The organism is Streptomyces sp. NPDC001443 (assembly GCF_053597355.1).
Genome location: NZ_JBSFIA010000002.1, coordinates 57,672 through 115,342 on the forward strand (window position 1 = coordinate 57,672; position 57,671 = coordinate 115,342).

Below are 57,671 nucleotides of genomic sequence, written 5' to 3' on the forward strand. Positions count from 1 at the left end.
ACGGTATCCACAGCCCCTACTACTACTCCCGACTAGAGAGAGCGAGAAATCCGTTTCGAAGGGGGTCCTGTGCACAACTCGCTCCTCGGTGCCCGGCTGCCCCTCGTCACGACTTGACCCCGATAGGCACCTACTGTCAGTGCCGTGCGTCAGACTGTTCCCCGGTGACCTTCCCCGCCACGGGGACCGACGGCACCGAGACAGACGACGAAGGCCAGGCAGAGCGAGAAGCGCCGGCAACAGCAGGAGGCGGCAACGGTGAAGATCCGGGTGGAACGCGACGTACTCGCGGAGGCAGTGGCCTGGGCGGCGCGCAGCCTCCCGGCCCGTCCGCCGGCGCCGGTCCTCGCCGGCCTCCTGCTGAAGGCCGAGGAAGGCCAGCTGAGCCTGTCCGGCTTCGACTACGAGGTCTCCGCACGCGTGTCGGTGGAGGCCGAGGTCGAGGAGGAGGGCACGGTCCTCGTCTCCGGCCGGCTGCTCGCCGACATCTGCCGCGCCCTCCCCAACCGTCCGGTGGAGATCTCCACAGACGGTGTACGGGCGACGGTGGTCTGCGGCTCCTCCCGGTTCACCCTCCACACCCTGCCTGTGGAGGAGTACCCGGCGCTTCCCCAGATGCCGAACGCGACGGGCACCGTCCCCGGCGAGGTCTTCGCCTCCGCCGTGCAGCAGGTCGCCATCGCGGCCGGCCGTGACGACACGCTGCCCGTCCTGACCGGTGTGCGCATCGAGATCGAGGGCGACACCGTCACGCTGGCCTCCACCGACCGCTACCGCTTCGCGGTCCGCGAGTTCCTGTGGAAGCCGGAGAACCCCGACGCGTCCGCGGTGGCCCTGGTGCCCGCCAAGACGCTCCTGGACACCGCGAAGGCCCTCACGAGCGGTGACAGCGTCATCCTGGCACTGTCCGGCTCGGGCGCCGGCGAGGGTCTGATCGGTTTCGAGGGCGCCGGCCGTCGTACGACGACCCGGCTCCTGGAGGGCGACCTCCCGAAGTACCGCACGCTGTTCCCGACGGAGTTCAACAGCGTGGCCGTGATCGAGACCGCCCCCTTCGTGGAGGCCGTCAAGCGCGTCGCCCTGGTGGCCGAGCGCAACACCCCGGTGCGGCTCAGCTTCGAGCAGGGCGTGCTCATTCTGGAAGCCGGCTCCAGCGACGACGCACAGGCTGTGGAAAGGGTCGACGCCCAGCTCGAGGGCGACGACATCTCCATCGCCTTCAACCCGACGTTCCTGCTGGACGGCCTGAGTGCGATCGACTCCCCGGTGGCTCAGCTGTCCTTCACGACGTCCACCAAGCCCGCGCTGCTCAGCGGTAAGCCGTCGGTGGACGCCGAGGCGGACGACGCCTACAAGTACCTGATCATGCCGGTGCGGCTGAGCGGCTGACGGTTGTCCACAGCGTCCGCGGGCCCGGTGGACAACCGGACCCGCGGACGAAGCCACAGGTGAGGGCGTACGTATGAGCGGGTATGCCCACAGGTGTGCGTGAGCGTCCGGGTTTAGGGTCGGACACAGGTACGAAAGTGCCCTCGCCACACAGCAACCTAAGGAACAACTGATGGAGCTCGGTCTCGTCGGCCTCGGCAAGATGGGCGGCAACATGCGCGAGCGGATCCGCCGCGCAGGTCACACCGTCATCGGATACGACCGCAACCAGGACCTCGCCGACGTCCACAGCCTGGAAGAGCTTGTGGGCAAGCTCAGCGGCCCGCGGGTGGTCTGGGTGATGGTCCCGGCCGGTGCCGCGACCCAGGCCACGATCGACGAACTGGGCGAGCTGCTGGAGCCCGGTGACATCGTCGTGGACGGCGGGAACTCCCGCTGGACCGACGACGAGCAGCACGCGCGCGAGCTGGCGGCCAAGGGCATCGGTTTCGTCGACTGCGGCGTCTCCGGCGGTGTCTGGGGCCTGGAGAACGGCTATGCGCTGATGTACGGCGGTGACGCCGACGACGTCGCCAAGGTGCAGCCCGTCTTCGACGCCCTCAAGCCCGAGGGTGCGTTCGGTGCGGTGCACGCGGGCAAGGTCGGCGCCGGCCACTTCGCGAAGATGGTCCACAACGGCATCGAGTACGCCATGATGCAGGCTTACGCCGAGGGCTGGGAGCTGCTGGAGAAGGTCGACTCCGTCACGGACGTGCGCGAGGTCTTCCGCTCCTGGCAGGAGGGCACGGTCATCCGTTCCTGGCTGCTCGACCTCGCGGTGAACGCCCTCGACGAGGACGAGCACCTGGACGCGCTGAAGGGTTACGCACAGGACTCCGGCGAGGGCCGGTGGACCGTGGAGGCCGCCATCGACAACGCCGTGCCGCTGCCCGCGATCACGGCCTCGCTGTTCGCCCGGTTCGCCTCCCGCCAGGAGGATTCGCCGCAGATGAAGATGATCGCCGCGCTGCGCAACCAGTTCGGCGGCCACGCGGTCGAGAAGAAGTAGTCCGCTACCCGAAGGATCTGGGGGAGGTCGGTACACGACCATGCACGTCACGCATCTGTCGCTGGCCGACTTCCGCTCGTACGCCCGGGCCGAGGTTCCGCTCGACCCGGGCGTCAACGCCTTCGTCGGCCCCAACGGCCAGGGCAAGACGAACCTCGTCGAGGCCGTCGGCTATCTGGCCACCCTGGGCAGCCACCGGGTCTCCTCCGACGCGCCGCTGGTCCGGATGGGCGCCGACCGCGCGATCGTCCGGGCCCAGGTCAGGCAGGGCGAACGGCAGCAACTGGTCGAGCTGGAGCTCAACCCGGGCAAGGCCAACCGCGCCCGTATCAACAGGTCGTCGCAGGTCAGGCCGCGTGACGTGCTGGGCATCGTACGGACGGTGCTGTTCGCTCCCGAGGATCTCGCGCTGGTCAAGGGCGACCCCGGGGAGCGCCGCCGCTTCCTCGACGAGCTGATCACCGCGCGCTCCCCGCGGATGGCCGGCGTGCGCGCCGACTACGAGCGGGTCCTCAAGCAGCGCAACACCCTCCTGAAGTCGGCCGCGCTGGCCCGCCGCCACGGCGGCCGCTCCATGGACATGTCCACGCTCGACGTGTGGGACCAGCACCTCGCGCGCGTGGGCGCGGAGCTGCTCGCCCGGCGTCTCGACCTGGTCGCCGCGCTCCAGCCGCTCGCCGACAAGGCGTACGAACAGCTGGCCCCCGGCGGCGGCCCGGTCGCCCTGGAGTACCGGCCGTCCGCGGCCGGGATCACCGGCCACGGCCGGGAGGAGCTCCACGACCAGCTGATGGCCGCCCTGGCCGAGGCCCGCAAGCAGGAGATCGAGCGGGGCGTCACCCTGGTGGGGCCGCAGCGCGACGATCTGCTGCTCAAACTCGGACAGCTCCCCGCCAAGGGCTACGCCTCGCACGGTGAGTCCTGGTCCTACGCGCTGGCGCTGCGGCTGGCCTCGTACGAGCTGCTGCGGGCCGAGGGGAACGAGCCCGTGCTGATCCTCGACGACGTCTTCGCCGAGCTCGACGCCCGTCGCCGGGAGCGGCTGGCCGAGCTGGTCGCCACCGGTGAGCAGGTCCTGGTGACGGCCGCGGTCGACGACGACGTCCCCGATGTGCTGGCGGGCGCGCGGTACGCCGTGGCCGACGGGACGGTCGAGCGGCTGTGAGCGGCCAGGAACCGGCCCGGGAGAAGGACTCCGGGCAGATATCCGGAAAGACACCCGAGCCCTCGGGTGTGGATCTCGCGCGGGTGGCGCTGCGGGCGGCCCGCGAGCAGGCACGCGCGCGCGGTGACGCGGCGCAGCAGAAGAAGCAGGCGCGCCGTGGTGGCGGTCTGCGTTCCGGGGCACGCGCCGACGGCCGTGACCCGATGGCGCTCGGCTCCGCGATCAGCCGGCTGCTCACCGAGCGCGGCTGGGAGACGCCCGCCGCGGTGGGCGGGGTGATGGGCCGCTGGCCGGAGATCGTCGGCGCGGACGTGGCCAAGCACTGCGTTCCGGAGAAGTACGACGAGGACGAGCGGGTACTGGTGGTGCGCTGCGACTCCACGGCCTGGGCGACGAACCTCCGCCTGCTCGCCCCGACGCTGGTGGCCCGGCTGAACGAGGACCTCGGCCACGGCGCGGTGAAGCTGATCAAGGTGTACGGCCCCAGCGCCCCGGTCCGTCGGTACGGCCCGCTGCGCGCTCCGGGCAGCACCGGACCCGGTGACACCTACGGGTGAGCCCGGAGTGATCGCGGGTCGGCCCGTGCCGGGCGGTACGGGCCGCCGTCGGCCTGCCGGTGGGCCTCCGCGGGACCGACCGGGGCCGGTTCCGAGCCGCCACGGGCCGGATCCGGGGCCGTTTCGGGGCCGTTTCACGGCCGGCCGGGGGTCGCGCGAGAGTGACTTACCTCACGTGAGGTGGGTACGCGATGCTTTCGTCGCGCGACCGCACACGGTTGCGAATTCTGATCCGACCCTTGAGTAGCAACGGGTTGACACCTCAAAGCGCTGAGTGCCGCTGTGAGCCTCTTGGAGCCCCCATCCGTATATCGGGACCCGGAAGAGCCCGGTTCAGGGCGGCACATGCGGACTCAGGTACCGGCAAACCCCCATCACTGTCGGCGCAACCGGTAGACTGGAAGCAGATCCCGCCCCGAACGTGGGGACCGCCCGGGAGAAGCTGAGCAACGCTGATCAAGGCTTACCAACGCAACATGCCGCAGCCGCTCCGGCAACCTGCCGACGAGCCTGGCTCGTGCTGTGCCAGAAAGGGCGCTTCGTGGCCGATTCCGGCAACACCGACGAGAACATCCCGTCCACCGACGAAGGCGCGAACGACGTGGCCACCACCTCGGGCGGCGAGGTGACCGCTTCGTACGACGCCAGCGCCATCACCGTCCTCGAGGGCCTGGACGCGGTCCGCAAGCGACCCGGTATGTACATCGGCTCGACCGGTGAGCGAGGTCTGCACCACCTCGTGTACGAGGTCGTCGACAACTCCGTCGACGAGGCGCTGGCCGGGCACGCGGACACGATCGACGTGACGATCCTCGCCGACGGCGGTGTCCGCGTGATCGACAACGGTCGCGGCATCCCGGTGGGCATCGTCGCCTCCGAGGGCAAGCCGGCCCTGGAGGTCGTGCTGACCGTGCTGCACGCGGGCGGCAAGTTCGGCGGCGGCGGCTACGCGGTCTCCGGCGGTCTGCACGGCGTGGGCGTATCGGTGGTGAACGCCCTGTCCAGCAAGGTCTCCGTCGAGGTCAGGACGGACGGCCACCGCTGGACGCAGGACTACAAGATGGGCGTCCCCACGGCGCCGCTGGTCAAGCACGAGGCCATCGAGGCGACCGGCACCTCGGTCACCTTCTGGGCCGACGCGGACATCTTCGAGACCACCGAGTACTCCTTCGAGACGCTCTCGCGGCGCTTCCAGGAGATGGCGTTCCTCAACAAGGGTCTGACGATCAAGCTCACCGACGAGCGCGAGTCGGCGAAGGCCACGGCCGGGGCGGACGAGGCGGGTGCGGACGAGAAGAGCGAGGTCAAGACCGTCACGTACCACTACGAGGGCGGCATCGTCGACTTCGTGAAGTACCTCAACTCCCGCAAGGGCGAGCCGGTGCACCCGTCGGTCATCGACCTGGAGGCCGAGGACAGGGACAAGAGCCTGTCCCTCGAGGTCGCCATGCAGTGGAACAGCGGCTACAGCGAGGGCGTGTACTCCTTCGCCAACATCATCCACACCCACGAGGGCGGTACGCACGAAGAGGGCTTCCGCGCGGCGCTCACCAACCTGATCAACAAGTACGCGCGCGACAAGAAGCTGCTGCGCGAGAAGGACGACAACCTCACGGGCGACGACATCCGCGAGGGTCTGACGGCGATCATCTCGGTGAAGCTCAGCGAGCCCCAGTTCGAGGGCCAGACCAAGACCAAGCTGGGCAACACCGAGGCGAAGACCTTCGTCCAGAAGGCGGTCTACGAGCACCTCGCCGACTGGCTGGACCGTAACCCGGTGGAGGCCGCGGACATCGTCCGCAAGGGCATCCAGGCGGCCACCGCGCGCGTGGCGGCCCGCAAGGCGCGCGACCTCACCCGCCGCAAGGGCCTGCTGGAGTCGGCGTCGCTGCCGGGCAAGCTCTCCGACTGCCAGTCGAACGACCCCACCAAGTGCGAGATCTTCATCGTCGAGGGTGACTCCGCCGGCGGCTCGGCCAAGTCCGGCCGCAACCCGCAGTACCAGGCGATCCTCCCGATCCGCGGCAAGATCCTCAACGTGGAGAAGGCCAGGATCGACAAGATCCTGCAGAACCAGGAGATCCAGGCGCTGATCTCCGCCTTCGGCACGGGTGTGCACGAGGACTTCGACATCTCCAAGCTCCGCTATCACAAGATCATCCTGATGGCGGACGCCGACGTCGACGGCCAGCACATCAACACCCTGCTGCTGACCTTCCTGTTCCGCTTCATGCGGCCGCTGGTCGAGGCGGGACACGTGTTCCTCTCCCGTCCTCCGCTCTACAAGATCAAGTGGGGCCGGGACGACGCGGAGTACGCGTACTCGGACCGGGAGCGCGACGCGCTGATCGAGCTCGGCCGGCAGCGCGGCAAGCGGGTCCGGGAGGACTCGATCCAGCGCTTCAAGGGTCTCGGCGAGATGAACGCCGAGGAGCTGCGCATCACCACGATGGACCAGGAGCACCGCGTCCTCGGCCAGGTCACCCTGGACGACGCGGCCCAGGCCGACGACCTGTTCTCGGTCCTGATGGGCGAGGACGTCGAGGCCCGGCGCCAGTTCATCCAGCGCAACGCCAAGGACGTCCGCTTCCTCGACATCTGAGTCGGTCTCAGCTGACCGCATCAGGAAGGATCCTCACCAGCAATGACCGACGAGAACACGCCTGCCGTGCCTGAAGAGGGCGGCGAGACCGTCCTTCGTGTCGAGCCCGTCGGGCTCGAGACGGAGATGCAGCGCTCCTACCTCGACTACGCGATGTCCGTCATCGTCTCGCGTGCCCTGCCCGACGTCCGGGACGGCCTCAAGCCCGTCCACCGGCGCGTGCTGTACGCCATGTACGACGGCGGCTACCGGCCCGAGCGCGGCTTCTACAAGTGCGCCCGCGTCGTCGGCGACGTCATGGGCAACTACCACCCGCACGGCGACTCCTCGATCTACGACGCGCTGGTCCGCCTCGCGCAGCCGTGGTCGATGCGGATGCCGCTCGTGGACTCCAACGGAAACTTCGGCTCCCCGGGCAACGACCCGGCGGCGGCGATGCGGTACACCGAGTGCAAGCTCGCGCCGCTGTCGATGGAGATGGTCCGTGACATCGACGAGGAGACCGTCGACTTCACGGACAACTACGACGGCCGCTCCCAGGAACCGACCGTCCTGCCCGCCCGCTTCCCGAACCTGCTGATCAACGGCTCGGCCGGCATCGCGGTCGGCATGGCCACCAACATCCCGCCGCACAACCTGCGCGAGGTCGCGGCCGGCGCCCAGTGGTGCCTGGAGAACCCCGACGCCTCGCACGAGGAGCTGCTGGACGCCCTCATCGAGCGCATCAAGGGCCCCGACTTCCCGACCGGCGCCCTCGTGGTGGGCCGCAAGGGCATCGAGGAGGCCTACCGCACGGGCCGCGGCTCGATCACCATGCGCGCGGTCGTCGAGGTCGAGGAGATCCAGAACCGCCAGTGCCTGGTGGTCACGGAGCTGCCCTACCAGACCAACCCCGACAACCTCGCGCAGAAGATCGCCGACCTGGTGAAGGACGGCAAGATCGGCGGCATCGCCGACGTGCGCGACGAGACCTCGTCCCGCACCGGTCAGCGGCTGGTCATCGTCCTGAAGCGAGACGCCGTCGCCAAGGTCGTGCTGAACAACCTCTACAAGCACACCGACCTCCAGTCGAACTTCGGCGCCAACATGCTGGCGCTCGTCGACGGCGTGCCGCGCACGCTCTCCCTGGACGCGTTCATCCGCCACTGGGTGACGCACCAGATCGAGGTCATCGTCCGCCGTACGCGCTTCCGGCTGCGCAAGGCCGAGGAGCGGGCGCACATCCTGCGCGGCCTGCTGAAGGCCCTGGACGCCATCGACGAGGTCATCGCGCTGATCCGGCGCAGCGACACCGTCGAGATCGCGCGCGGGGGCCTGATGGAGCTCCTGGAGATCGACGAGATCCAGGCCAACGCCATCCTCGAGATGCAGCTGCGCCGGCTGGCCGCCCTGGAGCGTCAGAAGATCGTCCAGGAGCACGACGAGCTCCAGGCGAAGATCACCGAGTACAACGCGATCCTGGCCTCCCCGGACCGCCAGCGGGCCATCGTCAGCGAGGAGCTGGCCGCGATCGTCGAGAAGTTCGGCGACGACCGCAAGACCATGCTGGTGCCCTACGACGGTGACATGTCCATCGAGGACCTCATCGCCGAGGAGGACATCGTCGTCACCGTCACGCGCGGTGGCTACGTCAAGCGCACCAAGGCGGACGACTACCGGGCGCAGAAGCGCGGCGGCAAGGGCGTACGCGGCGCGAAGCTCAAGGAAGACGACATCGTCGACCACTTCTTCGTGTCGACCACGCACCACTGGCTGCTGTTCTTCACCAACAAGGGCCGCGTCTACCGCGCGAAGGCGTACGAGCTGCCCGACGCCGGCCGGGACGCGCGCGGCCAGCACGTGGCGAACCTGCTGGCCTTCCAGCCGGACGAGGCGATCGCCGAGATCCTCGCGATCCGTGACTACGAGGCGGTGCCGTACCTGGTGCTCGCCACGAAGGCCGGTCTGGTCAAGAAGACGCCGCTGAAGGATTACGATTCGCCGCGCTCCGGTGGTGTCATCGCCATCAACCTGCGCGAGCGGGAGGACGGATCAGACGACGAACTGATCGGAGCCGAACTCGTCTCGGCCGACGATGATCTCCTGCTGATCAGCAAGAAGGCCCAGTCGATCAGGTTCACCGCCTCGGACGACACTTTGCGGCCCATGGGCCGTGCCACCTCGGGCGTCAAGGGCATGAGTTTCCGTGAGGGCGACGAGCTGCTCTCGATGAATGTTGTTCGACCGGGTACGTTCGTGTTCACTGCCACCGACGGCGGATACGCGAAGCGGACCGCCGTCGACGAGTACCGCGTCCAGGGTCGCGGCGGCCTCGGCATCAAGGCCGCCAAGATCGTCGAGGACCGTGGATCGCTCGTCGGGGCGCTGATTGTCGAGGAGAGCGACGAGATCCTCGCCATCACGCTGTCCGGTGGTGTGATTCGCACGCGAGTCAGCGAGGTCAGGGAGACGGGCCGTGACACCATGGGCGTCCAACTGATCAACCTGGGCAAGCGCGATGCCGTCGTAGGTATCGCACGTAACGCCGAGGCGGGACGCGAGGCGGAGGAGGTCGACGGCGACGACGCCGTGGACGAGCCCGCCGAAGACGTCACGGCCATCGGCACGGACGAGGGCGCGGAGCCCTCGGCCGAGTAGCACGAGGAGTGAGTCATCGTGAGCGGAGCCACAGGCGCCGGACCGTCCAGTACCTCGATCGGTACGGAAACGGACGGCGGCGGTCGTGGCTCCGCCACGCATGCGACAGACTCGCACTCGACTGACACTCATGGATCCCAGGGGGGAACTGTGACGGACACCCGAGGCCCGCAGGCCCAGCAGACGGCTGGATCGGGCCCGGCCGCCCCGGCCGCCCCGGCGCAGCCGCCCGGCCAGCCCGGCACGCACGCCGGCTCACCGCTGCCGGGGGAGCGCCAGCCCCAGCAGCCCGCCGGGCCGTACCACCCGCCGCAGGCCTATCAGACGCCCGCGCCCGCCGCCCCGGCGTCCGCCGTGCGCAGGCCGCGTACCGGCGCCCGTACGACGCCACGGGTGCGCAAGGCCCGCCTGCGGGTCGCCAAGGCCGACCCGTGGTCGGTGATGAAGGTCAGCTTCCTGCTCTCCATCGCCCTGGGAATCTGCACGATCGTCGCGGCGGCCGTGCTGTGGATGGTCATGGACGCGATGGGCGTCTTCTCGACCGTCGGCGGCACCATCTCCGAGGCCACCGGCTCGAACGAGTCGAACGGCTTCGACCTCCAGTCGTTCCTCTCCCTGCCGAACGTCCTGATGTTCACGTCGATCATCGCGGTGATCGACGTCATCCTCGCCACGGCTCTCGCGACCCTCGGCGCGTTCATCTACAACCTCTCGGCGGGCTTCGTGGGCGGCGTCGAGCTGACGCTGGCCGAGGACGAATGACCCCTGCGGACGGTCTCGCCGACGCCCCGGCGACAACCGATTTTGGGACTGCCCAGGTCGTGCGCTAATCTTCAGGAGTCAGCGCGCGGGACACACACCGCAAAGCGCGGCGGGGCTATAGCTCAGTTGGTTAGAGCGCATCCCTGATAAGGATGAGGCCACAGGTTCAAATCCTGTTAGCCCCACCAGTTAAAAGACCCCCGGTCCACTTGGACCGGGGGTCTTTTGCGTCGGCGGTCGACATCCGCCGACGCGGCCGGCCGGTGCCTCCGCAGGTGCGGCTGAGCGGTCCGGTGGGGGTTCCCGGACCCACGGTGCGGTCCAGGCTCCCTGAGGCGTCTGGTGGGCAGCTGAGGGGCCGTGCCGCGCCGCCTGTTCCGACCGGACTGCCGTGGCGTCCCGTGACGCCTGACCGTGAGGGAGGTCATAGGGGTGTGCGGACCGGCGAGAGTCTAAAGTCCCTTTTTCAGATGGGGAGTTGGGGCGCGGGGTGAGGCCCGCGGGAGAGGAGGACCTCGATGTCGTACGACGGTGAGGGGAATCTGGCGCCGGGATTCGGCACGCTCACGTACGCGGCGCTGACGGCCGAGGCGCGACGCCAGGCGGCGCTGCCCAGACCGAAGGCGCGCGTCCGCCGGGAGGCGGACGTCCGGACGGCGCCGTGGTGGCGGGTGCGGACGCTGCGGGGGATCTCGGGTCTGTCCTTACTGGTCCCGGCGGTGATCTACGCGGTCGCCGTCCTGGTGATCTACGCGCTGACCGGGTTGGCGGAGGCCCTGGCCCTGCTCGTGTTCGCGGTGGGCCTGGCGCTCTTCGGGGGCTACCGTCTGCGCAGTGGTGGCGGTGCCACGGCCAGGGCCCTGGCCGACGCGGCCTGCGCGCCCGGCCCCGTGTCCAAGCGGTACGCCCTGGTGTACGACCCGCCCTGGGGCGGGACCGCCCTGCTGGTGCTGTTCCCGGCCGAAGGGGGCGACCAGGTCCGGCCCGAGGCGGTACTGGAGCTCCAGCCGCTGCCGCTGCCCCAACCCCGGTTCCCGGGGACGCGCGCGCTTCCGGCCGACCTGCCCGTGGAGCCCGCGGGCCTGCTCGAACTCCATGGCCGTACGGACGACTCCCCCCTGGGCGTTCCGTGGATCGACGGGAGCGCGTACTGGCCGAAGCGTTCCTACGGTCCCGACGACCTGAAGGGGGCGGAGGGCCGGGCCCTGCTGGAGCGGCTGGGGGCCGACGCGGGGGACGGGGAAGCGGTCGAGTCGTGAACTCCTCGCCCGAGCCGTCGTCCTCACTGCTCGGCGTGCCTGGTCGGCCCGGTCTGCCCGACATGGTCGTCCGCCTGCGCGCCGCGGCGCACGAGCGGCGGGCCGTCCGTCCACGGGGACCCGAACTTCCCCGGGTGGAGGACGCCTTCGTCGCCACGGAGGCCGGAGCCGTGCCGGTCCGCCGCTACCGTCCCGGTGGCGGGCCGCGCCCGCTGCTGGTGTACCTGCACGGCGGCGGGTTCGTCTTCGGCGACCTCGACACCCACGACCGCACCTGCCGTCGTATCGCCCGGGCCTGCGACCTGGACGTCCTCGCGGTCGGCTACCGGCTGGCCCCCGAGCATCCCCACCCGGCCGCCGTCCGGGACGCCGTCGCGGTGCTGCGCGCCGTGCGGCCCGACGCGGTGGCCGGTGACAGCGCAGGCGGCTTCCTCGCCACCGCGGCATGCCTGGTGCTGCGCGACGAGGGCGGGCCGCTGCCCGCGTTGCAGGCACTGTTCTGCCCGAACACCGATCTGTTGCTCCGTCATCCGTCCATCGTGGAGAAGGGCACCGGATACGGCCTGGACGCGGACGTGCTCGCCGTCTTCGTCGAGCAGTTCGTCCCGGACCCCGCCCGGCGCCGCGCCGCCTCCCCGCTGCACGCCGACGATCTGTCAGGACTGCCCGGCGCCCTGATCGTCACCGCCGAGCACGACGCGCTGCGTGACGAGGGCGACGCCTACGCCCACCGGCTCGCGCAGGCCGGTGTGCCGGTCCGGCACCGGGTCGAACCCGGGCTCGTGCACGGCTTCATCCAGGGCATGGACCTCACCGACCCGGCCGCGGCGGCCGCCCACGAGCGTCTCTTCGCCGATCTGCGGGAGCTGGTCCCGCGCCGTCGGGGCCTGTCCGGCTGACGCAGAGGCCCTCGACCTGAATCAGGTCGAGGGCCTCTGCGTGGTCGTCGGTGCCGTGGGCGGGTTCGCCCGCCGTCCTGTCACTGCTGGAGGGGCGTGGGCGGTTCGTCAGGGGAGTCGGGGCCTTCACGGAGGGACCGGACCGGCGGGGCCGCTTCGGTGTCCGTCACCGAGCAGTTGCGGCAACTGGGGGACTTCCCGTGGGCCTCGGCGTGGATGCGCTGTTTCATCGTGGGAGGCAGGTTCCGGTCGAGGGACCATAGCCAGGGGGCCGGGGCCGGCGCCGTCATCCCGAGGGCGTTGCCGCTGCTCTTGCGGACGGGTTCGGTCCGGGCTACCGCCGTCGTGGCGGTCGTCGTGACGAGTCCGAGCGCCGTGCACAGCGCGAGGAAGGCGGTGACGACGACGGTCCACAGCTTCATGACCTGGGTGCGGCCCATGGCCCCTCACTTTCGGGTCGGTCGATTTGCGTACTTTGTTCATGATGTGTATGTCGGTCGCGAAGTGGTGGACCGACGCCCATGACGCGTCGATCTTCGGATCAACACCACACGGACGGGTGCAAGGCGGACCAGAAATCGGAAGAAGGGGAGCAGGCGGGCACGATGCGGGCGAGGTCGCCGTGCGTGCAGGGGTGCTCACTCTCCGGTCGCCGTGCTGGTCGGAGCGGTTCGAGCCGCTCGTACTGCGCTGTCCCGGACCGCAGTTGGGGGCCCCGATGCAGGTCACTGATCGGTATCGGCCGGTGTGTATAGTCGGGCGCCAGAGGTCCCCTACGTCAAGGAAAGACGAGGTCGCGCGGTGAAGAAGCTTCTCCTGGTCGCACTGGCCGCCATCGGCGGGCTCCTCGTGTACCGCCAGATCCAGGCGGATCGCGCCGAGCAGGATCTGTGGACGGAGGCGACTGACTCCGTGCCCACGGGTTCGTGAGTACCGACACCGGATTCTGAACAGACCCCGACCGCCCCTGCGGTCGGGGTTTTGCGTTGTCCGCGGCCACCGGTTTCGGACGCTCGTACGGATTTGCCGGGTGGCCAGCGGCCCGGCGGGGCAGGATGGGCGACGTTCCGGTCCGGCAGCGGCGAGGGGGCGCGTGGTGGGGCGCGTGTGGGGACGTTGTACGAGGGCGTGGAGACACGCCGGGGTCCGGCGGAGGCGAGCTCGGGCGCGCGCGGTTGCCGCGACAGCGGTTCTGTGCTCCGTGTCGGCCGTCGCGGCCGTGCCGGGCGCGGCTGCCGCCACCCGGACGTCGTCCGCGTCGTCCGCGTCGTCCGCGTCTCCCGGCTACGCGTTCGCCGACGGCGATCGGACGGTCGTCGGCGCGGGCGGGACCGCGGACGCCGGGCGCCTGGATGCCGGGGAGACCTACCGGAGCACCCTCGGCGAGAGCGGCAAGACCTACTACCGCCTGGAGCTCGACGACACGTCGAGCGTGTACGCCTCCGCCACCGCCGTACCCGCCCCGGACGCCTCGATCGGCGCCGTGGACGGGATCAGGGTCTCCGTGCAGGATTCCGACGGCCACGCCTGCTCGTACGACTCGGCGACCTTCGGAGCCGCCCGCAGTCCGCGGCCCGTCACGGCGTGGGGCGCGCGGGAGGTGTCCCCGGCCAAGGCCCTGTGTCGGCAGCCGGGCACGTACTACCTGCTCGTGGAGCGGCTCGGTACGACGGACACCGCGCCGGGGGTCTGGGACCTGGAACTCGCCGTGTTCTCGGAGCCCCGGCCGGAGAAGGCCGGCGCGACGCGTGCGCCCGAGGTCTGGAACTCCACCTCCCCCGCTCCGCTCGCGGACGAGCCGCACGAGCGGCAGGGCGGCGCGGGCTTCGGCTCGGCGACCGCGGTCGACCAGGGGGTCTGGCGGTCCGACATCGTGCCCGGACAGACGCTCTTCTACAAGGTGCCCGTCGACTGGGGGCAACAGCTCTACGCCACCGCCGACCTGGGCAGCGCGAGCGGCGGCAGCGGCTATGCAGTGGGAGCGCTGGTGCTGTCGCTGCACAACCCGGTGCGCGCGCAGGTCGAGGACGTGGGCGTCAGCTACGACGGCAAGCAGAAGTCCGCCGCGCTCGCCCCCGTGCCACCGGTCCGCTACGTCAACCGCTACGACCCCACCGACGCGGTCGGCGCGGTGCGCTTCGCCGGTTCCTACTACCTGGTGGTGCATCTCGCCGCGCAGGTGGCCGACCGGTTCGGCGCCGGTCCGTTCGGGCTGACCCTGCGGGTGCGGGTCGGTGGCGCGGGGGAGGCCGGGCCCGGATATGCGGGCCGGTCCGCGCCGCAGGGCGTTTTCGAGGTCACGGAGCGGGACCGGGCGGCCGCGGACGGTGCCCCGGGCCGCAGCACCGCGATGGCGGCGCTCGCCGCGGGCGGGATCGGTACGGGCAGTGTGCTGCTGCTGGGCCTCGGGCTGTGGACGGCGGCAGCGCGCCGCAGGGACGCTCAGACGCGGGCCAGCGCCCAGAACCCCACGGCGTAGCAGGCCAGCGCGAGCAGCAGCAGCGGGACGGCCACCCGGGCGGGCGGGCCGGGGCGGCGCCGGGCACGGTGGCGCGGGGTCTCCCCGGCCGCCGGTGGCGTCCGGGGGACCTGGGCGGTGTACGAGGCGGTGGAGGCGTCGGCGTGCTCCGGCTGCGGACGGGCGGCCGGGAGCGGGGACGCGGGCGGGGTGTACGTGGGCCCGTCGGGCGAGGCGGGTACGGGCTGCCGGGGTGCGGGGACAGCGGGGGTGGGCGTCCCGGGCGGCGGAAGGTGGAAGCTGCCGGTGTCCGACATGGACGCCGGGCGGGACGGAGCCGTGGCGGCCGGGGCAGCCGCGTGGGCGGACCGGGACGCGGCGGAGTGCTCCGGGGCCGGGGCCGGGGCCGGAGGCAGGGACGCAGAGGGGGACGGGGGGCTCGGGCTCAGGCGGGGATCGGTGGGGGCGGTGCCGGAGCCTGCCGTGCGGAGCGTGGTGCCGGTGCTGTGCCTGCGCCCACCGTCCGGGGGGCCGCCCGCCTGACCGGTGGCGGTGTTCCTGTCCGCAGCGGCGGGCGCGTCCGAGGTGCTGCTCGGGTCGGGGGTGGTGCCCGGGTCCGCCGGGGTGGCGGAGGCGGGCCGCGGCGGCCGGGGTCCGGGGGACGGTGGCGGTCCGAGGGGGCCGTCGGGACCGAACCCGGCGGGGAGCGGACCGAGTTGGTCGAAGATCTCGATCAGATCGTCGTCGAAGCCCGGTCTCGGCAGCAGTTCGGCGGCTGCCCCGAGCGCCTTGCGCGCTCCCGTGGCCGTACGGAACCGGGCCTGCGGGTCCGGCTGCAACAGCATCGCCACGACCTGCCAGAGCGGCTCGGGGATGCCCTCGGGCGCTCCCGGCGTCCCGTGCGCCGCGAAGTACTGCACCAGTGCCTTGGCGTCGGGCTTGGCACCCTCCAGCAGATACAGCGCGACCAGTCCCACGGCGAAGAGGTCGGCCGCGAAGTCCGGTTCCGCGCCCATCAACTGTTCGGGCGCGAGATAACCGGGCGTCCCCACCACGAGGTTGGTCTCCGTCAGACGGGGCTCGCCGAGCCGCATCGCGATGCCGAAGTCGGACAGCCGCAGCCGGGGACGGCCCGTCCCGGTGGCTTCGAGCAGCACGTTGGCGGGTTTGATGTCGCGGTGCACGACGCCTTCCGTGTGCACCGCGGACAGTCCGGACAGGAGCTGGTCGATCAGGGTGCAGACGAACGCCGGTGGCAGCGGGCCGTAGTCGCCGATCAGGTGTACCAGCGAACCACCCGCGACCAGGTCCATGGTGAACAGGACCTTGTCGTCGTCGGCGGCCCAGCTGGCGGGCGCGAGCACATGGGGATGGTCGATGCGCATCGCCTGCTCGCGCACGAAGCGCAGCAGCGAGTGCGCGTCGCTCTGCTGGAGGACCTTGGCGGCCACGTAGCGGCGTCGGCGGTGGTCCCAGGCGCGCCAGACGGCGCCGACCCCGCCGCGTCCGATCGGGTCGGCCAGTTCGTACCGGCCGGCGAAGACCTCACCCATGGCTGTGCGCTGCTCCTCCCCCTGAGGCGTTCCCTCTTGCCCTTCCCCCGCGGCAAGGGCGACGACTCCTCCCACGGTGGGCGCAACGGCCTGTGCCTGCCCCTCAGGGCATCGGCCCGGTCCCCGAACCCCCTTCGGTCACCGGGCCGTCGGCGTCAGCTCTGGTGGGACTGGTAGTGCGTCACCGCGTCCGAGGTGCGGCCGGCGCCGTAGACCCGGAGGAACTCTGCCAGCTCCGGGTGGGTCGGGGCGAGGGTGTCCGCGGCTTCGATGATGTCGCCGGCGGCGGCCACCGACCGCAGCAGCGACTGGATCTCCCGGACCACCCGCTTGACCGTGGGCGCACCCGAACTGCTGGTCGCCTGCGTGCTGTTGCTGAGCACCGAGCCCCCCTGTGACCTCTTGATCTCATCCATCCGCGCGGTGGCCTCGGCGGCGCTGACGCTGCCGTCCGCGACCTGCCCCGCCAGTTCCTGGAGGAGCTGGACCCGCTGCACCACGGCCGGATTGCCGATCTTCGCCCGCTGACCGCTCATCAGCTGGGACAGCATCGGCGCGGACAGGCCCAGCACCCCCGCCAGGCGGGCCTGGTTGAGGCCCAGGTCTTCTATGAGCTTACGGAAGAGCGCCCCCAGCGGCTCCCCGTACCAGTTCCGCTGCAGTTCCCGCGCTCTCGCGGTCGCTTCCTGCTGTGCGGCGTCCATTGCGTCTCCCCATCGCTTCCCCAAGAACCGCGGTTCGCTGTAGCGAACCACGTCGAGCATCTTACGGAGAGTGGTCGCCCACGGGGACCCCCCAACTTTTTGCGAGATACCCGGGATGACCCGGTACTCTGGTCTGCGGCGCCCACCGGGATGTGGTTTCTGCGGTCGGACGCCTTGCTTCCGGGGCCTTAGCTCAGTTGGTAGAGCGCTGTCTTTGCATGGCAGATGTCAGGGGTTCGACTCCCCTAGGCTCCACAGAACAGACCGGCCGGACACCTCACAGGTGTCCGGCCGGTCTTTTGCGTGTTCCGTGACGTGTGTCACTCGGGTGATCCGGAGAGGGGCCCGGGGCGTTGCTGTTCTTTGCGCAAATATGCGCGGAGAGTGGCGTCGGCGACCCGTCCCGAAGGAGCTGGTCAGGCAGGCGTGGCGAACCTTCTCCGACGCGGCGGCCTTGTGTGAAACGGCTTCCGCGCGGCCGTGTGACCGGACGGGTGCGTTGCGTCAAGGAAACGTGTGGGGATTGTGGAGAGCCGGTGCGTTGCAAACGTCACCGCAAAACACGCCTCCGCGGTTCCACGTGAAACATCGCCGAGGGGCGGGGAACCGCCAGGTCCTCCGCCCCTCGGTGGTGCTCGGCCGATGTCAGCCGCGGTCCTCGCGGTCCGCCGCCTCTTCCTCGGCCTCCTTGGCCTGTACCTCGGGATCGAGCGCGGACTGGCTGCCGTCCACCGACGCCAGCCGATTCGACTCGGGCACGTCCGTCGCGGCCGGCGGTTCGACGAGCCACTCCGGGTTGGCCTGCCTGTCCCACCACTTCCATGCGACGAAGGCGCAGGCTGCCACTGCGGCCAGACCGGCCACCACCTTCACGGCCCGCCCGGCCTTCGCCCGCCGCTTGTGCTTGCGGGCGAGTTGCTGGATCTCCTTCGGGGTCACCTGGCCGCGCAGCGCGGCCAGCGCGGCAAGACTGCGGGCGGCCGCCTCGTCCTTGACGGGACCGGCCGCCGCCACCGCCTGCTCGATCTTCGGACGGGAGTAGTCGGCGGCCTGCCGGGCGACCTCGCGGGTGCGGACCGCCGCTTCCTGGGCGGCCTGGTCGACCTTGGGCGGCACATGGGAGAGGGCCTGTTCCAGCCGGGGCGCCAGATGGGCGTCGTACTGGACGCGGGCCTGCTCCGCGGCCTGCGACACCTTGGGCGCGAGCCGTACGCGGGCCTCGGATGCGTAGTACGCGGCCTTCTCCTTGGCCGTGTCGGCGTAGGGCGCCACAACTTCCGCGGCGTGCAGCACGCTGTCCTTCGCCGTTTCGGTCGCGGCGCGCACGCTGTCGATGCGGGTCACGGGTTCCTCCTCCTCGGTGGCGTACGGTAATTCGACTTTCCACCCTTTTACGGATCATGCCTGTCAACGGACGCCGGGGCATGCGCGGACGGTCATACGGGTCATACCGTCCGACTTGTGATCACTTTCATGCAAGAGCGTCTAGGTTGGTGATCAAGTGCAATAGCGGATGAATGCGGAGAATGTGAGCTTGTCGTCGACAATGCCACGGATCGTCGCCGCGTGCCCGTGTCGTGGGAGTACTGGTCTCGTTTTCCGCAAGCAAGTACCCGGATATCCGCACAGAAGGGGTCGTCCGGCGCCGTGTCGCCCGGGCCGTGCGAGGATTCGGGCAGTCACAGGAAGACAACGGAAGGCAGACCGTGGCCGAGCAGCTCTACGCCACCCTGAAGACCAACCATGGCGACATCGAGGTTCGGCTCTTCCCGCACCACACGCCCAAGACGGTCAAGAACTTCGTCGAGCTCGCCCAGGGCGAGCGTGAGTGGACCAACCCCGAGACGGGCGAGAAGTCCACGGCCAGGCTCTACGACGGCACGGTCTTCCACCGGGTGATCAGCGGCTTCATGATCCAGGGCGGTGACCCGCTGGGCAACGGCACCGGCGGCCCCGGTTACCAGTTCGAGGACGAGTTCCACCCGGAGCTCCAGTTCTCGAAGCCCTATCTGCTGGCCATGGCCAACGCCGGCCCGGGCACCAACGGCTCGCAGTTCTTCATCACCGTCTCCCCGACGGCCTGGCTGAACCGCAAGCACACCATCTTCGGCGAGGTCGCCGACGCGGCGAGCCAGAAGGTCGTCGACTCCATCGCATCCGCCCAGACCAATCCGCGCACCGACCGCCCGGTCAACGAGGTCGTCATCGAGTCGGTCGTCGTCGAGACCCGCCAGGGCTGACGCCGAGGCGGCCACGCGTCCGGCGCGCGGGCGCGGCCTTCGACGCGCCGGGCGCCCGTACGTCGAAGCAGGGAACCTTATGCCCCGCTCGTCCGTAAGGATGGGCGGGGCAAGGCATTGCACACGACGATCTAGGGGATGTCATGGACCAGGCTCGCGGCAGTCAACAGGACGCCCAGAGTCTGCCCGGTTGCTACCGGCACCCGGACCGTGAGACCGGGATCCGCTGCACCCGCTGCGAGCGCCCGATCTGCCCCGAGTGCATGGTCAACGCCTCGGTCGGCTTCCAGTGCCCCGACTGCGCCCGTGAATCCGGCGCGGCCGCGGCCAGGCCCCGCACCGTCGCGGGCGGCGCCGTCGCCGCCGATCCGCGGCTGGCCACCAAGGTGCTGATCGGCCTCAACCTGGCCCTCTTCCTGGTCCAGAAGATCGTCGGCGACCGCTTCAGCGAACGGTTCGACCTGCTCGGCCAGGCCTACGTCCCGATCCTGCACTCCGTCGAGGGGATCGCCCAGGGCCAGTGGTACCGGCTGCTCACCTCGATGTTCCTGCACGGCGGCTATGTCCACATCCTGTTCAACATGCTCAGCCTGTGGTGGATCGGCGGCCCCCTGGAGGCGGCCCTCGGCCGGGTCCGCTACCTCGCGCTCTACTTCGTCTCCGGGCTGGCCGGCAGCGCGTTCTGCTATCTGATCGCCGCGCCGAACCAGCCCTCGCTGGGCGCTTCCGGCGCGATCTACGGCCTTTTCGGCGCGATGGTGGTGCTGATGCGCCGGCTCAATTACGACATGCGTCCCATGATCGCGCTGCTGGTGATCAACCTGCTCTTCACCTTCGGCCCGGGCATGAACATCGCCTGGCAGGCACACCTCGGCGGTCTCGTCGCCGGTGTCGCCATCGGCTTCGCCATGGTCCACGCGCCGCGCCGGCACCGTGCACTGGTGCAGTACGGCAGCTGTGCGCTGGTGCTGGCCGTCGTTGTGGGTGTGACGCTGTTGAGGACGTTCCAGCTCACCTGAGCGGATGGTTGTCCACAGCGTGTGGCGGATCTTGTGCACATCGTGCGGGAACAGCTGTGCCCCCTGTCACTGACCCGTGTTTCCCCAGGTCAGACAGGGGGCGAACAAGCTTTCGATGCTGGATGTTTCCGTTACGCAGGCGACAATCCTCGATGAGTTATCCACAGATCGTCGTTCTTTTCCCCACTGTGGAAAACGGCTGTGGATAACTCAGCGGATAGCCGTGGGCAGAGCCCCGGTCCGCGCTACTTCCACTGGGTGGAGACGCCGAATCCCGCCGCGATGAAGCCGAAACCAACCACGATGTTCCAGTTGTCCAGCTTGTCGATGGGCAGGGAGCCGTCGGACACGTAGAAGACGACGATCCAGGCGAGGCCGATGAGGAACATGGCCAGCATGACCGGCGCGACCCAGGCACGGCTGTTGAGCTTGATGGCGGTCGCCTGCTTCGCCGGGGGCGGCGTGTAGTCGGCCTTCTTGCGGATACGTGACTTCGGCACGAGGGTCTCTCCTGTCGATGCGCTGCGTGGCCGCGCAGGGAACTGGGGCTGGCTCGGGGCAGCGTACAAGGGGACTCTTAGCGCTCCCCCGGGCGTCCGTTAGCGTAGTGCTTCCGTGGCGTCGAAGGAGATAAGGGTACGTTGAGCAATTCTGCCGACTCTCCCGGGACCGAATCCAGTCCCGACCACCGCCGGGGCGGTCTCCGACCCGTGCGGGTGCTCACGGTGGCCGTCTTCGCGCTGGCCGGGCTGCTCTTCTTCACCAGCTTCAACACGGCCAAGGGCACCAACATCCGTACGGACACCTCGCTGCTGAAGCTCTCCGACCTCATCCAGGAGCGCAGTCGCAAGAACGGTGAGCTGGACGAGTCCAACGGGGCCCTGCGCAACGACGTCGACTCCCTCGCCGCGGGCGACGACGGCAGCACCGCCGCGGAGGACGCGAAGGTCACGGCCCTGGAGAAGCGGGCGGGGACCCAGAAGCTCAAGGGGGAGGCGATCACGGTCACCCTCAACGACGCCCCGCCGGACGCGACGGCCAAGCTCCCCGGCTACCCCGAGCCGCAGCCCGACTATCTGGTCATCCACCAGCAGGACCTCCAGGCCGTGGTGAACGCCCTGTGGGCGGGCGGGGCCAAGGGCATCAAGGTCATGGACCAGCGGCTGATCTCCACCAGTGCCGTGCGCTGCGTCGGCAACACCCTGATCCTCCAGGGGCGGGTCTACTCGCCGCCGTACAAGATCACGGCCGTCGGTGACCCGGAGAAGCTCCAGAAGGCCCTCGCGGAGGCCCCGGCGATCCAGAACTACATGGTCTACGTCAACGTCTACGGGCTCGGCTGGAAAGTCACCGAGAACGGCACGGTGACTCTGCCCGGCTACTCGGGCACAGTGGATCTGCACTACGCGAAGCCTGTGGGGTAGAAGCACACGGAGTAGAGCGGCCGCCGGGGGGCCCTGTGTCGGTACGTGTGATCGTCAGGACCGTCAGCGAGCTCTGCATCACCGTGGGCACGGTGATCGTGCTCTTCGTCGTCTACGTGCTGTTCTGGACCGGGGTGAAGGCCGACCGGGTCATGGACCACCAGATCGACCAGCTGCAGCAGGAGTGGGCGCACGGGAGTGTCCGGCCGTCGGCGCCCCCCGGTGCCGCCGCCACCGCCCCGGCGCCGACGGCGTACCGCGGCGGCGCCCCCTTCGCGATCATGTACATCCCCCGGCTCGGTTTCACGTGGAACAAACCGGTTCTGGAGGGCACCTCCACCGCCACCCTGAAGAAGGGCCTGGGCCACTACGCGGGCACCGCGCGGCTGGGACAGACGGGCAACTTCTCCGTGGCCGGTCACCGGCGTACGTACGGTGATCCGTTCAAGGACTTTCCGCGGCTGCGCCGGGGGGACGCGGTGGTGCTGACGGACGGGACGACCTGGTTCACGTATCGGATCGACAAAGGGCCCTACAAAACCGTGCCCACGGACGTTGAGGTGATCGCCCCTGTGCCACGTAAGTCCGGGTATACGCGTGCGGGCCGCTATCTGACGTTGACCACGTGCGATCCCGAGTGGGGCCACAGTCACCGGCTGATCGTGTGGGCGCACCTGGACTCCACGCAGCCCGTGGAGGCAGGCGAACCCGAGGCGCTGCGCCGTTAGTCTGGTGCCGTGCGGCGTGAGTCTGGTGCCGTGGTACGAGGGGAAGGGACGGCATGTACGGCTGGATCTGGCGGCAGCTGCCGGGAAACGCCTGGGTCAAGGCGCTGATCTCGATCGTGCTGGTTCTGGCCGTGGTCTACGTCCTCTTCCAGTACGTCTTCCCGTGGGCCGAACCGCTGCTGCCCTTCAACGATGTGACGGTGGACAACCAGTGAGCGCGCGCATTCTCGTCGTCGACAACTACGACAGCTTCGTCTTCAACCTGGTCCAGTACCTGTACCAGCTCGGCGCCGAGTGCGAGGTCCTGCGCAACGACGAGGTCTCGACCGCACACGCGCAGGACGGCTTCGACGGGGTGCTGCTGTCCCCCGGTCCGGGCACGCCCGAGGAGGCCGGGGTCTGCATCGAGATGGTGCGCCACTGCGCCGCCACCGGTGTCCCGGTCTTCGGGGTCTGCCTGGGCATGCAGTCCATGCAGGTGGCGTACGGCGGTGTGGTGGACCGCGCGCCGGAACTGCTGCACGGCAAGACCTCGCCGGTGGAGCACAGCGGCAAGGGCGTCTTCGCCGGTCTGCCGTCCCCCTTCACCGCGACCCGGTACCACTCGCTGGCCGCGGAGCCGGCGACGGTGCCGGCCGAGCTGGAGGTCACGGCCCGCACGCACGACGGCATCATCATGGGGCTGCGCCACCGGGAACTCCCGGTCGAGGGTGTGCAGTTCCACCCCGAGTCGGTGCTGACCGAGCACGGCCACCTGATGCTGGCCAACTGGCTGGTCGAGTGCGGCTACGCGGGTGCCCTGGCGAGGTCGGCGGGGCTCGCCCCGGTGGTGGGCAGGGCCACGGCGTGACCGCGCTCGGGGACCGGTACGACGGCGCGCCGTACGGCCGCCCCCTCGACGACGAGACCGTCGCGTTGCGGCTGCCCGACCCGTCGTACCTGGGGGCCGGTGGGCCTGTATCGGCTTCTGCGGCCTCAGCGGCCCCGTCCGCCACTCCATCCACCTCGGGCGGTCGTGCGGCCCGCAGAAAGGCCGCCAAGCGCCGTGGTGGGCGCCATGGCGGCGGGGCGCCCGAGACCGGTACGTCATCGGGCGGCTCCGGATCCCGCGCACCCCTGTCCCGGGTCGAGGCGCGCAAGCAGGCGCGGGCACGCAAGTCCAGCCCGGCCGTGGTCGCCAGCCGGGCGATCGGCGAGGTGTTCATCACGACCGGTGTGCTGATGCTGCTGTTCGTCACCTACCAGCTGTGGTGGACGAACGTGCGGGCCCACGCCCAGGCGGGCAAGGAGGCCAGCAGCCTCCAGCAGGACTGGGCGAGCGGGAAGCGGGCGCCGGGCACGTTCTCGCCGGGGCAGGGCTTCGCCATCCTGCACATCCCCAAGCTGGACGTCGTCGTGCCGATCGCGGAGGGCGTCAGCAACAAGAAGGTGCTCGACAAGGGCATGGTCGGCCACTACGGCGAGAGCCCGCTCAAGACGGCGATGCCCGACGCGAAGACGGGCAACTTTGCGCTCGCCGGCCACCGCAACACGCACGGTGAGCCATTCCGGTACATCAACCGGCTCCAGGCGGGCGACGAGGTGGTGGTCGAGACCCAGGACACCTACTACGTCTACAAGATGACATCGATGCTGCCGGTGACGTCGCCGAGCAACACCACCGTCATCAACCCCGTTCCCGCCGGGTCGGGCTTCACCGGGCCCGGCCGCTACATCACCCTGACGACGTGCACGCCGGAGTTCACCAGCAAGTACCGGCTGATCGTCTGGGGCAAGATGGTCGAGGTACGGCCGCGCAGCAAGGGCAAGCCGGATGCGCTCGTCAGTTAAGGGCAGAGGAAACAGTGGCAGCGACCGCCGATGAGACCGAAGAGCACACCGCCGTGCCCGAGTCGGGGCCGGAGCCGCGGCCCCGGGGCCGCGGCCGGATCGCCCTGGCGGTCAGTGTCTTCGGCGAACTGCTCATCACGGCGGGCCTGGTGCTCGGTCTGTTCGTCGTCTACTCGCTGTGGTGGACGAACGTCGTCGCCGACCGGGCGGCGCACAAGGAGGGCGACAAGGTCCGCGACGGCTGGGCCGCCGGACAGGACACCGGCCCCGGCGCCCTCGACACCCGCGACGGCATCGGCTTCCTGCACGTGCCCTCGATGAGGAACGGCGAGGTCCTGGTCGAGAAGGGCACGTCGACGAAGATCCTCAACGACGGGGTCGCCGGCTACTACGTCGATCCGGTCAAGGCCACGCTGCCCACGTCGGGCAAGGACGGCAACTTCGCCCTGGCCGCCCACCGCGACGGCCACGGGGCGAAGTTCCACAACATCGACAAGGTCGAAGAGGGCGACCCGATCGTCTTCGAGACCAAGGACAAGTGGTACGTCTACAAGGTCTACGCGATTCTCCCCGAGACCTCGAAGTACAACGTCAAGGTCCTCGGGTCCGTCCCCAGGGAGTCGGGGAAGAAGAAGGCGGGCCACTACATCACGCTGACGACCTGCACCCCGGTGTACACGAGCCGCTACCGGTACGTGGTGTGGGGCGAGCTGGTGCGGGTGGACGCCGTGGACGGCGAGCGCACGCCGCCGAAGGAACTGCGCTGACGCAGGTTCCGGGCGGGGTGCCGGGACGGGCGCGGTGACGTACGAGCCCGCTGACGTACGAGCCCGCTGCCGTGCAGGCCCGCTGACGTGCAGGCACGGTGACGGCTCCCGGCAGAGCGATGACAGTACGGGCACGGTGACGGCCCCCGACCGAGTGGTCTCGGTCGGGGGCCGTCACCGTGGTGCGGTCGCCGTTGGCGGCGGTCCTGCCGTCAGCCGTTGTTGCCGCCGAAGAAGTTGCCGCCGTTGCCCTTCACGGTGACCAGGTCGACGCTCGAGCCCGGCTGGACCGGGTTGCCCTGGCCGGGGTTGGAGCTGAAGACGAACGCGTCGTCATCCTGGGAGCCCTGGATGTTGCCGACGTTGAGGCCCGCCTGCGCGAGCATCTGCCTGGCGTCCTTCAGCTTCTGGCCCTGGATGTTCGGGACCGTGACCTGCTGCTGTTGCTTGGCCTTGCCGATCTGGATCTGGACCGTGGAGCCCTTGTCGACCTGGGCGCCGCGATCCGGGGTGGTCGCGATGACCTTGTCGACCTGGTTCTGGTCGTCGGTCTCCACCTCGGTGCAGTTGCCGGTGAGGTCGCTGGCCTGCATCTGGGCCTTGGCCTCGTCACAGCTCTTGCCCAGGACGTCCGGGACGGTGGACCGCTCCTCGGCCTTGGCGACCGTCAGCGTGATCGTGGAGCCCTTCTCGACCTCCTTGCCGAGCTCCGGATCCTGCTCCAGGACGGTGCCCGCCTCCAGGGAGGACACCTTCTGCTTGGTCTTGACGTCGAACTGGTACTTGTCGTCCTCGAGGATGCCCTTGGCGTCGTCGAGCTTCTTGCCGACGACGTTCGGCACGGCCACCTTCGGCGCCCCGGTCGAGACGACCAGGTTGACGGTGGACTGCTTCTTGACCTCGGTGCCCGCCGTCGGGTCCTGCGAGCAGACCTTGCCGGTCTCGGTGTTCTCGCAGGGCTTCTTGGTGACGGTGATCTTCAGGTCGGCGTTGGCCGCCATCTGCTGTGCCTGGGCGACGGTCTGGTCGACGAAGCTGGGGATGTTGACGACGTCGTTGCCCGCGCCGCTGCCGCTGAACGCCCACTTGCCGATCAGGATGGCGCCCACGAGGACCAGGACGGCCGCGACCGCCAGCAGGACCGTCGAGGTGTTGTTCTTCTTCTGACGGCGCCGGTCGGGGCGGTCGTCGTAGTCGTAGCCGCCGCCGTTGCCCGGGCTCATGGGCGGCATCATCGTGGTGGCGCCGCCGTCGGCGCGCAGGGCGGTGGTCGCCTGGTCGTCGCCGTAACCGCCGTAGCCGACCGAGCCCATCGCCGCGGTGGCCGCCACCGGCTGGCCGTCGAGGCAGGCCTCGATGTCGGCGCGCATCTCGTCGGCGGACTGGTAGCGGTAGTTGGGGTCCTTGACCAGTGCCTTGAGGACGATCGCGTCCATCTCCGGCGTGATCTCGGGGTCGAAGACGCTCGGGGACTGCGGCTCCTCCCGGACGTGCTGGTAGGCGACCGCGACCGGGGAGTCGCCCACGAAGGGCGGCCGGACGGTCAGCAGCTCGTACAGCAGGCAGCCGGTGGAGTACAGGTCGGAGCGGGCGTCGACCTGCTCGCCCTTGGCCTGCTCCGGCGAGAGGTACTGGGCGGTGCCGATGACCGCGGCGGTCTGGGTCATCGTCATGCCGGAGTCGCCCATGGCGCGGGCGATGCCGAAGTCCATGACCTTGACCTGGCCGTTGCGCGTCAGCATGACGTTGGCCGGCTTGATGTCACGGTGCACGATGCCGCTGCGGTGGGCGTACTCCAGGCCCTGGAGGATGCCGATGGTCATCTCGAGCGTGCGCTCGGGCAGCAGCTTGCGGCCGCTGTGCAGGAGCTCGCGCAGAGTGGAGCCGTCGACGTACTCCATGACGATGTACGGGATCGAGACCCCGTCGATGTAGTCCTCGCCCGTGTCGTAGACCGCGACGATCGCGGGATGGTTGAGCGAGGCGGCCGACTGGGCCTCCCGGCGGAACCGGGCCTGGAAGGACGGATCGCGCGCGAGGTCCGCGCGCAGCGTCTTCACCGCCACCGTGCGGCCGAGCCGGGTGTCATGCGCGAAGTAGACCTCCGCCATGCCACCACGGCCGAGCACATGGCCCAGCTCGTACCGGCCGCCTAGGCGACGCGGCTCTTCCATAGCTACCTACCAGCCCTCTCCGTCGGTCCCGACCCGCACGTCTGTGCGGTCGGAGGCTGTCGTCCGGGCATACGGTACCCGGATCGCTCTGTGTGACCTGGCCTAGCCCGTAACCCGATACAGGACCGGTATCGCAACGTGCACCGATGTGAAGGGGACGTGAGCGGGGTCACTTCTTGCTGTCGATGACTGCCTTCATCACGTCCCTTGCGATCGGACCTGCGAGACCGCCACCGGTGATGTCGCCGCGGTTGGCGGCGCCGTCCTCGACGACGACGGCGACGGCCACCGGAGTGCTGCCGTCCGACAGTTTGGCGTACGAGATGAACCAGGCGTACGGCTTCTCGCTGTTGTTGAGGCCGTGCTGGGCGGTACCCGTCTTGCCGCCGACGGTGGCGCCGTCGATCTGGGCCTTGGTTCCGGTGCCGGTCTTGACGACCGTCTCCATCATCTGCTGGAGCTTCTGGGCGGTCTCGGAGGAGATGGCCTGGGAGAGCTCCTTGGGCTCGTTCGTCTCGAGGACGTCGAGGTTGGAGGCGCGCAGCTGGTCGACCATGTACGGCTGCATCAGCTTGCCGTTGTTGGCGACGGCCGAGGCGACCATGGCCATCTGGAGCGGGGTGGCCGCGTTGGAGCCCTGGCCGATGCCGTCCAGGGCGTTCTGCGGGGCGTTGTCCTTGGGGTAGATGCTCTCGGCGGCGCGCACCGGGGTGTCGAGCTTGGCGTTGTTGAAGCCGAACTTCTCGGCCTGCTCGATCATCTTCTCGTTGGTGACGCTGTGGGCCAGACTCGCGAAGACGGTGTTGCAGGAGACGCGCAGTGCCTCGCGCAGGCTGGCGTTCTCGCAGCCGCCGTGCTCGTTGGTGAGGTTGGTGCTGGTCCCCGGGAGCCTGTACGGGTCCGGCGTCTTGGTGGGGTCGTCGATGCCGGAGACCACGCCGTTCTCCAGCGCCGCGGCGGCGGTGACGACCTTGAAGGTGGAGCCCGGCGGGTAGGTCTCGCGCAGTGCGCGGTTGAGCATCGGGTCGTCGGGGTCGTTCTTCTTCAGGACCTTGTTCCAGGCCTTCGAGTCGCTGTCCGAGGTGCCGGCGAAGGTCGACGGGTCGTACGACGGGGTGGAGACCAGGGCCAGGATCTTGCCGGTGGCCGGGTCGATCGCGGCGACGGCGCCCTTCTTGTTGCCCAGGCCCTGGTAGGCGGCCTTCTGGGCGGCGGCGTTGAGGGTGGTGACGACGCTGCCACCCTCCTTCTTCTTGCCCGTGATCATGTCGAGGGTGTTGCGGAAGAAGAGCCGGTTGTCGGTGCCGCTGAGGATGCCGTCCTCCAGCTTCTCCAGCTGGGTGGCACCGAAGGCCTGGGAGGAGTACCCGGTGACCGGCGCCCACATGGCGCCGTCCTTCCAGGTGCGCTTGTACTTGAAGTCGTTGTCGCCCGACTCGACGGAGCCGGTGATGGCCTTGCCGCCGACGATGATGTCGCCGCGCGGGCTGGCGTAACGCGTGATGTTGACGCGACGGTTGTCCGTGTCGGAGGCCAGGGTGTCGGCCTTGACGTACTGGAGCCAGTTGTCGCGCAGGAGCAGGGTGAGGACCAGGAGGCCGCAGAAGATCGCGATCCGGCGCAGGGGCTTGTTCACGGGCGGACCACCTGGGTCATCTCGGCGTCGGGGTTGGAGGCGGGGGCGGGGGCCGGACGGCGCGCGGTGTCGCTGATGCGGATCAGGATGCCGATCAGGGCCCAGTTGGCGATGACGGAGGAACCGCCGTACGCCAGGAACGGCATGGTCATACCGGTCAGCGGGATGAGCCCCATCACACCGCCGGCGACGACGAACACCTGGAGCGCGAAGGCGCCGGAGAGGCCGATGGCGAGCAGCTTGCCGAACGGGTCGCGGGCGGCGAGGGCGGTGCGCACGCCGCGCTCCACGATCAGCCCGTAGATCAGCAGCAGCGCCATGATGCCGGCCAGGCCGAGTTCCTCGCCGAAGGTGGCGAGGATGAAGTCGGAGTTGGCGGCGAACCGGATGAGCTCGGAGTGGCCCTGGCCGAGGCCGGTGCCGAGGGTGCCGCCGGAGCCGAACGCCCACAGGGCCTGCATCGCCTGCTCGGAGTGGCCGGCGACGCCCTTACGGCTGAGGGCGTACTCCGCCATCGGGTCGAGCCAGGCCTGGACACGCTGCTGGACGTGCGGCTCGAAGCTCGCCACGCCGACCGCGCCGCCCGCCGACATCAGCAGACCGAAGACGATCCAGCTGGTCCGCTCGGTGGCGACGTACAGCATGATGACGAACATTCCGAAGAACAGCAGCGAGGTACCGAGGTCGGTCTCGAAGACCAGGATCAGGATCGAGATGAACCAGACGACCAGGATCGGACCGAGGTCGCGGCCGCGCGGCAGGTACAGGCCCATGACGCGGCGGCTGGCGAGGGCGAGCGCGTCGCGCTTGACCATCAGATAGCCGGCGAAGAAGATCGCCAGGACGATCTTGGCGAACTCTCCGGGCTGGATGGAGAAGCTGCCGACGTGGATCCAGATCTTGGCGCCGTAGATGTTGGCACCGAGTCCGGGGACCAGCGGCAGGAGCAGCAGCACCAGCGCGCCGACCATGGAGATGTAGGTGTAGCGCTGCAGGGTGCGGTGGTCCTTGAGGAAGACCAGGACGACGATGAACAGCGCGATGCCCATGGCGGTGTACATGAGCTGACGGGGTGCCGCGGTGCCCGCCTGCTGGATGGACTGGAGCAGTTTGGACTGGTCCAGCCGCCAGATGACGACGAGTCCGAGCCCGTTCAGCAGCGTGGCCAGCGGCAGCAGCAGCGGGTCCGCGTACGGGGCGAACTTGCGTACGACGAGGTGGGCGACGCCGGCCAGGAGGCCGAGGCCGAGACCGTAGCTCAGCAGGCCGGACGGCACCTTGTCGTCGATGGCCAGGCCCACGTTGGCGTAGGCGAACACCGGGATGACGACGGCGAACACCAGGAGCGCGAGCTCGGTGTTGCGCCGGCTCGGGGCGCCGATCGAGCCGATCGTGGACGTGTGGTGCGTCGGCGAGTTGGTAGTACTGCTCATCGTGTGACGGGGCCTCTCACGGCTTGCCTACTGCTTACCGCACAGCGAGACGACCTTCTGCTCCTCCTCCGAGAGGCTGGGGCCGGGGCTGGGAGTGGCGGTCGCGGACTTGGACGGGGTCGGGGACGTCGATGCCGACGCGCTCGGCGACGGCGATGCCTTGGACGTGCGGGAGGTGCTGGTGGTTCCCGTGGTGCCGCCGGCCTCGCCCTGGCCCGTCTGGGCGTTGTTCTCGCTCTCGGCGACGCGGCGCTGCGCTTCCTTCTTGCACGCGGAGGCCTGGACCGACAGTTCGTCGATCTTCTTCTGGGCCGTGCCCAGGTTGCCTTCGGCGATCGTGGCCTGGACCAGCTTCTGCTGGTAGGGCGGCAGGTACTTGAGTTCGATGTCGGGGTGGTCCTTCTCCACCTTCGACAGCGAGACCCACGCCAGGTCCTGGCTGATACCGCGGTACAGGGCCACGTGCTCGCCCTTGGTGCCGACGTAGTACTGCGTCTGCGTCCAGCGGTAGCCGCCGTACAGGCCGCCGCCGATCACGGCGAGGGCGAGGACACTGTAGAAGGATCTCTTCAGCCACCTGCGGCCCTTGCCGGGCTTGACGAAGTCGTCGTCGGTGTAGTCACCGAAGCTGCCGTCCGGGACGTAGCCCGTGGTGTCGCCGGAGCCGGGCGGGCCGAACTCGCCGCCGCCCTGTCCGGGCACCTGGCGGCCGAGGCCGGAGGCGCGTCCGGCGGGCGTCTGCATGATGCCGTTGTCGTGCAGCTGGTTCTGGTTCTCGGCGACCGCGCCGACCACGACCGGAGTGTCGGAGAGCTGCCCGGCGAGCGTGTCACCGGTGTCCAGGTCGAGGACGTCGGCGACGATGACGGTGATGTTGTCGGGGCCGCCGCCGCGCAGCGCGAGCTGGATCAGCTCCTGCACGGTCTCCTGCGGGCCCTGGTAGCTGGCGAGGGTGTCCTCCATCGTCTGGTGGGAGACGACCCCGGACAGTCCGTCGGAGCAGATCAGGTAGCGGTCGCCGGCCCGGACCTCGCGGATCGACAGGTCGGGCTCGACGTGCTCGCCGCTGCCGAGCGCGCGCATGAGGAGCGAGCGCTGCGGATGCGTGGTCGCCTCCTCCTCGGTGATGCGTCCCTCGTCGACCAGGCGCTGCACCCAGGTGTGGTCCTGGGTGATCTGGGTGAGGACGCCGTCCCGCAGCAGGTACGCGCGCGAGTCGCCCACGTGGACCAGGCCCAGTCGCTGGCCGGTCCACAGCAGGGCGGTGAGCGTGGTGCCCATGCCTTCGAGCTGGGGGTCCTCCTCGACCATGGCGCGCAGCTGGTCGTTGGCCCGCTGGACGGCGGTGCCGAGCGAGGTCAGGACGTCGGAGCCGGGGATGTCCTCGTCGAGAGCGACGATGGTGGAGATCGCCTCGGAGGAGGCGACCTCGCCGGCGGCGGCGCCGCCCATTCCGTCGGCGATGGCGAGCAGACGGGGACCGGCGTAGCCGGAGTCCTCGTTGCCCTCCCGGATCATGCCTTTGTGCGATCCGGCGGCGAAGCGCAGTGAGAGACTCATGCGCACCTCGCCCGTCGGCTCCGGGTACATCCGCACGGTGCCCACCCTCCGGTCGGGAGCGCGCCGGGGTCCGGGGTGTGGACCGCGCCTGCGTGCTCGCTCCGCTCGCGCCTATTCATGATGTAGCACTACTTCCGCAGCTCGATGACGGTCTTGCCGATGCGGATCGGCGCACCCGGCGCGATCGGCGTGGGAGTCGTCAGCCGGCTCCGGTCGAGGTACGTGCCGTTGGTGGAGCCCAGGTCCTCGACGATCCACTGACCGTCCCGGTCCGGGTAGATCCTGGCATGGCGGCTGGAGGCGTAGTCGTCGTCCAGCACGATCGTGCTGTCGTGCGCCCGGCCCAGGGTGATGGTCTGGCCCTGCAGCGCGACGGTGGTACCGGTGAGGGTGCCCTCGGTCACGACCAGCTTGGTCGGGGAGTTGCGGCGCTGGCGGCCACCGGCGGCCTGCTGGCGCTGCTGCGGAGGCGCCGCCGCCTGCCGGGCGGCCTGCGCCTGAGGCCGGGCGGCCTCCCGCCGCGCTCCGCGCTGGGTGACACGCGTACCGAACAGGTCGCTGCGGATGACCTGCACGGCCACGATCACGAACAGCCACAGTACGGCCAGGAAACCCAGCCGCATGACCGTGAGGGTCAGCTCTGACATTGCCCCCGCTTCACCCTTCGGCTTGCCGGTAAATGATGGTGGTGCTGCCCACGACGATCCGCGAGCCGTCGCGGAGCGTAGCGCGGGTGGTGTGCTGCCCGTCCACCACGATGCCGTTGGTGGACCCGAGATCCTGGATCGTCGAGGGCGTTCCGGTCCGGATCTCACAGTGCCGGCGGGATACGCCGGGGTCGTCGATCCGCACGTCGGCCTCGGTGCTGCGGCCCAGCACCAGGGTCGGGCGGGAAATCTGGTGACGCGCGCCGTTGACCTCGACCCAGTAGCGGGTACGCGCGCCGTGGGCCGCGCCGCCGGGCTGGGCCGGCTGCGGATAGCCGTAGCCACCGGGGCGCGGGCCCGCGCCGGGCGGCGGTGCGGCCGGCATGGGGGGCGCGCCCGCGCCGGGCTGCGGGTAGCCGTGGCCGCCCGGACGCCGACCGCTCGCGGCGGACGACGGGTCGGGGGCCTGCGGTCCCTGCTGGCTGCTGGACGAGGCGAGCGTACGGCTGCGCACCCGGTACAGGCCGGTGTCCAGGTCGGCGGCCTTCTCCAGGTTGACCTTGATCGGCCCCATGAAGGTGTAGCGCTGCTGCTTGGCGTAGTCGCGCACCATGCCGGCGAGCTCGTCGCCGAGCTGGCCGGAGTAGGGGCTGAGGCGCTCGAAGTCGGGCGTGCTCAGCTCCACGATGAAGTCGTTGGGGACGACCGTGCGGTCGCGGTTCCAGATCGTGGCGTTGTTGTCGCACTCACGCTGGAGCGCGCCGGCGATCTCCACGGGCTGGACCTCGGACTTGAAGACCTTGGCGAAGGTGCCGTTGACCAGACCTTCGAGGCGCTGCTCGAACTTCTTCAGGACTCCCATGGGGCACCTCCTCCGTCGTTGCCGCTGTGCCTGTGCCTGTGCCTTGTCCGGTGCTTGTACTGCTCGTACTGCTTACTGATCGTATCCACGCGCTGCTCGATCGGCTGGTTCCCCCTGTCGGCTCGGTCGACGGGTGTCGACGCCTGCGAGCTTCCCTGCGGAACTCCCCTTCGAACTCCTCTTGCCCAGGATCGTAGAGGGGGCCGCAGACCAGTGTCCCGCACCCGGGTGTGCACCCTGACCGGCTCCCGGTCGGACGGCCGGTACCGGTACGAGGTTGATACGTGAACCGATACGTGTCGAGACGTAGCCTCAGCGGCCCCGACGGACCGGTTGTGCCGCTGCTCACCGCCTGCCCAGGGGAAAGGGATGTGAACGCACCCCTGACCGCGTGCTAATGTTCTGCATGTCGGAAGGCGCCGCACCGAAAAGGAACGGAGCCGGAAGACACACCCAATGCGCGGGTGGCGGAATAGGCAGACGCGCTGGATTCAGGTTCCAGTGCCCGCAAGGGCGTGGGGGTTCAACTCCCCCCTCGCGCACCAGACGAAACGGTCGGTACCGATTACGGTACCGACCGTTTCGCGTATGTGGGCAGAAAACCGGGGCCCGTTGCCGGGCCGGGCTTTTCGGTCGGGGCCGGCGGTGCGAGAGTGTGGGCTCGGAGCCGCCGACTCGGGGTTGCCGGCTCCCGGTCTCCGATGTGGATCTTCACTTGCTCCGCATCTCGCGGGCGGCGGGCGGATTGTGAGGAAGGTCTCAGTACTTGGAGGGGTCGCCCTCCGCAGCCGAGGGCCCATGATCGAATTCGATGGGGTCGACGGGTGCGTTTCGCGTCCGGGCGATCTCGCGGAGTGACGGTGATGTCGGGCCCGTGGGGCGGGACGTCAGCCGCGCCGAAGGCGATCCGGCCGGGCCGCCCGCCGGTCGGGGGAGCCGTGAACGGCGTGAAGTGCACCCGGGAACAGGAGAGTTGATGATTCCGTCGGCTCGTTCTCCGATCGTGTGTCCCGCGGAGGGAGTTCCGTGTCACCTACCGTCCTGATCACCGGAGCGGCCGGATTCGTCGGCAGTCACGTGGCCGGCGAGGCCCGCCGCCTGGGCGTGGACCTTCGGCTGATGCTTCATCGCAGACCGCTGCCCGGCTCCGCCGGACAATCGCCGCCCGGCGCACCGGAGCCCGTGATCGTCGAGGCCGATCTCGGCGACTCCGGCTCGCTGCGCGGAGTGTGCGCCGGGGTGGACGTGCTGCTGCACTGCGCGACGCGGATCGGCGGCAGTCCGCAGGACAACGAGCGCGTCAATGCCCGGGGTACGCAGGCCCTGGTCGCGGAGGCCCGACGGGCCGGGGTGTCCCGCGTCGTCCAGATCAGCACCGCGTCCGTCTACGGGCGAGGCACTTACCGCCGGGCCCGCCCGCAGGACCTGGTCCGCAACCCTCGGTCGCCGACCTCGGCGACCCGGGCCGTCGCCGAGGACGCCGTGCTCGCCGCGGACGGAATCGTGCTCCGCCCGCATCTCGTCCTCGGTCCGGGCGACACCTGGTTCGTCCCCGGCCTGAGCGGTCTGCTGCGCGCCCTGCCCGGCACGGTCGAGGGCTGGCCCGCGCGGTTGTCCGCGGTCTCCGTGCACGAGCTGGCCCGTCTGGCGGTCATGACTGGCCTCGCCCCGCGACGGAGCCTGACCGCGTCCGTCTACCACGTCGCCCCCGCGGAGCCGGTGACCGCCCGGGACCTGCTGCGAGCGGTGGCCGGCTGCGCCGGGCTCGCCTGGCCGGAGCGGGACCTGACCGTGCAGCAGGCCCGGGACCTGCTGCACGGCGAACCGCGGCTGCGGCACGCGCTCGACATGCTCGTCACCGACCACTGGTTCGACGGCGGGCCGCTCCGGACCGACCTGGCGGCCGCCCCCGGACCGGACTTCGCGGAGTCCTTCTCCCGTTACGCGCCCTGGTACCGGACGGTGCTGGGCGCCGACGCCCGGGGGTGAGGCGGCCGAGCCTGCCGGAGTGCCGGAGTGCCGGAGTGCCGGAGTGCCGGAGTGCCGGAGTGCCGGAGGTGAGGAGGGCCGAAAGCCCGCCCACCCGGCGCCCGGAGTGGGTGTTCTGCGGGTGGTTGTCCACAGGGTCTGACGTGTTTCGGCCACCGGCGGTACGGTCAGCACGCATTGATGTTCATGGAAGTTCGTGCGCGGGTGCGGGGGAGGCGGTCGTCATGACCGAGGTCGGTGCGGAGTTGGCGGAGCCGGTGGGGTCCGCCGGGTCGGCGGAGGCCGTCGGGACGGCGGAGCCCGGTGCGGAACCGGTGGTGCCGGGGCAGTCGGCCCGTTCGGCTGTGCCGGAACGGGCCGTGCCGGAACGGTCGGTGGCGCAGGGGCGGCCGGATGCGCCGGTGGTGGCCCGGCGGCTGTCCACCGTGCGGGGCTTCGCCGCGTGGCCCGTCGAGGGGTCGCCCAAGGAAGAGGGGAAGGCGCTGCGGCGCCGCGTGCCCCGCGCGGCCCACGCCGAACTGGACCTCGACGCCTCGCGGCCCGACGCGGTCGCCGCGGTGGAGGAGTCCAACCAGGGCCGTATCGCGGAGCTCACGCCGATCCGGGTGGGCAGGATGGCGGCCACCCCGTTCGCGTTCCTGCGGGGCTCGGCGGGTCTCATGGCGTACGACCTGGCGCGCACGCCCATGACCGGGATCCGCGCGCAGATCTGCGGTGACGCGCACGCCGCGAACTTCGGTCTGTACGGCGACGCCCGTGGCGGCCTGGTCATCGACCTCAACGACTTCGACGAGACCGTGCACGGCCCCTGGGAATGGGACCTCAAGCGGCTCGCCGCCTCGCTCGTGCTCGCGGGCCGGGAGGCCGGTGCCGACGAGGACACCTGCCGCAAGGCGGCACAGGACGCGGTGGGCGCCTACCGCCGCACCATGCGCCTGCTGGCCAAGCTCCCGGTGCTGGACGCGTGGAACGCCATAGCGGACGAGGAGCTGGTCTCCCACACCGACGCCCATGACCTGCTCGGCACGCTGGAGAGGGTCTCCGAGAAGGCGCGGGCCAACACCAGCGGGCGCTTCGCGGCCAAGTCGACCGAACCGACCGCGGACGGCGGCCGCCGCTTCGTCGACGCGCCCCCGGTCCTGCGGGGCATCGCGGACGCCGAGGCCGCGGCGGTCGCCGCGGCTCTGGAGCCGTACCTGGACACGCTCTCCGAGGACCGCCTCCCGCTGCTGGCCCGGCACGCGGTGCACGACGTCGCCTTCCGCATCGTCGGCACCGGCAGTGTGGGCACCCGGTCGTACGTGGTGCTGCTGCTGGACCACCGGGGCGAGCCCCTGGTCCTCCAGGTGAAGGAGGCGCGGGCGTCGGCGCTGGTGCCGCACCTGGTGAGCGCCGGGTTCGAGGTGCCCCGGGTCGAGCACGAGGGCCGTCGGGTCGTCCTCGGCCAGAAGCGGATGCAGGTCGTCAGCGACATCCTGCTGGGCTGGACGACGGTCGAGGGCCGGCCCTTCCAGGTCCGGCAGTTCCGCAACCGCAAGGGAAGCGTCGACCCGGCCGCGCTCGCCGCCGACCAGGTCGACGACTACGGCCGGATGACCGGCGCGTTGCTGGCCCGCGCCCACTCGCACAGCGTCGACCCGCGTCTGATCGCGGGTTACTGCGGCAAGAACGAGGAGCTGGACGAGGCGATCGGCTCGTTCGCCGTCGCCTACGCCGACCGCACGGAGGCGGACCACGCCCGGCTGGTGGCGGCGGTACGGGAGGGCCGCATCCCGGCGGAGACGGGCGTGTGAGGTCCGGCGGGCGGTCCGTCCCGGCCCTGTGGAACCGGACCGCCCCGACGGTGGCCTACGCTGTTCGGGTGACGACCCCGGAAGCTGAGCAGGCACGGCCCGAGGAGCGGCTGGAGCGGGCCGTACGGGCCGCCGAGCAGGCGCTGATCGAGTACGAGATCGCGGTGGAGACCTTCCGTGTGGAGGTCGAGAATTTCTCGCGCCTCCATCATCAGAAGCTCGGACCGATGTACGCCCGGCTCGACGAGCTGGAAGCGCAGATCGCGGAGGCCAAGGCCGCCCGCACCGGCGACCCCGAGGATCTGCGCAAGGCGCAGGACGCTCGCGCGCGGGTGCTGCCGATGCCGGGCGTCGAGGAACTGTTCCACGGCTGGATGGACGGCGACGGTCTGTTCCCCGAGGCTGTGGCGATGCTCACGGACCAGCCGGTGCGGCCCCCGCAGCGGGTGCGCCCCAGCGACGAGGTCCGCAAGCTCTACCGCGAACTCGCCCGCAAGGCCCACCCCGATCTGGCCCAGGAGGAGGACGAGCGCCGGCGGCGCGAGGAGTTCATCACCCGGGTCAACGCCGCCTATGCCCGTGGCGACGAGAACCTGCTGCGGGAACTGGCCGAGGAGTGGGCGGCCGGTCCGGCGCCCGCCGAGCGGGCCCCCAGCCCCAGCGAGGAGCTCTACGCCCGCCTGGAATGGCTGGCCGAGCGCAAGGAGATGCTCACGCACCTCGCGCGGGAGCTGGAGATCAGCGCGATCGGAGAGATGCTGCGGCTCGCTCCGGACGACCCCGACGCGCTGCTGGACGAGATCGCCGAGAAGCTCCTGGCCGATGTCGCCGCACGTGAGGCGGAGCTGGCCGCGCTGCTGGCGTAGCCCCGGTCGGGACGCGAGGCGTTTCGGGTAGCGTCGACGGCATGAGTTTTGGAGCTGGTGTGCCCACGGTCGAGGTCGCGGACCTCAAGGACGACGACTTCCTGCTGGACGTCCGCGAGGACGACGAGTGGCAGGCGGGCCACGCCGAAGGGGCGCTGCACCTGCCCATGAGCGAGTTCGTGGCCCGGTACGGCGAGCTGACCGAGGCGGCGCCCCAGGACGGCCGCGTCCATGTCGTCTGCCGTTCCGGCGGGCGCTCGGCCCAGGTCACGATGTACCTGGTCCAGCAGGGCATCGACGCGGTGAACGTGGACGGCGGCATGCAGGTCTGGGCGGCCGCGGGCCGTCCCGTCGTGACGGACCAGGGCCTGCCCGGACACGTCCTGTAGCGGTCTCGCGGCCTTGCCGGCTGCGGGTTCCCGCGGCCCCGGCAGTTGTTCTTGCCGGTTCAGCCGGTTCAGCCGGTTCAGCCGAGAGGATGGGCGGCCAGCAGGTCGCCCAGTGCCTCCTCGTGGGCCGCCGCCGGGCCGAGCGACAGCTCCAGATGCTTGGCCCAGGCGTGGTACCGGTGCAGCGGGTACTCGACGTCGGCGCCGAACCCGCCGTGCAGGTGCTGTGCCGTCTGCACGATCCTGCGTACCCCTTCCGAGGCCCAGATCTTGGCGACCGCGATGTCACCGGCCGTCGGCAGCGCGCCCTGCGTCCCGGACGCGATCCGCCACGCGGCCTGCCACAGCGTGGCCTCCATCGCCCGCAGGTCGATGTAACGGTCGGCGGCCTGCACGGCGACGGCCTGGAAGGTGGCCACGGGGAAGCCGAACTGTTCGCGCCTGCCGGTGTACTCGGCGGTCATCCGCAGCACGTTCTCGCCCAGCCCGAGCGCGAGCGCGCACGTGCCCGCGGTCAGCAGCCCGCGCAGCCACTCCCAGGCGCCGTCGGCGTCGATGACGTCGGCCGCCGCGATCCGCGTCGACTCCAGGCGCAGCTCGGCGAGGCGCTCGCCGGTGGTGGACACCTGCTCGGCGCGTACGACCCCCTCGTGGTCGCGTGGGACCAGGGCGAGGATCGTGCGGCCGGCCTCGGCGTGGTCGGTGTCCGCACGGCCGGCCCCGGCGCGTGGGGCCAGCTGGGCGGGCACCTGCGCGGGTACGACCGTGTAGTCCGCGTCGTGCGCCCACGGCACGGCCGTCTGGACCCCGTCGAGGATCCAGGTGTCGCCGTCCTGGCGGGCGGTCACGGCGAGCTCGGCCGGATCGTGGCCGGTGCGGCCGTGGGAGGCGACGGTCAGGACGATCTCGCCCCGTCCCACCGCCGTGAGCAGCGCGGCCTTCGGCGCCGCCGCACCGCCGGAAGCCGGCCCGCCGTAGGCCTGTACGGCCGCGGCGGCCGCGCAGCTCTCCAGCAGCGGTACCCGGGCCAGCACCTTCGCCGACTCGCGCAGCACCAGACACAGCGCGACGGCGTCCAGCCCGGCCCCGCCGTACTCGGGCTCCAGCAGCAGACTCAGCAGGTCCGCGTCGGCGAGCCTGGCCCACAGCGCCCGGTCGAAGCCGTCGGCGACGGCGGCGCCCCGGGTGAGTGCGGGGCTGGGCACCCGGTCGGGCGCGACCCCGGCGAACACCCCCTGTGCCGCCTCGGCCGCCGCCTGCTGCTCCTCGGTGAAGGTGAAGTCCACGGTACCTGTCCTCCCACGCGCACCCCGGCCGTGACGGGCCGGGCCGACGGTCCGATCTGACGGACCGTCAAGATAGAACAGGTTCTAGAAGAAGGGAACGGCGGAAGAGGCCCCCGGCTGCTCGGGACGGCCGGTGAGTGCCCGCGCGACGGACGCGACGGCGTCCATGGTGAGATGGGCGCCGACCCTTGGCTTCGCCGACCGGCCCGCCCGTCTGTTCGACCGACCGACGGTGCGTGGGCGTACGGAGCTCGCGGTGGGGCGTACGGGGCTGTGCGGTGCGGGTGTGCCTGAGTAACGTTCGCGTGCGACCGCCGTGGGGCGGTGCGAGCGGGCGGTACGGTGCCCTGCGGCCGGGGACCGGAACACGGACGGGGATCGGGAAACGGGGCGGAATGGATGCGTACGGCGAAACGGACGCGGCCGGCGGTGGCGGGAGCGCCTCGCCCGGGCCGGGCACCTCACCTGCGCAGGGGGCCGGGTCGACCATGTGCAGGACCGGGGAGACGGGCGTGACGGACGCCGGGGGCGAGCCGACGAAGCCGACCGGGACGCCCGCCCCGACCGGACCGGCCGCCACGCCTGAGCCGGCCGCCACGGCGGATGCGGTCGTCTCGACGGACGCGGACGACGGCACGGACGCGGACGACGGCGATCCGGCGGGACCGGCGCACGCCGAGCCGACGGAACCGGGCGACATGACGGAACCGGGCGACGTGACGGAACCGGGCGACGTGACGACAGGCCCGCTTCCTGAGCCGCGTACCGATGTCGCCGCCCTCTCGCCCCGCTACCAGATAGCCGCCGCCCTGGCGCTCGCCGTCGTCGCGGTCACCGTCTGCGTGCACCTCGGCATGGTGTTCATGCATGTCGCGCCGTCGAACACGGTCACCAAGAAGCACGGCAAGGCGATCGAGGAGTGGATCTACCCGGAGTTCGAGCAGAACTGGAAGCTCTTCGCGCCCAATCCGCTCCAGCAGAACATCGCGGTCCAGGCCCGCGCCCGGGTCCGTACGGCGGCCGGTGAGATCTACACGACCGGCTGGTACGACCTGTCCGCCGAGGACGGGCGGGCCATCGACGCCAATCCGCTGCCGAGCCATGTCGACCAGAACGAGCTCCGCCGGGCCTGGGACTTCTTCACGGCGACGCACGACGCCGACAACCGGCCGGTGGGACTTCGCGGCAGCCTCTCCGAGTCGTATCTGCGCCGTATCGTCGAGCTGCGGCTGGGCCGGGACGGCGCGGCCGGGCGCGGCGCCACGGTCGACAGCGTTCAGGTCCGCTCCGCCACCACCAATGTGCGCCCGCCCGCGTGGAGCGGCGAGCGGATCTCGCTGAAGCCGATGTACCGGGTGCTGTCCTGGTGGTCGGTCCCGGCCGACGAGGCCGAGGGGGCCACGAAGTGAACCGCATCGCCCTGTCGGTGTCCGGCGGCATCGCCCGCCTGACCGGGTCGGCCCTCGGCCCGTACCAGACCGCCGTGATCCGCATCGGTTTCAGCGCGACCTGGTTGCTGTTCCTGCTGCGCGAGTTCCCGCACCGCCACGAGATGTACGGACCCGACGGCCCGTGGGACTTCGGCCTCGCCCAGCAGCTGATCGGGCTCAACGGTGCCTTCACGGCGCTGATGTGGACGGACAGCCGCGTCTGGTTCGAGATCGTCTACGCGCTCGCCGTGCTGGCCGCCACGCTGCTGCTGCTGGGCTGGCGCACCCGCGCGATGTCCGTGGTCTTCATGGTGGGCGTGCTGTCGCTGCAGAACCGCAGTGTCTTCATGGGGGACGGCGGCGACAACGTCCTGCACCTGATGTCGATCTACCTGGTGTTCACGCGCTGCGGCCAGGTGTGGTCCCTGGACGAGCGGCGGGCCCGGCTCGGCCGGGAGGCGCGGGCGCGCGGTGAGCGGATGGTGGACCGGGCCGGGCCGCTGCTCTGGACGGCGCTCGGGGCGGTGCTGGTGGGGGTGACCGCCGCGGGGCGGCTGGACGGCGACCCGACCGTGCCGGTGCTGCTGTGGACGGTATGGACGGCGTCGGCCCTGTGGTGGGTCGTCGGTCGCCGGGCGAAGTCGGCCGAGCCCCGGATACTTCTCGACGTCATCGCCAACATCGTGCACAACGGTGCGTTGCTCGTGATCATGGCCGAGGCCTGCCTGATCTACGCGACGGCCGGTTGGTACAAGATCCAGGGCTCGCGCTGGCAGGACGGCACCGCGGTCTACTACCCGCTGCACCTGGACTACTTCTCGCCCTGGCCGGCGCTGGCCGACCTGATGTCCGTCAGCGGCACGATCGTGATGGCCGTGACGTACGGGACGGTCATCGTTCAGGTCGCCTTCCCGTTCACGCTGTTCAACCGGCGGGTCAAGAACGTCCTGCTGGTGCTGATGATGACCGAGCACGCGGTGATCGCCGTGGTGCTCGGACTGCCGTTCTTCTCGCTGGCGATGATCGCCGCGGACGCGGTCTTCCTGCCGACGTCGTTCCTGCGTCGGCTGGGCGGCCTGGCGGCACGCGCGCGGGGGCGGCTGCTGCCGCGCGGCGGTCCCGTCCTGCCGGCGCAGCGGGACCGGCGCAGCGCCGAGGCCGACGAGAACAGCAGGGACGGCAGGGACGGCAGGGGCGGCAGAGGCGGCCGGGACAGCAGGAACGGCAAGGACGCCGGGGAGGTCGAGGGGGCCGAGGCCGCCGGGGCCCCCGCGTAGGCTTCACGGCATGACCGATCCCGTGAGCGCCCGTCCGGAACCCGCGAGCGCCCGGCCCGATCCGCTGCCCGTCTGGCACCGGCTCGCCGACACCGCCGTGCTGCTCGACGGCTTCCACGCGCTCAAGCACGCGGTGCGCTTCGGGGCCCGGGTGCCGGTGGCGGTCACCGCCGACCGGCGGGCGGCGCTGGCGCTGGCCGCCGAGCTGGCCCCCGACGTACGGGACGCCCTGGACGCGCTGCTGACGGAGGTCCCGCAGACGACGTACGCCTCGCTCGTCCCGCGCCCGCACCCCACCGCCGTGGCCGCCCTGGCCGTACGACCCGCCCGCGAGGCGAACCTGGGCGCGCTGGAGCGGACGCCCCGTACCGCTCCCGTGGTCGTCCTCGACAACCCGCGCAACCTGGGCAACGCGGGAGCCGTGATCCGGCTCGCCGCCGGTTTCGGGGCGACCGGTGTGGTCACCACCGGCACGCTCGACCCGTGGCACCCCACGGTGGTGCGCGGCGGGGCGGGGCTGCACTTCGCGACCGCGGTGGAGCGGCTGACCGTGCCCGAGCTGCCGCCGGGGCCGCTGTTCGCGCTCGACCCGGAGGGCGAGGACATCCGGGGGCTGAAGCTGCCGGACGACGCGGTGCTGGCCTTCGGCTCGGAGCGCAGTGGCCTCTCCGCCGAGCTGCGCGCACGGGCCGACCAGCTCCTGGCGCTGCCGATGCGCCCCCAGGTCTCCAGCTACAACCTCGCGACCAGTGTGGCCATGACGCTGTACCACTGGAGCGCCACCGGGGGCGCGCCCGGCACCCGCTGAGCGCGCCGCCCCGCGCCGGTCGATCGGTCACGCCCTAGGCCTGGCGCCGCACCTCCACCGTCCGGAACCGGTTGGCGACGAACGCGCCGTCGGTGAGTGCCGCGTTGGCCGCCGGGTTGCCGCCCGAGCCGTGGAAGTCGGAGAAGGCGGCCGTCTGGTTGACGTACACCCCGCCGGTGAGGTTCAGCGAGAGCTGGGCGGCCTCCTCCAGGCAGACCTCCTGCACGGCCGACTCGACCTCGGTGTCCGTGGTGTAGGCGCCCACGGTCATCGCGCCCTTCTCGCGGATCGTGCGGCGCAGCAGCTCCACCGCGTCCGCCGCCGAGTCCATGGCGACGGCGAAGGAGACGGGCCCGAAGCACTCGTTCATGTACGCGGCCTCGTCGTCCGGCTTGGTGCCGTCCAGCTTCACGATCACGGGCGTACGGACGACCGCCTCGGGGAAGTCCGGGTTGCTGATCTGCCGGGACGCGAGGGCGACCTCGCCGAGCCCCGCGGCCGCCTCCAGGCGGGCCTTCACGTCCGGGTTGACGATGGCGCCGAGCAGGGCGTTCGCGCGCGCGTCGTCACCGAGGAGACCGTCCACGGACCGGGCGAGGTCGGCGACGACCTCGTCGAAGGTCCGGGGGCCGTCCTCGGTGCGGATGCCGTCGCGGGGGATGAGCAGGTTCTGCGGGGTCGTGCACATCTGGCCGCTGTACAGCGACAGCGAGAAGGCCAGGTTGGAGAGCATGCCCTTGTAGTCGCCGGTGGACTCGACGAGCACCGTGTTGACGCCGGCCTTCTCCGTGTAGACCTGCGCCTGGCGGGCGTTGGCCTCCAGCCAGTCGCCGAACGAGGTGGAGCCGGTGTAGTCGATGATGCGGATCTCGGGGCGGGTGGCCAGGGTCTTGGCGATGCCCTCGCCGGGCCGCTCGGCGGCCAGGGCGACCAGGTTCGGGTCGAAGCCCGCCTCGGTGAGCACCTCGCGCGCGATCTGCACCGTGAGCGCGAGCGGCAGCACCGCGCGCGGGTGCGGCTTGACCAGGACCGCGTTGCCGGTGGCGAGCGAGGCGAACAGGCCCGGGTAGCCGTTCCAGGTCGGGAAGGTGTTGCAGCCGATCATCAGGGCGATGCCGCGCGGGACCGCGGTGAACTGCTTGGTGAGCGCGAGCGGGTCGCGCTTGCCCTGGGGCTTGCTCCACTCCGCGGTGTCCGGGGTGCGGACCTGCTCCACGTACGCGTAGGCCACCGCTTCCAGGCCGCGGTCCTGCGCGTGCGGGCCGCCCGCCTGGAGCGCCATCATGAAGGCCTGGCCGCTGGTGTGCATGACCGCGTGCGCGAACTCGTGCGTCCGGTCGCTGATCCGCTTGAGGATCTCCAGGCAGACCACGGCGCGCAGCTCCGCGCCCGCGTCCCGCCAGGCTCCCTGCCCGGCCTTCATGGCGGGCAGCAGGACGTCCACGTCCGCGTGCGGGTAGGTGACGCCCAGCTCGACGCCGTACGGGGAGATCTCGCCGCCCACCCAGTCGTCGGTGCCGGGCTGGCCGAGGTCGAGGCGGGTGTTCAGGACGGCGTCGAAGGCGGCCTTGCCAGCCGCCGCGTCCAGGCTGCCGTTCTCGCCGTAGGCCTTGGGGTGTTCGGGGTGCGGGGACCAGTACGCGCGTGTGCGGATCGCCTCGAGCGCCTGGTCGAGGGTGGGCCGGTGCTTGGCGATCAGCTCGTGGGCGGTCGATTCGGCGGCCATGCGGGACCAACTCCTCGTCTCAAGAACTCTTCGTCGAGCTCATGACCTGGGCAGAAACATGGGCAGGAACAGCTAGTCAGAGTTAGAGTAACCGAACGATCGGTCGGGACAAGGGGGTCCGCCGCATCTGTGGAAAACCCCGTGCGGGAGGATCGCGCACATGACAGCAATCGACCTGAACAGCCCCGTGGCCGTCGTCGGCACCGGCACCATGGGCCAGGGCATCGCCCAGGTCGCGCTGGTCGCGGGCCACACCGTACGGCTGTACGACGCCGCCCCCGGACGCGCCCTGGCGGCCGCCGAAGCGATCGGTGCCCGGCTCGACCGGCTCGTCGAGAAGGACCGGCTGGCCGCCGCCGACCGGGACGCGGCACGGGCCCGGCTCCGGCCCGCGCAGGAGCTCGCCGACCTGGCGGACTGCGCGCTGGTCGTCGAGGCGATTCTGGAGCGGCTGGACGTCAAGCAGGAGCTGATGCGCGACCTGGAGGCGGTCGTCGGCGACGACTGCCTGCTCGCCACCAACACCTCGTCCCTGTCCGTGACCGCGATCGGCGGCGCCCTGCGCAATCCCGGGCGTTTCGTGGGCCTGCACTTCTTCAACCCGGCGCCGCTGCTGCCGCTGGTCGAGGTGGTCTCCGGGTTCGCCACCGACGTCACCTCGGCCACGCGCGCGTACGAGACGGCCCGCGCCTGGGGCAAGACCCCGGTCGCCTGCGCGGACACCCCCGGCTTCATCGTCAACCGCATCGCCCGGCCGTTCTACGCCGAGGCGTTCGCGGTCTACGAGGCGCAGGGCGCCGACCCGGCAACGATCGACGCGGTGCTGCGCGAGTCGGGCGGCTTCCGGATGGGCGCGTTCGAGCTGACCGACCTGATCGGGCAGGACGTCAACGAATCCGTCACGCACTCCGTGTGGCAGTCGTTCTTCCAGGACGCGCGGTTCACCCCCTCGCTGGCCCAGCGCCGGCTGGTCGAGTCGGGCCGGCTCGGGCACAAGACCGGACAGGGCTGGTACGACCACCGGGACGGCGCGGAGCGCGCCGAGCCGCACACCGCGGAGAAGGCGCAGCCGCCCGCCTACGTGGTCGTCGAGGGCGACCTGGGCCCCGCCGCGGAGCTGGTCGCGCTGATCCGCGAGGCGGGCATCCAGGTCCGCGAGGAGGACGAGGACCACGGCACCCGCCTGGTGCTGCCCAGCGGCGGCCAGCTGGCGCTCGCCGACGGACAGACGTCGGTCGAGTTCCGTGACGTCGTCTACTTCGACCTCGCCCTCGACTACCGCAGGGCCACCCGGATCGCCCTGTCGGCCTCGCAGGACACCGCCCCGGCGACGCTGGCCGAGGCCACCGGCCTGTTCCAGGCGCTCGGCAAGGACGTCAGCGTCATCGGCGACGTGCCCGGCATGATCGTCGCCCGCACGGTGGCCCGGATCGTCGACCTGGCGCACGACGCCGTGAGCAAGGGCGTGGCCACCGAGGAGGACGTCGACACCGCGATGCGCCTGGGGGTCAACTACCCGCTCGGCCCGTTCGAATGGAGCCGCAGGCTCGGCCGCAACTGGGCGTACGCCCTCCTCGACGACCTGCACCTGCGCGACCCCAGCGGCCGCTACGCGCCCTCCCTCGCGCTGTACCGCCACGCGTACGCCACCGACAAGCGGGAGGGGACCCCGTGACCACCGCCAAGCGCGACACGTACACCCCGGAGACGCTGCTGTCCGTCGCCGTCCAGGTGTTCAACGAGCGCGGTTACGACGGCACGTCCATGGAGCACCTGTCCAGGGCGGCCGGCATCTCCAAGTCGTCGATCTACCACCACGTCACCGGCAAGGAGGAGCTGCTGCGGCGGGCCGTCAGCCGGGCGCTGGACGAACTGTTCGGGATCCTCGACGAGGAGCACGCGCGCGTGGGGCGGGCCGTCGAGCGCCTGGAGTACGTCGTGCGCCGCATGGTCGAGGTGCTGATATCCGACCTGCCCTATGTGACGCTGCTGCTGCGGGTGCGCGGCAACACCGGCACCGAGCGGTGGGCCCTGGAGCGCCGCCGCGACTTCGACCACCGGGTCGCCGACCTGCTGAAGGCGGCGGCCGCCGACGGGGACGTGCGCGTCGACATGGAGGGGCGGCTCGCGACGCGGCTCGTCTTCGGAATGATCAACTCGATCGTCGAGTGGTACCGGCCCGGCGGCGGGGGGACGACCGCGGGCGACGTGGCCGACGCGGTGGTGCGGCTGGTCTTCGGGGGGCTGCGCAAGGCCGAGTGACGCGCCGGGCAGGCCCTGCCCAGGGCTCCGGACCGGGCGGTGCGCCGACTCGTTCCCGGGGCCCCGGCGCCCGGCGACGCGGCGGGACACGGCCTCCCGCGGCCCCGGGGCCCGGCGACGCGGCGGGACATCGTCGCGAGCCGTCCCCGTGACTCATCCCTGGGGCTCCAGGTCCTCCTCCTCGAACACGAGCAGCGTGCGGGTGCTGAGCACCTCGGGGATCGCCTGGAGCCGGGTGAGGACCACCTCGCGCAGCGCCCGGTTGTCGGGGGTGTGCACCAGCAGCAGGACGTCGAAGTCGCCGCCCACCAGCGCGATGTGGGACGCCCCCGGCAGCAGTCTGAGCTGCTCGCGCACCGTCCGCCAGGAGTTCTGCACGATCTTCAGCGTGATGTACGCCGACGTGCCCTGGCCGGCCCGTTCATGGTCCACGCGGGCCCCGAAGCCCCGTATGACGCCGTCCTCGACCAGGCGGTTGATGCGCGCGTAGGCGTTCGCGCGCGAGACGTGCACCCGCTCGGCGACCGACCGTATCGACGCGCGGCCGTCGGTCTGGAGCATCTGGAGGATGTCCTGGTCGATGGCGTCCAGCGGACGCGGGGGCGGCAGGGCGGTGCCGTCCTCCGGGCGCTCGGCCATTTGTTCAGGTGACATGTCCCCCCGCCTCTCCCTCATGGACGTACTGCGTCCATCTCAGGCTGTGGAGAACCGTTTGTCCACAGCCTGGGGGCGCATGTAGCCAAAATGTGCCGACGACCGAACAATCGGTAGGTGGGGCGGGTCACAGCCGACACGCCTCCCGTAGCCACTCCCACGAGGAGGTGCCGTCATGACGGTGATGGAGCAGCGGGGCGGGTACCGCCCGACACCGCCGCCCGCCTGGCAGCCCAGGACCGATCCCGCGCCGCTGCTGCCCGACGCGGAGCCCTACCGCGTCCTCGGCACGCAGGCCGCCGCCAAGGCCGACCCGGAGCTGCTGCGGCGGCTGTACGCGCACGTGGTGCGCGGTCGCCGGTACAACGCGCAGGCCACCGCCCTCACCAAGCAGGGCCGGCTCGCCGTCTACCCCTCCACCACCGGGCAGGAGGCGAGCGAGGTCGCCGCCGCGCTCGCCCTTCAGGAGCGGGACTGGCTCTTCCCCAGCTACCGCGACACCCTGGCCGCCGTCGTGCGCGGAGTGGACCCGGTGCAGGCGCTCACCCTGCTGCGCGGTGACCGGCACACCGGCTACGACCCCTACGAGCACCGTGTCGCGCCCCTGTGCACACCGCTGGCCACCCAGCTCCCGCACGCCGTCGGCCTGGCCCACGCGGCTCGCCTCAAGGGCGACGACGTGGTCGCGCTCGCCATGGTCGGCGACGGCGGCACCAGCGAGGGCGACTTCCACGAGGCCCTGAACTTCGCCGCCGTCTGGCAGGCCCCGGTCGTCTTCCTGGTCCAGAACAACGGCTTCGCGATCTCCGTCCCGCTGGCCAAGCAGACCGCCGCGCCCTCCCTGGCCCACAAGGCCGTCGGGTACGGCATGCCGGGCCGCCTGGTCGACGGCAACGACGCGGCCGCGGTGCACGAGGTCCTCGGCGAGGCCGTGGACCGTGCGCGCCGGGGCGGCGGCCCCACCCTCGTCGAGGCGATCACGTACCGCATCGACGCCCACACCAACGCCGACGACGCGACCCGCTACCGCGCCGCCGACGAGGTCGAGACCTGGCGGGCGCACGACCCGGTCGTGCTGCTGGAGCGCGAGCTGACCGAGCGCGGCCTGCTCGACGAGGACGGCATCCGCGTGGTCCGCGACGACGCCGAGGCGATGGCCGCCGACCTGCGCGAACGCATGAACCAGGACCCGGTGCTCGACCCCATGGACCTGTTCGACCACGTGTACGCCGAACCCACCCCGCAACTGCGCGAGCAGCGCGACCTGTTGCGGGCGGAACTGGCGGCCGAGCACGACGACCGGGAAGGTACCCACCGATGACCACGGTCGCCGTCAAGCCGGCCACCATGGCGCAGGCCCTCACGCGGGCCCTGCGCGACGCCATGGCCGCCGACCCCGCGGTGCACGTCCTGGGTGAGGACGTCGGCACCCTCGGCGGTGTCTTCCGCGTCACCGACGGCCTCGCCAAGGAGTTCGGCGAGGACCGCTGCACGGACACCCCGCTGGCCGAGGCGGGCATCCTCGGCACCGCCGTCGGCATGGCGATGTACGGGCTGCGCCCGGTCGTCGAGATGCAGTTCGACGCGTTCGCCTACCCGGCGTTCGAGCAGCTCATCAGCCATGTCGCCCGGATGCGCAACCGCACCGGCGGAAAGATGCCGCTGCCGATCACCATCCGGGTCCCCTACGGCGGCGGCATCGGCGGGGTCGAGCACCACAGCGACTCCTCCGAGGCGTACTACATGGCGACCCCGGGGCTCCACGTCGTCACGCCCGCGACGGTCGCCGACGCCTACGGGCTGCTGCGCGCGTCCATCGCCTCCGACGACCCGGTCGTCTTCCTCGAACCCAAGCGCCTGTACTGGTCGAAGGACTCCTGGAACCCGGAGGACCCGGGGACGGTCGAGCCGATCGGCCGCGCCGTGGTGCGGCGCACGGGCCGCAGTGCCACGCTCATCACCTACGGTCCGTCGGTGCCCGTCTGCCTCGAAGCCGCCGAGGCGGCCCGGGCGGAGGGCTGGGACCTCGAAGTCGTCGACCTGCGCTCCCTGGTGCCGTTCGACGACGAGACGGTCTGCGCCTCGGTGCGACGCACCGGACGGGCGGTCGTCGTGCACGAGTCGGGCGGCTTCGGCGGGCCCGGCGGGGAGATCGCCGCCCGGGTCACCGAGCGCTGCTTCCACCACCTGGAGGCACCGGTGCTGCGCGTCGCGGGATTCGACATCCCGTACCCGCCGCCGATGCTGGAGCGTCACCACCTGCCCGGCGTGGACCGGATCCTGGACGCCGTGGCGCGTCTGCAGTGGGAGGCGGACAACTGATGGCACAGGTGCTGGAGTTCAAGCTCCCCGACCTCGGCGAGGGGCTCACCGAGGCGGAGATCGTGCGCTGGCTGGTGCAGGTCGGTGACGTCGTCGCCATCGACCAGCCGGTCGTCGAGGTCGAGACGGCCAAGGCGATGGTCGAGGTGCCCTGCCCCTACGGCGGTGTGGTCACCGCCCGCTTCGGCGACGAGGGCACCGAACTGCCCGTCGGGGCACCCCTGCTGACGGTCGCGGTCGGTGGACCGGCCGCCGTCGACGAGGACACGGGCTCCGGCAACGTCCTGGTCGGATACGGGACGGGAGCGGCTCCGGCGCGACGCAGGAGGGTGCGTCCCACCGACCGCCCGGTGTCGTCCGGCGGTTCACTGCCTTCCGCCGGGCAGCCGTCCTCCGCCGTGGGCGTGACCGCCGCCGAGCGGCCGGCTTCCGCCGGGGCTGTGGCCGGGGCGCTCTCCGACGGGCCCGTGCCCGTCATCTCGCCCCTCGTGCGCAAGCTCGCGCGGGAGAACGGGCTGGATCTGCGTGAGCTGACCGGCTCCGGGCCGGACGGGCTGATCCTGCGGGCGGACGTCGAGTACGCGCTCAAGGCCGCCACCGACCCGCGGCGACCGGCCGAACCCGCCGCCGCGGCGCACCTGCGGGTGCCACCGGCGACCGCGCAGCCGTCCCTCGCCGCGACCGCCGCGACCGCCGCGACCGCCGCGACCGCCGGGTCCGGCGAGACCCGCGTCCCCCTCAAGGGCATCCGGGGCGCCGTCGCCGACAAGCTGTCCCGCAGCCGGCGCGAGATCCCGGACGCGACCTGCTGGGTGGACGCCGACGCGACGGAGCTGATGCGGGCCCGGGCCGCCATGAACGCGGCCGGGGGACCGAAGGTCTCCCTCATCGCGCTGCTGGCCCGGATCTGCACCGCGGCCCTGGCCCGTTACCCGGAGCTCAACTCCACCGTCGACCTGGAAGCCAGGGAGATCGTCCGGCTCGACCGGGTGCACCTGGGCTTCGCCGCGCAGACCGAGCGCGGGCTGGTCGTCCCCGTGGTCCGGGACGCGCACGCACAGGACGCGGAGGGACTGACCGCGCAGTTCGCCCGGCTGACCGAGGCGGCCCGCACCGGCACGCTGACCCCGGGGGACCTCACCGGCGGGACGTTCACCCTGAACAACTACGGGGTGTTCGGTGTCGACGGCTCCACGCCGATCATCAACCACCCCGAGGCGGCCATGCTCGGCGTCGGCCGCATCGTCCCCAGGCCCTGGGTGCACGAGGGCGAACTCGCGGTCCGGCAGGTCGTCCAGCTCTCGCTCACCTTCGACCACCGGGTGTGCGACGGCGGCACGGCGGGCGGGTTCCTGCGCTATGTGGCGGACTGCGTGGAACAGCCGGCGGTACTGCTCCGTTCCTTGTGATCGCCGCGGCGCGCATACTCGGTGCGTGACCGACTACGAGCCTTCCGCCACCCCCGGCGAGCACCACGGCGCGGCGTACGACGCCGTGGTGCTCGCCGGGGGCGGCGCCCGGCGGCTCGGTGGCGTGGACAAGCCCGGCGTGCGGGTGGGCGGGCGGACGCTGCTCGACCGCGTGCTCGGCGCCTGTGCCGACGCGCGGACGACCGTCGTGGTGGCCGACCCGAGGCCCACCGCCCGGACCGTGCGGTGGGCGCGCGAGGACCCGCCCGGAGCGGGACCCGTCGCCGCGCTCGACGCCGGGCTCCGGCACACCACGGCGGAACACGTCGTGGTGCTCTCCGCGGACCTGCCGTTCCTCGCGCCGGGAACGGTACGGCGGCTGCTTAGCGCCCTGAGCTCCTCGGGCGCGGACGGCGCGCTGCTCACCGACGCAGACGGCCGCGAACAGCCACTGGTGGCCGCCTACCGGGTCCAGGCGCTGCGCCACGGTCTGCGCGCGCTCGCCGAGGGCCACCCCGCCCACGACGGCCGGGGCGGTCTCGTCGGGCTGCCGCTGCGCCGGCTGACAGCCGGTCTCGACCTCACCCGTGTCCCGGACCCGGTCGCCTCTTTCGACTGCGACACCTGGGACGACATCGCCACCGCCAGGTCACGCATCAGGGAGCATGGGCACGTGTTGGATGAATGGATTTCCGCGGTCAAGGACGAACTGGGCATCGATCTGGACGTCGACACCGGCGTGCTGCTCGACCTCGCCAGAGACGCCGCCCACGGTGTCGCACGGCCCGCGGCGCCGCTGACCACGTTCCTGGTCGGCTACGCGGCCGCACGGGCCGGGGGCGGCCCCGAGGCGGTCGCGGAGGCCGCCCGCAAGGCCGCCGCGCTGGCGCTGCGCTGGGCGCAGGAGGACGCCGCCGGGGACAAGCCCGCCGACCCGGCTCCGGACACCGCCGCCCCGGACACCCGCCCGGACGCCGGGTGACCGCCCGTCGTACCCCGGCCGGGCCGGGCGCCGAGAGCGTCCAGGACCCGGAGGACCTCGACGTCGAGGAGGTGCTCGCCCTCGTGAACGAGAACAGGGGCCCCGCCCCGGCCGCCCCGCGTCCCGCGACCGCCCCGAAGGCGGCCGACGAGCGCGGGGAGGCCGCCCGCGCACCGCAGGACCGTCAGCACGGTCAGCACAGTCACCACAGAGCCACCTCCTGGCCGGAGGCACGCGCGATCGCCGAGCGCGCCGCCCGGCGGGCCACCGCCCGCCGCGCCCCCGTCTCCGTCCTCCTCGACGGCGCCCTCGGCCTCGTCCTGGCCGCGCCTCTCGCCGCCCTCACCGACCTGCCCTCCTTCGACACCTCTGCCATGGACGGCTGGGCGGTCGCCGGTCCCGGCCCCTGGGACGTACGGGGCGAAGGGATACTGGCGGGCCAGGCGGATCCCGGGGCCCTGGGCGACGGCCAGGCCGTCCGGATCGCCACCGGCGCCCGCGTCCCGTCGGACACGACCGCGGTACTGCGCAGCGAGCACGGCCGCACGGACGACAAGGGCCGTCTGTACGCCACCCGTGAGGTCGCACACGGGCAGGACATCCGCCCGCGCGGTCAGGAGTGCCGCAGCGGCGACCAGTTGCTCCCCACCGGCACCCTGGTGACCCCGGCCGTGCTCGGCCTCGCCGCGGCGGCCGGGTACGACACCCTCAGCGTGGTCCCGCGCCCCCGCGTCGACGTCCTCGTCCTCGGCGACGAACTGCTCACCGAGGGCCGGCCGCACGACGGTCTGATCAGGGACGCACTGGGCCCGATGCTGCCGCCCTGGCTGCGCGCCCTGGGTGCCGAGGTCACCGCGGTCCGCCATCTGGGAGACGACCCCAAGGCCCTGGGCAAGGCCCTCGCGACCTCCGACGCGGACGTGATCGTGACCACCGGCGGTACCGCCGCCGGGCCCGTCGACCACCTCCACCCCACGCTCGACCGGCTCGGTGCCGAGCTGCTGGTCGACGGCGTCCAGGTGCGTCCTGGGCACCCCATGCTGCTGGCCCGGGTGCAGAGCGACCAGCATCTCGTCGGGCTGCCCGGCAACCCCCTCGCGGCCGTCTCCGGTCTGCTCACCCTTGCCGAGCCGCTGCTGCGCGCCCTGGCCGCGAGGCCCGCTCCGGAGCCGTATGCGATGCCCCTCCAGGAGGAGGCGCACGGGCATCCGTACGACACCCGGCTCATCCCCGTCGTGCTGCGCGGCGACCGTGCCCTGCCGTTGCACTACAACGGTCCGGCGATGCTGCGGGGCATTGCGGCGGCCGACGCCCTCGCGGTCGTACCGCCGGGCGGTGTCCGGCGGGATCAGGAGGCGGACCTGCTCGACCTGCCGTGGGCGAGTGCCGGTGTCGCCGCCTGTTCCACGTGAAACGTCCCCACCCGCGGCGCCGTCAGAGCGCGGCGGTGGGGACGGCCCGGCTCACCACGATGACGTGGTCCCCCGCGTGCATGTCCGTCAGCCGGGCGTCGGTGTAGTCCAGCAGCTGCCCGCCGCGTACGACGGCGACGACCAGGTCCGTGCTGTCGCGGGGCGCGCGGCCCACCTCGTCGTCCAGGACGGGACGCTCGATCAGGTCCAGGCCGCTGCCGAGGGTCATCAGATCCTCCAGGGTCCGGGCCACCGACGGGCTCACCATGGCCACCCCGAGCAGCCGGCCCGCCGAGCTGGAACTGGTGATGACGGTGTCCGCACCGCTCTGTTTGAGCAGGGGCGCGTTCTCGTCCTCCCGGACGGCGGCGACGATCGTGGCGCGCCGGTTGAGCTGCCGGGCGGTCAGGGTGACCAGGGCGGCCGTGTCGTCGCGCTGCGGGGCCACGATCACCCGAGAGGCGTTCTGGGCCTCGGCCTTGAGCAGGGTCTCGGAACGGGTGGCGTCCCCGGTCACGGCCACCAGTCCGGCCTCCCCGGCGAGGTCGGCGACCTTGTGCTGGGCGTCCACGACGACGATCCGGTCCTTGGCGACGCCCTGTCCGATCAGTGTCTGAACGGCGTGACGGCCCTTGGTCCCGTAACCGATGACCACGACGTGGTCGTGGGTCCGGGCCCGCCAGCGGTGGATGCGGACCTGTTGGCGGGTGCGCTCGGTGAGGACCTCCAGGGTGGTGCCGACCAGGATGATCAGGAACAGCACGCGCAGGGGTGTGACGACGAGGATGTTGGTGAGCCGCGCGGAGTCGCTGACCGGGGTGATGTCGCCGTAGCCGGTGGTGGAGAGGGTGACCGTGGCGTAGTACGCGGCGTCGAGGAAGCCGACGGAGTCGTCGGCGCTGTCGCGGTAGCCGGCCCGGTCGACGTAGACGACCAGCGTGGTGACGGCCAGCACCAGCAGGGCCAGGGCCAGGCGGCGCAGCACCTGCTGCAAGGGAGGTGTGGCGCTCTGGGTCGGCATGGAGATGGACCGGCCCGCCTCGGCGTCGTCGCGGGCCTCGGTGCTGGTCCGGTACCAGACGGAACGCAGAAGCGAGAGCCTTTTCGTCCGATATGACGGTTTTCGCCGGTCGTTCATCGCGTGCCCCCTGTGGCGGTGATCGGGAAAGTCGGCACCATGGTGGCCGACACGGGCGTACACGTCACGAGCAACACGTCCGCCGCGGCGCGCCCGTCGCGGTCCATCACCATCGGAGGCCCACCTTGCGCGACCATATTGTCGTCGTCGGCTTCGGCACGAAGGGCCGGTCCGCGATCCGGTCCGCCTGTGCGTCCGGCCTGAAGAAGAACCAGGTCGTCGTGATCGACCCCAGCGCGACCGTGATCGCCGCCGCGACGGCCGAGGGCTACGAGGGGATCGTCGGGGACGCCACCCGCAGCGATGTGCTGCGGCGGGCCGAGGTGCACCGGGCGGGCAAGATCATCATCGCCACCCAGCGCGACGACACGGCCGTCCTGGTGGTCCTGACGGCCCGGCAGCTCAATCGTACGGCGAAGATCGTGGCCGCCGTGCGCGAGGAGGAGAACGCCCCGCTGCTGAAGCAGTCCGGTGCCGACGAGGTCATCACCAGCGCCGGTGCGGCCGGCCGGCTGCTGGGCCTGTCCGTGCTCAGCCCCTCCGCCGGGCGGGTCATGGAGGACCTCATCCAGCAGGGCGCCGGACTCGACCTCGTCGAACGGCCCGTCACCAAGGCCGAGGCGGGCCGCGGCCCGCGCGAGACCGACGACCTGGTGGTCAGCGTCGTACGGGGGCACCGCCTTCTCGACTACGACGATCCCGCGGTCGGCCTCCTGGAGCCGACGGACCGGCTGATCACGATCGTCCGGGTGGCGTCGGACACCCCCCGGGGCGCCTCCGGCACGCCGGGCGTCCCGCCCCTCCCACCGGCTTGAGCCGACGCGGCGGGAGTAGCGTCCCTTCCATGTATGCGATCACGATTCCCGAAGCAGGCGGACCCGAGGCCCTGGTGTGGGCCGAGGTCCCCGATCCCGTACCGGGCGAGGGCGAGGTCCTGGTCGAGGTGGTGGCCAGTGCCGTCAACCGCGCCGACATCCTGCAACGGCAGGGCCTCTACAACCCCCCGCCGGGGGCGTCGCCGTACCCGGGCCTCGAGTGCTCCGGCCGGGTGGCCGCGGTGGGCACGGGCGTCTCCGACTGGAACATCGGCGACGAGGTCTGCGCACTGCTCGCGGGCGGCGGCTACGCCGAGAAGGTCGTCGTCCCGGCCGGTCAGCTGCTGCCCGTGCCCGAGGGGGTCGACCTGCGCCAGGCCGCGGCGCTGCCCGAGGTGGCCTGCACGGTCTGGTCGAACGTCTTCATGATCGCCCACCTCCGTCCGGGCGAGACGCTGCTCGTGCACGGCGGTTCCAGCGGCATCGGCACGATGGCGATCCAGCTCGCCAAGGCCGTCGGGGCCAAGGTCGCCGTCACCGCGGGCAGCAAGGAGAAGCTGGACAGCTGCGCGGAACTCGGCGCGGACATCCTGATCAACTACCGGGAGCAGGACTTCGTGGCCGAGATCGAACGGGCCACGGGCGGCGCCGGCGCGGACGTCATCCTCGACAACATGGGCGCCAAGTACCTGGACCGCAACGTCCAGGCGCTCGCCGTCAACGGCCGCCTGGCGATCATCGGCATGCAGGGCGGGATCAAGGGCGAACTGAACATCGCCACCCTCCTCAACAAGCGTGCGGCCATCGCGGCGACCTCGCTGCGGTCCCGCCCGCTGTCCGAGAAGACGGCCATCGTCGCGGCCGTGCGCGAGCACGTCTGGCCGCTGATCCCGGGCGGCCGGGTGCGACCGGTCGTGGACCGCGAGATCCCCATGGACGAGGCGCCCACCGCCCACCGGGTCGTGGAGGAGAGCGGCCACATCGGCAAGGTGCTGCTGGTGGTGGAGCACAACGTGGCCTGACCGCCCCGCCGGGCGGCCCGGGCGACGCGCTCAGCCGCGCCGCAGGCGCAGGGCCACGAACGCGAGGCCGAAGCCGAGACCCATCAGCATCAGACCGCTGCCGAGCGGCAGTATCCGCAGGACGGGTTCGGGGGCGCCCGCGGAGCGCGCGACGGTCTGGTGCGCGGGATCTCCGGGGGGCGTGGCGGGCGTCAGACCGGCCTCCTGGGGCGCCTCGGTGGACCGGCCGGCCGTCGAGGCGTCCGGGACGGCGGAGACATCCGCCTCGTCGGGGTCCTCGTCCGTGCCGTCCGGGGACAGCGGGTCCTCGTCGCCCTCGATCCGTACCGCCGTGTCGTCCCGGCCTCCGGGCCGCTGCCGCCCCTCACCGGCCCGGCTGCCGGCCCGCTCGGGGTCCGCGACGGACGCGGAGGCGGAGGCGGAGGCCGAAGCGGAGCCGGAGCTCGACGCGGAGGCCGATGGGGACGCGGATGCGGAGTGATGCGCGGAGCCGCCGTGCGAAGACGTGCGTGAAGACGCGTGCGAAGACGTGTGCGGAGACTTCGGCGCGCCGGGCGCGGCCGGTGCCACGGGTACGGGCGCGACCGGCGCGGCGGGTATGGGCGCCGCGGGTATGGGCGGGGCCGGAGCGGGTGAGGTCGCGCAGGGACGGACGCAGTCCGTCGCGTACGCCGGTCCGCTTCCGCCGACGGGCCCGCAGGCCAGTCCCAACAGTCCGCACACGCCCGCCGTGCGCCA

49 protein-coding genes, 3 tRNA genes and 2 pseudogenes are annotated in these 57,671 nt (G+C 71.2%); 38 read left to right on the top strand and 16 right to left on the bottom strand.

The features are described from left to right. Positions 1-258: 258 nt before the first annotated feature. From dnaN to ACWC24_RS03165, 10 genes are all read left to right on the top strand, one after another. Entirely contained in the window at positions 259-1,389 is a 1,131-nt protein-coding gene (gene dnaN, locus ACWC24_RS03120) for a DNA polymerase III subunit beta (RefSeq protein ID WP_162469651.1), read from the top strand. Between the two features lie 172 nt (positions 1,390-1,561). Then, complete coding sequence (gene gnd, locus ACWC24_RS03125) at positions 1,562-2,437, top strand: phosphogluconate dehydrogenase (NAD(+)-dependent, decarboxylating) (RefSeq protein ID WP_450661097.1); 876 nt, start codon at positions 1,562-1,564, stop codon at positions 2,435-2,437. A 40-nt stretch (positions 2,438-2,477) separates the two neighbouring features. Further along, entirely contained in the window at positions 2,478-3,602 is a 1,125-nt protein-coding gene (recF, locus tag ACWC24_RS03130; protein WP_450661098.1) for a DNA replication/repair protein RecF, read from the top strand. After that, positions 3,599-4,159 (top strand): DUF721 domain-containing protein, encoded by a 561-nt coding sequence (locus ACWC24_RS03135; RefSeq protein ID WP_450661099.1) that lies wholly within the window; start codon positions 3,599-3,601, stop codon positions 4,157-4,159. The genes recF and ACWC24_RS03135 overlap by 4 nt, the downstream gene beginning before the upstream one ends. A gap of 517 nt (positions 4,160-4,676) precedes the next feature. After that, positions 4,677-6,761: a DNA topoisomerase (ATP-hydrolyzing) subunit B gene (gyrB, locus tag ACWC24_RS03140; RefSeq protein ID WP_450661100.1), complete on the top strand. Its 2,085-nt coding sequence runs from the start codon at positions 4,677-4,679 to the stop codon at positions 6,759-6,761. Positions 6,762-6,803: 42 nt separating this feature from the next. Further along, positions 6,804-9,398: a DNA gyrase subunit A gene (gyrA, locus tag ACWC24_RS03145; RefSeq protein WP_450661101.1), complete on the top strand. Its 2,595-nt coding sequence runs from the start codon at positions 6,804-6,806 to the stop codon at positions 9,396-9,398. 18 nt (positions 9,399-9,416) lie between these two features. Continuing rightward, positions 9,417-10,160, top strand: a complete 744-nt coding sequence (locus ACWC24_RS03150) for a DUF3566 domain-containing protein (protein WP_450661102.1) — start codon at positions 9,417-9,419, stop codon at positions 10,158-10,160. Positions 10,161-10,271: 111 nt separating this feature from the next. After that, positions 10,272-10,348, top strand: a tRNA-Ile gene (locus tag ACWC24_RS03155). A gap of 330 nt (positions 10,349-10,678) precedes the next feature. Then, the gene (locus ACWC24_RS03160; protein ID WP_450661103.1) at positions 10,679-11,419 is read left to right on the top strand and encodes a hypothetical protein; all 741 of its coding nucleotides are present in this window, start codon (positions 10,679-10,681) and stop codon (positions 11,417-11,419) included. After that, complete coding sequence (locus tag ACWC24_RS03165) at positions 11,416-12,318, top strand: alpha/beta hydrolase (protein ID WP_450661104.1); 903 nt, start codon at positions 11,416-11,418, stop codon at positions 12,316-12,318. The genes ACWC24_RS03160 and ACWC24_RS03165 overlap by 4 nt, the downstream gene beginning before the upstream one ends. Positions 12,319-12,398: 80 nt before the next feature. Here the strand turns inward: ACWC24_RS03165 and ACWC24_RS03170 are convergent, their stop codons facing one another. Continuing rightward, positions 12,399-12,758, bottom strand: coding sequence for a DUF6344 domain-containing protein (locus tag ACWC24_RS03170; RefSeq protein ID WP_450661105.1), 360 nt, complete (start codon positions 12,756-12,758; stop codon positions 12,399-12,401). A gap of 361 nt (positions 12,759-13,119) precedes the next feature. On the opposite strand from ACWC24_RS03170, the gene ACWC24_RS03175 reads away from it, so the two are divergent. Then, positions 13,120-13,248: a DLW-39 family protein gene (locus ACWC24_RS03175; RefSeq protein ID WP_003999697.1), complete on the top strand. Its 129-nt coding sequence runs from the start codon at positions 13,120-13,122 to the stop codon at positions 13,246-13,248. A 262-nt stretch (positions 13,249-13,510) separates the two neighbouring features. After that, positions 13,511-14,797 carry a hypothetical protein gene (locus tag ACWC24_RS03180; protein WP_450661411.1) on the top strand — a complete coding sequence of 429 codons (1,287 nt, stop codon included), beginning with the start codon at positions 13,511-13,513 and terminating at the stop codon, positions 14,795-14,797. Here the strand turns inward: ACWC24_RS03180 and ACWC24_RS03185 are convergent. Continuing rightward, positions 14,761-16,329: a protein kinase domain-containing protein gene (locus ACWC24_RS03185; RefSeq protein WP_450661106.1), complete on the bottom strand. Its 1,569-nt coding sequence runs from the start codon at positions 16,327-16,329 to the stop codon at positions 14,761-14,763. The two genes, ACWC24_RS03180 and ACWC24_RS03185, sit on opposite strands and share 37 nt — an antisense overlap. Positions 16,330-16,484: 155 nt before the next feature. Continuing rightward, complete coding sequence (locus ACWC24_RS03190) at positions 16,485-17,033, bottom strand: helix-turn-helix domain-containing protein (RefSeq protein WP_450661107.1); 549 nt, start codon at positions 17,031-17,033, stop codon at positions 16,485-16,487. Positions 17,034-17,215: 182 nt separating this feature from the next. Here ACWC24_RS03190 and ACWC24_RS03195 point away from each other — a divergent pair. After that, positions 17,216-17,288: transfer RNA gene (locus ACWC24_RS03195), tRNA-Ala, on the top strand. A 390-nt stretch (positions 17,289-17,678) separates the two neighbouring features. On the opposite strand, the gene ACWC24_RS03200 is transcribed toward ACWC24_RS03195, so the two are convergent. Continuing rightward, a complete protein-coding gene (locus ACWC24_RS03200) occupies positions 17,679-18,377 on the bottom strand; it encodes a DUF5324 family protein (protein WP_450661108.1) in 699 nt (232 codons plus the stop codon). A 362-nt stretch (positions 18,378-18,739) separates the two neighbouring features. Here ACWC24_RS03200 and ACWC24_RS03205 point away from each other — a divergent pair, with 362 nt between their 5' ends. Together ACWC24_RS03205 and ACWC24_RS03210 are read left to right on the top strand one after the other, a co-directional pair. Beyond that, positions 18,740-19,273 (top strand): peptidylprolyl isomerase, encoded by a 534-nt coding sequence (locus ACWC24_RS03205; protein WP_450661109.1) that lies wholly within the window; start codon positions 18,740-18,742, stop codon positions 19,271-19,273. A gap of 143 nt (positions 19,274-19,416) precedes the next feature. Beyond that, positions 19,417-20,292: a rhomboid family intramembrane serine protease gene (locus tag ACWC24_RS03210; protein ID WP_450661110.1), complete on the top strand. Its 876-nt coding sequence runs from the start codon at positions 19,417-19,419 to the stop codon at positions 20,290-20,292. Between the two features lie 245 nt (positions 20,293-20,537). Here ACWC24_RS03210 and crgA read toward each other — a convergent pair whose 3' ends face one another. Beyond that, on the bottom strand, positions 20,538-20,792 hold the full coding sequence (gene crgA / locus ACWC24_RS03215; RefSeq protein WP_162468105.1) for a cell division protein CrgA: 255 nt from the start codon (positions 20,790-20,792) through the stop codon (positions 20,538-20,540). Positions 20,793-20,933: 141 nt separating this feature from the next. On the opposite strand from crgA, the gene ACWC24_RS03220 reads away from it, so the two are divergent. From ACWC24_RS03220 to ACWC24_RS03245, 6 genes and pseudogenes are all read left to right on the top strand, one after another. Next, on the top strand, positions 20,934-21,716 hold the full coding sequence (locus ACWC24_RS03220) for a DUF881 domain-containing protein (protein ID WP_450661111.1): 783 nt from the start codon (positions 20,934-20,936) through the stop codon (positions 21,714-21,716). Between the two features lie 35 nt (positions 21,717-21,751). Continuing rightward, the gene (locus ACWC24_RS03225) at positions 21,752-22,444 is read left to right on the top strand and encodes a class E sortase (protein ID WP_450661112.1); all 693 of its coding nucleotides are present in this window, start codon (positions 21,752-21,754) and stop codon (positions 22,442-22,444) included. A gap of 4 nt (positions 22,445-22,448) precedes the next feature. After that, positions 22,449-22,659: pseudogene (locus ACWC24_RS03230) on the top strand (hypothetical protein). Continuing rightward, positions 22,656-23,294, top strand: a complete 639-nt coding sequence (locus ACWC24_RS03235; protein WP_450661113.1) for an aminodeoxychorismate/anthranilate synthase component II — start codon at positions 22,656-22,658, stop codon at positions 23,292-23,294. Before ACWC24_RS03230 ends, ACWC24_RS03235 begins: the two are co-directional and overlap by 4 nt. Further along, positions 23,225-24,274, top strand: a complete 1,050-nt coding sequence (locus tag ACWC24_RS03240; RefSeq protein ID WP_450661114.1) for a class E sortase — start codon at positions 23,225-23,227, stop codon at positions 24,272-24,274. The genes ACWC24_RS03235 and ACWC24_RS03240 overlap by 70 nt, the downstream gene beginning before the upstream one ends. A 14-nt stretch (positions 24,275-24,288) precedes the next feature. Next, on the top strand, positions 24,289-25,041 hold the full coding sequence (locus tag ACWC24_RS03245; protein ID WP_450661115.1) for a class E sortase: 753 nt from the start codon (positions 24,289-24,291) through the stop codon (positions 25,039-25,041). 212 nt (positions 25,042-25,253) lie between these two features. On the opposite strand, the gene pknB is transcribed toward ACWC24_RS03245, so the two are convergent. The 6 genes from pknB to ACWC24_RS03275 form a co-directional block, all read right to left on the bottom strand. Beyond that, positions 25,254-27,215, bottom strand: coding sequence for a Stk1 family PASTA domain-containing Ser/Thr kinase (gene pknB / locus ACWC24_RS03250; RefSeq protein ID WP_450661116.1), 1,962 nt, complete (start codon positions 27,213-27,215; stop codon positions 25,254-25,256). 169 nt (positions 27,216-27,384) lie between these two features. Next, positions 27,385-28,851, bottom strand: a complete 1,467-nt coding sequence (locus ACWC24_RS03255; protein ID WP_450661117.1) for a peptidoglycan D,D-transpeptidase FtsI family protein — start codon at positions 28,849-28,851, stop codon at positions 27,385-27,387. Next, the gene (locus ACWC24_RS03260) at positions 28,848-30,284 is read right to left on the bottom strand and encodes an FtsW/RodA/SpoVE family cell cycle protein (protein ID WP_450661118.1); all 1,437 of its coding nucleotides are present in this window, start codon (positions 30,282-30,284) and stop codon (positions 28,848-28,850) included. Before ACWC24_RS03260 ends, ACWC24_RS03255 begins: the two co-directional genes overlap by 4 nt. 27 nt (positions 30,285-30,311) lie before the next feature. Next, on the bottom strand, positions 30,312-31,874 hold the full coding sequence (locus tag ACWC24_RS03265; RefSeq protein ID WP_450661412.1) for a Stp1/IreP family PP2C-type Ser/Thr phosphatase: 1,563 nt from the start codon (positions 31,872-31,874) through the stop codon (positions 30,312-30,314). A gap of 98 nt (positions 31,875-31,972) precedes the next feature. Continuing rightward, positions 31,973-32,491 (bottom strand): FHA domain-containing protein FhaB/FipA, encoded by a 519-nt coding sequence (locus ACWC24_RS03270; protein ID WP_450661119.1) that lies wholly within the window; start codon positions 32,489-32,491, stop codon positions 31,973-31,975. Between the two features lie 10 nt (positions 32,492-32,501). After that, on the bottom strand, positions 32,502-33,353 hold the full coding sequence (locus ACWC24_RS03275) for an FhaA domain-containing protein (protein ID WP_450661120.1): 852 nt from the start codon (positions 33,351-33,353) through the stop codon (positions 32,502-32,504). 458 nt (positions 33,354-33,811) lie between these two features. Between ACWC24_RS03275 and ACWC24_RS03280 the strand changes: the two genes are divergently transcribed. The 5 genes from ACWC24_RS03280 (at position 33,812) to ACWC24_RS03300 (ending at position 38,390) form a co-directional block, all read left to right on the top strand. Then, positions 33,812-33,898, top strand: a tRNA-Leu gene (locus ACWC24_RS03280). Positions 33,899-34,379: 481 nt separating this feature from the next. Next, positions 34,380-35,342 (top strand): NAD-dependent epimerase/dehydratase family protein, encoded by a 963-nt coding sequence (locus ACWC24_RS03285; RefSeq protein WP_450661121.1) that lies wholly within the window; start codon positions 34,380-34,382, stop codon positions 35,340-35,342. 224 nt (positions 35,343-35,566) lie between these two features. Beyond that, the gene (locus ACWC24_RS03290) at positions 35,567-37,135 is read left to right on the top strand and encodes a DUF2252 domain-containing protein (protein WP_450661122.1); all 1,569 of its coding nucleotides are present in this window, start codon (positions 35,567-35,569) and stop codon (positions 37,133-37,135) included. A 68-nt stretch (positions 37,136-37,203) separates the two neighbouring features. After that, positions 37,204-38,001: a hypothetical protein gene (locus ACWC24_RS03295; RefSeq protein WP_450661123.1), complete on the top strand. Its 798-nt coding sequence runs from the start codon at positions 37,204-37,206 to the stop codon at positions 37,999-38,001. A 59-nt stretch (positions 38,002-38,060) separates the two neighbouring features. Next, positions 38,061-38,390 (top strand): rhodanese-like domain-containing protein, encoded by a 330-nt coding sequence (locus ACWC24_RS03300; RefSeq protein WP_450661413.1) that lies wholly within the window; start codon positions 38,061-38,063, stop codon positions 38,388-38,390. Positions 38,391-38,467: 77 nt separating this feature from the next. Here ACWC24_RS03300 and ACWC24_RS03305 read toward each other — a convergent pair whose 3' ends face one another. After that, the gene (locus ACWC24_RS03305; protein ID WP_450661124.1) at positions 38,468-39,676 is read right to left on the bottom strand and encodes an acyl-CoA dehydrogenase family protein; all 1,209 of its coding nucleotides are present in this window, start codon (positions 39,674-39,676) and stop codon (positions 38,468-38,470) included. Between the two features lie 512 nt (positions 39,677-40,188). Between ACWC24_RS03305 and ACWC24_RS03310 the strand changes: the two genes are divergently transcribed. From ACWC24_RS03310 to ACWC24_RS03320, 3 genes are read left to right on the top strand one after another with little or no spacing between them, the layout of a single operon-like run. Further along, positions 40,189-41,085, top strand: a complete 897-nt coding sequence (locus ACWC24_RS03310; RefSeq protein WP_450661125.1) for a DUF5819 family protein — start codon at positions 40,189-40,191, stop codon at positions 41,083-41,085. Beyond that, positions 41,082-42,383: an HTTM domain-containing protein gene (locus ACWC24_RS03315; protein WP_450661126.1), complete on the top strand. Its 1,302-nt coding sequence runs from the start codon at positions 41,082-41,084 to the stop codon at positions 42,381-42,383. The genes ACWC24_RS03310 and ACWC24_RS03315 overlap by 4 nt, the downstream gene beginning before the upstream one ends. 10 nt (positions 42,384-42,393) lie before the next feature. Then, positions 42,394-43,191: a TrmH family RNA methyltransferase gene (locus tag ACWC24_RS03320; protein ID WP_450661127.1), complete on the top strand. Its 798-nt coding sequence runs from the start codon at positions 42,394-42,396 to the stop codon at positions 43,189-43,191. Positions 43,192-43,225: 34 nt separating this feature from the next. Here the strand turns inward: ACWC24_RS03320 and paaN are convergent, their stop codons facing one another. Beyond that, positions 43,226-44,917, bottom strand: coding sequence for a phenylacetic acid degradation protein PaaN (gene paaN / locus ACWC24_RS03325; protein WP_450661128.1), 1,692 nt, complete (start codon positions 44,915-44,917; stop codon positions 43,226-43,228). A gap of 160 nt (positions 44,918-45,077) precedes the next feature. Here paaN and ACWC24_RS03330 point away from each other — a divergent pair, with 160 nt between their 5' ends. Together ACWC24_RS03330 and ACWC24_RS03335 are read left to right on the top strand one after the other, a co-directional pair. Beyond that, entirely contained in the window at positions 45,078-46,592 is a 1,515-nt protein-coding gene (locus tag ACWC24_RS03330) for a 3-hydroxyacyl-CoA dehydrogenase (RefSeq protein WP_450661129.1), read from the top strand. Further along, positions 46,589-47,179 carry a TetR/AcrR family transcriptional regulator gene (locus ACWC24_RS03335; RefSeq protein ID WP_450661130.1) on the top strand — a complete coding sequence of 197 codons (591 nt, stop codon included), beginning with the start codon at positions 46,589-46,591 and terminating at the stop codon, positions 47,177-47,179. The genes ACWC24_RS03330 and ACWC24_RS03335 overlap by 4 nt, the downstream gene beginning before the upstream one ends. A 153-nt stretch (positions 47,180-47,332) precedes the next feature. On the opposite strand, the gene ACWC24_RS03340 is transcribed toward ACWC24_RS03335, so the two are convergent. After that, positions 47,333-47,833, bottom strand: a complete 501-nt coding sequence (locus ACWC24_RS03340; RefSeq protein WP_450661131.1) for an Lrp/AsnC family transcriptional regulator — start codon at positions 47,831-47,833, stop codon at positions 47,333-47,335. Positions 47,834-48,008: 175 nt separating this feature from the next. On the opposite strand from ACWC24_RS03340, the gene pdhA reads away from it, so the two are divergent. From pdhA to ACWC24_RS03365, 5 genes are read left to right on the top strand one after another with little or no spacing between them, the layout of a single operon-like run. Then, positions 48,009-49,154 carry a pyruvate dehydrogenase (acetyl-transferring) E1 component subunit alpha gene (gene pdhA, locus ACWC24_RS03345; RefSeq protein ID WP_450661132.1) on the top strand — a complete coding sequence of 382 codons (1,146 nt, stop codon included), beginning with the start codon at positions 48,009-48,011 and terminating at the stop codon, positions 49,152-49,154. After that, positions 49,151-50,155: an alpha-ketoacid dehydrogenase subunit beta gene (locus ACWC24_RS03350; protein ID WP_450661133.1), complete on the top strand. Its 1,005-nt coding sequence runs from the start codon at positions 49,151-49,153 to the stop codon at positions 50,153-50,155. The genes pdhA and ACWC24_RS03350 overlap by 4 nt, the downstream gene beginning before the upstream one ends. After that, positions 50,155-51,564 (top strand): dihydrolipoamide acetyltransferase family protein, encoded by a 1,410-nt coding sequence (locus tag ACWC24_RS03355; protein ID WP_450661134.1) that lies wholly within the window; start codon positions 50,155-50,157, stop codon positions 51,562-51,564. The genes ACWC24_RS03350 and ACWC24_RS03355 overlap by 1 nt, the downstream gene beginning before the upstream one ends. Before the next feature lie 25 nt (positions 51,565-51,589). Beyond that, on the top strand, positions 51,590-52,546 hold the full coding sequence (locus ACWC24_RS03360) for an NTP transferase domain-containing protein (RefSeq protein WP_450661135.1): 957 nt from the start codon (positions 51,590-51,592) through the stop codon (positions 52,544-52,546). Beyond that, positions 52,543-53,958: a molybdopterin molybdotransferase MoeA gene (locus tag ACWC24_RS03365; protein WP_450661136.1), complete on the top strand. Its 1,416-nt coding sequence runs from the start codon at positions 52,543-52,545 to the stop codon at positions 53,956-53,958. The genes ACWC24_RS03360 and ACWC24_RS03365 overlap by 4 nt, the downstream gene beginning before the upstream one ends. Before the next feature lie 22 nt (positions 53,959-53,980). Here ACWC24_RS03365 and ACWC24_RS03370 read toward each other — a convergent pair whose 3' ends face one another. Continuing rightward, complete coding sequence (locus ACWC24_RS03370; protein ID WP_450661137.1) at positions 53,981-55,096, bottom strand: potassium channel family protein; 1,116 nt, start codon at positions 55,094-55,096, stop codon at positions 53,981-53,983. Between the two features lie 56 nt (positions 55,097-55,152). Here ACWC24_RS03370 and ACWC24_RS03375 point away from each other — a divergent pair. Next, a pseudogene (locus tag ACWC24_RS03375) lies at positions 55,153-55,911 on the top strand (potassium channel family protein); the annotation flags it as partial. A 29-nt stretch (positions 55,912-55,940) separates the two neighbouring features. Next, positions 55,941-56,933: an NAD(P)H-quinone oxidoreductase gene (locus tag ACWC24_RS03380; RefSeq protein ID WP_450661138.1), complete on the top strand. Its 993-nt coding sequence runs from the start codon at positions 55,941-55,943 to the stop codon at positions 56,931-56,933. Between the two features lie 30 nt (positions 56,934-56,963). Here ACWC24_RS03380 and ACWC24_RS03385 read toward each other — a convergent pair whose 3' ends face one another. After that, positions 56,964-57,503 (bottom strand): hypothetical protein, encoded by a 540-nt coding sequence (locus tag ACWC24_RS03385; RefSeq protein WP_450661139.1) that lies wholly within the window; start codon positions 57,501-57,503, stop codon positions 56,964-56,966. Positions 57,504-57,671: the final 168 nt, after the last annotated feature.

What these genes read in the sequence shown, in the direction of transcription:
- recF (WP_450661098.1), top strand. Translation starts at nt 2,478, where the DNA reads ATGCACGTCACGCATCTGTCGCTGGCCGACTTCCGCTCGTACGCCCGG.
- pdhA (WP_450661132.1), top strand. Translation starts at nt 48,009, where the DNA reads ATGACGGTGATGGAGCAGCGGGGCGGGTACCGCCCGACACCGCCGCCC.
- ACWC24_RS03260 (WP_450661118.1), bottom strand. Translation starts at nt 30,284, where the DNA reads ATGAGCAGTACTACCAACTCGCCGACGCACCACACGTCCACGATCGGC.
- ACWC24_RS03190 (WP_450661107.1), bottom strand. Translation starts at nt 17,033, where the DNA reads ATGGACGCCGCACAGCAGGAAGCGACCGCGAGAGCGCGGGAACTGCAG.
- ACWC24_RS03210 (WP_450661110.1), top strand. Translation starts at nt 19,417, where the DNA reads ATGGACCAGGCTCGCGGCAGTCAACAGGACGCCCAGAGTCTGCCCGGT.
- ACWC24_RS03275 (WP_450661120.1), bottom strand. Translation starts at nt 33,353, where the DNA reads ATGGGAGTCCTGAAGAAGTTCGAGCAGCGCCTCGAAGGTCTGGTCAAC.
- ACWC24_RS03185 (WP_450661106.1), bottom strand. Translation starts at nt 16,329, where the DNA reads ATGGGTGAGGTCTTCGCCGGCCGGTACGAACTGGCCGACCCGATCGGA.
- ACWC24_RS03380 (WP_450661138.1), top strand. Translation starts at nt 55,941, where the DNA reads ATGTATGCGATCACGATTCCCGAAGCAGGCGGACCCGAGGCCCTGGTG.
- ACWC24_RS03355 (WP_450661134.1), top strand. Translation starts at nt 50,155, where the DNA reads ATGGCACAGGTGCTGGAGTTCAAGCTCCCCGACCTCGGCGAGGGGCTC.
- gyrA (WP_450661101.1), top strand. Translation starts at nt 6,804, where the DNA reads ATGACCGACGAGAACACGCCTGCCGTGCCTGAAGAGGGCGGCGAGACC.
- ACWC24_RS03270 (WP_450661119.1), bottom strand. Translation starts at nt 32,491, where the DNA reads ATGTCAGAGCTGACCCTCACGGTCATGCGGCTGGGTTTCCTGGCCGTA.
- ACWC24_RS03170 (WP_450661105.1), bottom strand. Translation starts at nt 12,758, where the DNA reads ATGGGCCGCACCCAGGTCATGAAGCTGTGGACCGTCGTCGTCACCGCC.
- ACWC24_RS03370 (WP_450661137.1), bottom strand. Translation starts at nt 55,096, where the DNA reads ATGAACGACCGGCGAAAACCGTCATATCGGACGAAAAGGCTCTCGCTT.
- ACWC24_RS03350 (WP_450661133.1), top strand. Translation starts at nt 49,151, where the DNA reads ATGACCACGGTCGCCGTCAAGCCGGCCACCATGGCGCAGGCCCTCACG.
- ACWC24_RS03265 (WP_450661412.1), bottom strand. Translation starts at nt 31,874, where the DNA reads ATGTACCCGGAGCCGACGGGCGAGGTGCGCATGAGTCTCTCACTGCGC.
- ACWC24_RS03290 (WP_450661122.1), top strand. Translation starts at nt 35,567, where the DNA reads ATGACCGAGGTCGGTGCGGAGTTGGCGGAGCCGGTGGGGTCCGCCGGG.
- ACWC24_RS03160 (WP_450661103.1), top strand. Translation starts at nt 10,679, where the DNA reads ATGTCGTACGACGGTGAGGGGAATCTGGCGCCGGGATTCGGCACGCTC.
- pknB (WP_450661116.1), bottom strand. Translation starts at nt 27,215, where the DNA reads ATGGAAGAGCCGCGTCGCCTAGGCGGCCGGTACGAGCTGGGCCATGTG.
- ACWC24_RS03320 (WP_450661127.1), top strand. Translation starts at nt 42,394, where the DNA reads ATGACCGATCCCGTGAGCGCCCGTCCGGAACCCGCGAGCGCCCGGCCC.
- ACWC24_RS03330 (WP_450661129.1), top strand. Translation starts at nt 45,078, where the DNA reads ATGACAGCAATCGACCTGAACAGCCCCGTGGCCGTCGTCGGCACCGGC.
- paaN (WP_450661128.1), bottom strand. Translation starts at nt 44,917, where the DNA reads ATGGCCGCCGAATCGACCGCCCACGAGCTGATCGCCAAGCACCGGCCC.
- ACWC24_RS03340 (WP_450661131.1), bottom strand. Translation starts at nt 47,833, where the DNA reads ATGTCACCTGAACAAATGGCCGAGCGCCCGGAGGACGGCACCGCCCTG.
- gnd (WP_450661097.1), top strand. Translation starts at nt 1,562, where the DNA reads ATGGAGCTCGGTCTCGTCGGCCTCGGCAAGATGGGCGGCAACATGCGC.